Source organism: Syntrophobacterales bacterium (assembly GCA_019429105.1).
Taxonomy (GTDB): Bacteria; Desulfobacterota; Syntrophia; order Syntrophales; family UBA5619; genus DYTH01.
This window is the reverse complement of record JAHYJE010000013.1, coordinates 1-57671: the sequence shown is the minus strand read 5'-3', so window position 1 is coordinate 57671 and position 57671 is coordinate 1. Positions and strand designations below refer to the sequence as shown.

49 protein-coding genes (1 of these 49 running past the window's edge) are annotated in these 57671 nt (G+C 51.3%); 39 read left to right on the top strand and 10 right to left on the bottom strand.

Going from position 1 to position 57671, the window contains the following annotated elements; translation table 11 throughout:
- The 9 genes from nuoH to K0B01_06215 form a co-directional block, all read left to right on the top strand.
- On the top strand, positions 1 to 166 hold the 3' end of the coding sequence (nuoH, locus tag K0B01_06255; GenBank protein MBW6485737.1) for an NADH-quinone oxidoreductase subunit NuoH. 806 nt of this gene lie to the left of the window's left edge; the window shows 166 of its 972 coding nt (coding positions 807-972); its start codon lies off the left edge, out of view; its stop codon occupies positions 164 to 166.
- Positions 163 to 618 (top strand): NADH-quinone oxidoreductase subunit I, encoded by a 456-nt coding sequence (locus K0B01_06250; protein MBW6485736.1) that lies wholly within the window; start codon positions 163 to 165, stop codon positions 616 to 618. Before nuoH ends, K0B01_06250 begins: the two co-directional genes overlap by 4 nt.
- Positions 615 to 1118, top strand: a complete 504-nt coding sequence (locus tag K0B01_06245) for an NADH-quinone oxidoreductase subunit J (GenBank protein MBW6485735.1) — start codon at positions 615 to 617, stop codon at positions 1116 to 1118. The genes K0B01_06250 and K0B01_06245 overlap by 4 nt, the downstream gene beginning before the upstream one ends.
- A complete protein-coding gene (nuoK, locus tag K0B01_06240) occupies positions 1115 to 1438 on the top strand; it encodes an NADH-quinone oxidoreductase subunit NuoK (protein MBW6485734.1) in 324 nt (107 codons plus the stop codon). The genes K0B01_06245 and nuoK overlap by 4 nt, the downstream gene beginning before the upstream one ends.
- Before the next feature lie 3 nt (positions 1439 to 1441).
- Positions 1442 to 2911, top strand: coding sequence for a monovalent cation/H+ antiporter subunit D family protein (locus tag K0B01_06235; GenBank protein MBW6485733.1), 1470 nt, complete (start codon positions 1442 to 1444; stop codon positions 2909 to 2911).
- A 75-nt stretch (positions 2912 to 2986) separates the two neighbouring features.
- Positions 2987 to 3235 (top strand): hypothetical protein, encoded by a 249-nt coding sequence (locus tag K0B01_06230; GenBank protein ID MBW6485732.1) that lies wholly within the window; start codon positions 2987 to 2989, stop codon positions 3233 to 3235.
- Positions 3228 to 4985, top strand: coding sequence for a Na(+)/H(+) antiporter subunit D (locus K0B01_06225; GenBank protein ID MBW6485731.1), 1758 nt, complete (start codon positions 3228 to 3230; stop codon positions 4983 to 4985). Before K0B01_06230 ends, K0B01_06225 begins: the two co-directional genes overlap by 8 nt.
- A 53-nt stretch (positions 4986 to 5038) precedes the next feature.
- Positions 5039 to 6523, top strand: coding sequence for an NADH-quinone oxidoreductase subunit M (locus K0B01_06220; protein MBW6485730.1), 1485 nt, complete (start codon positions 5039 to 5041; stop codon positions 6521 to 6523).
- Between the two features lie 12 nt (positions 6524 to 6535).
- Positions 6536 to 7921 carry an NADH-quinone oxidoreductase subunit N gene (locus K0B01_06215; GenBank protein ID MBW6485729.1) on the top strand — a complete coding sequence of 462 codons (1386 nt, stop codon included), beginning with the start codon at positions 6536 to 6538 and terminating at the stop codon, positions 7919 to 7921.
- 15 nt (positions 7922 to 7936) lie between these two features.
- On the opposite strand, the gene K0B01_06210 is transcribed toward K0B01_06215, so the two are convergent.
- Positions 7937 to 8542, bottom strand: coding sequence for a TetR/AcrR family transcriptional regulator (locus K0B01_06210; protein MBW6485728.1), 606 nt, complete (start codon positions 8540 to 8542; stop codon positions 7937 to 7939).
- A gap of 141 nt (positions 8543 to 8683) precedes the next feature.
- Here K0B01_06210 and K0B01_06205 point away from each other — a divergent pair, with 141 nt between their 5' ends.
- The 8 genes from K0B01_06205 (at position 8684) to K0B01_06170 (ending at position 18942) form a co-directional block, all read left to right on the top strand.
- Positions 8684 to 10378 (top strand): PAS domain S-box protein, encoded by a 1695-nt coding sequence (locus K0B01_06205; GenBank protein MBW6485727.1) that lies wholly within the window; start codon positions 8684 to 8686, stop codon positions 10376 to 10378.
- A gap of 26 nt (positions 10379 to 10404) precedes the next feature.
- Positions 10405 to 11793 carry a sigma-54 dependent transcriptional regulator gene (locus K0B01_06200; GenBank protein MBW6485726.1) on the top strand — a complete coding sequence of 463 codons (1389 nt, stop codon included), beginning with the start codon at positions 10405 to 10407 and terminating at the stop codon, positions 11791 to 11793.
- A gap of 211 nt (positions 11794 to 12004) precedes the next feature.
- Positions 12005 to 13204, top strand: a complete 1200-nt coding sequence (locus K0B01_06195; protein MBW6485725.1) for an ABC transporter substrate-binding protein — start codon at positions 12005 to 12007, stop codon at positions 13202 to 13204.
- A gap of 67 nt (positions 13205 to 13271) precedes the next feature.
- Positions 13272 to 14099: an ABC transporter ATP-binding protein gene (locus K0B01_06190; GenBank protein MBW6485724.1), complete on the top strand. Its 828-nt coding sequence runs from the start codon at positions 13272 to 13274 to the stop codon at positions 14097 to 14099.
- A gap of 55 nt (positions 14100 to 14154) precedes the next feature.
- A complete protein-coding gene (locus tag K0B01_06185; GenBank protein ID MBW6485723.1) occupies positions 14155 to 16083 on the top strand; it encodes an AMP-binding protein in 1929 nt (642 codons plus the stop codon).
- A 92-nt stretch (positions 16084 to 16175) separates the two neighbouring features.
- The gene (locus K0B01_06180) at positions 16176 to 17054 is read left to right on the top strand and encodes a branched-chain amino acid ABC transporter permease (GenBank protein MBW6485722.1); all 879 of its coding nucleotides are present in this window, start codon (positions 16176 to 16178) and stop codon (positions 17052 to 17054) included.
- Between the two features lie 6 nt (positions 17055 to 17060).
- Entirely contained in the window at positions 17061 to 18131 is a 1071-nt protein-coding gene (locus K0B01_06175; protein MBW6485721.1) for a branched-chain amino acid ABC transporter permease, read from the top strand.
- A 10-nt stretch (positions 18132 to 18141) separates the two neighbouring features.
- Positions 18142 to 18942, top strand: coding sequence for an ABC transporter ATP-binding protein (locus K0B01_06170; GenBank protein ID MBW6485720.1), 801 nt, complete (start codon positions 18142 to 18144; stop codon positions 18940 to 18942).
- Here the strand turns inward: K0B01_06170 and recJ are convergent.
- From recJ to purM, 5 genes are all read right to left on the bottom strand, one after another.
- Complete coding sequence (gene recJ / locus K0B01_06165; protein MBW6485719.1) at positions 18939 to 20675, bottom strand: single-stranded-DNA-specific exonuclease RecJ; 1737 nt, start codon at positions 20673 to 20675, stop codon at positions 18939 to 18941. The two genes, K0B01_06170 and recJ, sit on opposite strands and share 4 nt — an antisense overlap.
- A gap of 109 nt (positions 20676 to 20784) precedes the next feature.
- Positions 20785 to 20982 carry a 50S ribosomal protein L28 gene (gene rpmB, locus K0B01_06160; GenBank protein ID MBW6485718.1) on the bottom strand — a complete coding sequence of 66 codons (198 nt, stop codon included), beginning with the start codon at positions 20980 to 20982 and terminating at the stop codon, positions 20785 to 20787.
- Positions 20983 to 21047: 65 nt separating this feature from the next.
- The gene (locus tag K0B01_06155) at positions 21048 to 22445 is read right to left on the bottom strand and encodes an ATP-dependent 6-phosphofructokinase (GenBank protein MBW6485717.1); all 1398 of its coding nucleotides are present in this window, start codon (positions 22443 to 22445) and stop codon (positions 21048 to 21050) included.
- A 14-nt stretch (positions 22446 to 22459) separates the two neighbouring features.
- Positions 22460 to 23170 carry a phosphoribosylglycinamide formyltransferase gene (gene purN, locus K0B01_06150; GenBank protein ID MBW6485716.1) on the bottom strand — a complete coding sequence of 237 codons (711 nt, stop codon included), beginning with the start codon at positions 23168 to 23170 and terminating at the stop codon, positions 22460 to 22462.
- Entirely contained in the window at positions 23145 to 24188 is a 1044-nt protein-coding gene (gene purM / locus K0B01_06145) for a phosphoribosylformylglycinamidine cyclo-ligase (GenBank protein MBW6485715.1), read from the bottom strand. Before purM ends, purN begins: the two co-directional genes overlap by 26 nt.
- A gap of 416 nt (positions 24189 to 24604) precedes the next feature.
- Here purM and recG point away from each other — a divergent pair, with 416 nt between their 5' ends.
- From recG to K0B01_06115, 6 genes are all read left to right on the top strand, one after another.
- Complete coding sequence (gene recG / locus K0B01_06140; protein MBW6485714.1) at positions 24605 to 27055, top strand: ATP-dependent DNA helicase RecG; 2451 nt, start codon at positions 24605 to 24607, stop codon at positions 27053 to 27055.
- Between the two features lie 113 nt (positions 27056 to 27168).
- A complete protein-coding gene (locus K0B01_06135; protein ID MBW6485713.1) occupies positions 27169 to 28485 on the top strand; it encodes a homoserine dehydrogenase in 1317 nt (438 codons plus the stop codon).
- Complete coding sequence (locus K0B01_06130; GenBank protein ID MBW6485712.1) at positions 28482 to 29699, top strand: cofactor-independent phosphoglycerate mutase; 1218 nt, start codon at positions 28482 to 28484, stop codon at positions 29697 to 29699. Before K0B01_06135 ends, K0B01_06130 begins: the two co-directional genes overlap by 4 nt.
- Positions 29692 to 30108, top strand: coding sequence for an acyl-CoA thioesterase (locus tag K0B01_06125; protein MBW6485711.1), 417 nt, complete (start codon positions 29692 to 29694; stop codon positions 30106 to 30108). Before K0B01_06130 ends, K0B01_06125 begins: the two co-directional genes overlap by 8 nt.
- 53 nt (positions 30109 to 30161) lie before the next feature.
- Positions 30162 to 30839 carry a tetratricopeptide repeat protein gene (locus K0B01_06120; protein ID MBW6485710.1) on the top strand — a complete coding sequence of 226 codons (678 nt, stop codon included), beginning with the start codon at positions 30162 to 30164 and terminating at the stop codon, positions 30837 to 30839.
- A gap of 32 nt (positions 30840 to 30871) precedes the next feature.
- Positions 30872 to 31810: a DnaJ domain-containing protein gene (locus K0B01_06115; GenBank protein ID MBW6485709.1), complete on the top strand. Its 939-nt coding sequence runs from the start codon at positions 30872 to 30874 to the stop codon at positions 31808 to 31810.
- A 44-nt stretch (positions 31811 to 31854) separates the two neighbouring features.
- On the opposite strand, the gene K0B01_06110 is transcribed toward K0B01_06115, so the two are convergent.
- The 3 genes from K0B01_06110 to dtd are packed head-to-tail and all read right to left on the bottom strand — an operon-like array spanning position 31855 to position 37260.
- Positions 31855 to 35328 carry a DNA polymerase III subunit alpha gene (locus tag K0B01_06110; protein ID MBW6485708.1) on the bottom strand — a complete coding sequence of 1158 codons (3474 nt, stop codon included), beginning with the start codon at positions 35326 to 35328 and terminating at the stop codon, positions 31855 to 31857.
- A gap of 3 nt (positions 35329 to 35331) precedes the next feature.
- Positions 35332 to 36795, bottom strand: a complete 1464-nt coding sequence (gene guaB, locus K0B01_06105; GenBank protein MBW6485707.1) for an IMP dehydrogenase — start codon at positions 36793 to 36795, stop codon at positions 35332 to 35334.
- A 15-nt stretch (positions 36796 to 36810) separates the two neighbouring features.
- Positions 36811 to 37260, bottom strand: coding sequence for a D-tyrosyl-tRNA(Tyr) deacylase (gene dtd, locus K0B01_06100; protein ID MBW6485706.1), 450 nt, complete (start codon positions 37258 to 37260; stop codon positions 36811 to 36813).
- A 194-nt stretch (positions 37261 to 37454) separates the two neighbouring features.
- Here dtd and hisS point away from each other — a divergent pair, with 194 nt between their 5' ends.
- The 9 genes from hisS to K0B01_06055 all read left to right on the top strand — a co-directional run bounded on the left by hisS (position 37455) and on the right by K0B01_06055 (position 50079).
- Entirely contained in the window at positions 37455 to 38708 is a 1254-nt protein-coding gene (hisS, locus tag K0B01_06095) for a histidine--tRNA ligase (protein ID MBW6485705.1), read from the top strand.
- A 20-nt stretch (positions 38709 to 38728) separates the two neighbouring features.
- The gene (gene aspS, locus K0B01_06090; GenBank protein MBW6485704.1) at positions 38729 to 40492 is read left to right on the top strand and encodes an aspartate--tRNA ligase; all 1764 of its coding nucleotides are present in this window, start codon (positions 38729 to 38731) and stop codon (positions 40490 to 40492) included.
- A gap of 249 nt (positions 40493 to 40741) precedes the next feature.
- Positions 40742 to 42631, top strand: a complete 1890-nt coding sequence (locus K0B01_06085; GenBank protein MBW6485703.1) for a histone-lysine N-methyltransferase — start codon at positions 40742 to 40744, stop codon at positions 42629 to 42631.
- Positions 42632 to 42726: 95 nt separating this feature from the next.
- Positions 42727 to 43623 (top strand): MurR/RpiR family transcriptional regulator, encoded by an 897-nt coding sequence (locus tag K0B01_06080; protein MBW6485702.1) that lies wholly within the window; start codon positions 42727 to 42729, stop codon positions 43621 to 43623.
- A gap of 77 nt (positions 43624 to 43700) precedes the next feature.
- Positions 43701 to 45827, top strand: coding sequence for an acetate--CoA ligase family protein (locus tag K0B01_06075; GenBank protein ID MBW6485701.1), 2127 nt, complete (start codon positions 43701 to 43703; stop codon positions 45825 to 45827).
- Between the two features lie 11 nt (positions 45828 to 45838).
- Positions 45839 to 46600 (top strand): enoyl-CoA hydratase/isomerase family protein, encoded by a 762-nt coding sequence (locus K0B01_06070; protein ID MBW6485700.1) that lies wholly within the window; start codon positions 45839 to 45841, stop codon positions 46598 to 46600.
- Positions 46601 to 46631: 31 nt separating this feature from the next.
- Positions 46632 to 47603 carry a TAXI family TRAP transporter solute-binding subunit gene (locus tag K0B01_06065; GenBank protein ID MBW6485699.1) on the top strand — a complete coding sequence of 324 codons (972 nt, stop codon included), beginning with the start codon at positions 46632 to 46634 and terminating at the stop codon, positions 47601 to 47603.
- Between the two features lie 71 nt (positions 47604 to 47674).
- The gene (locus K0B01_06060) at positions 47675 to 48118 is read left to right on the top strand and encodes a DUF1850 domain-containing protein (GenBank protein MBW6485698.1); all 444 of its coding nucleotides are present in this window, start codon (positions 47675 to 47677) and stop codon (positions 48116 to 48118) included.
- The gene (locus tag K0B01_06055; protein MBW6485697.1) at positions 48082 to 50079 is read left to right on the top strand and encodes a TRAP transporter permease; all 1998 of its coding nucleotides are present in this window, start codon (positions 48082 to 48084) and stop codon (positions 50077 to 50079) included. The genes K0B01_06060 and K0B01_06055 overlap by 37 nt, the downstream gene beginning before the upstream one ends.
- A gap of 61 nt (positions 50080 to 50140) precedes the next feature.
- Here the strand turns inward: K0B01_06055 and K0B01_06050 are convergent, their stop codons facing one another.
- Positions 50141 to 52099, bottom strand: coding sequence for an ATP-dependent helicase (locus K0B01_06050; GenBank protein ID MBW6485696.1), 1959 nt, complete (start codon positions 52097 to 52099; stop codon positions 50141 to 50143).
- Between the two features lie 217 nt (positions 52100 to 52316).
- Between K0B01_06050 and K0B01_06045 the strand changes: the two genes are divergently transcribed.
- From K0B01_06045 to K0B01_06015, 7 genes are all read left to right on the top strand, one after another.
- Entirely contained in the window at positions 52317 to 53309 is a 993-nt protein-coding gene (locus K0B01_06045) for a sigma 54-interacting transcriptional regulator (GenBank protein MBW6485695.1), read from the top strand.
- A 163-nt stretch (positions 53310 to 53472) separates the two neighbouring features.
- A complete protein-coding gene (locus K0B01_06040; GenBank protein ID MBW6485694.1) occupies positions 53473 to 53694 on the top strand; it encodes an addiction module protein in 222 nt (73 codons plus the stop codon).
- Positions 53691 to 53999: a type II toxin-antitoxin system RelE/ParE family toxin gene (locus tag K0B01_06035; protein ID MBW6485693.1), complete on the top strand. Its 309-nt coding sequence runs from the start codon at positions 53691 to 53693 to the stop codon at positions 53997 to 53999. Before K0B01_06040 ends, K0B01_06035 begins: the two co-directional genes overlap by 4 nt.
- 564 nt (positions 54000 to 54563) lie before the next feature.
- Positions 54564 to 54797 (top strand): addiction module protein, encoded by a 234-nt coding sequence (locus K0B01_06030; GenBank protein ID MBW6485692.1) that lies wholly within the window; start codon positions 54564 to 54566, stop codon positions 54795 to 54797.
- A 397-nt stretch (positions 54798 to 55194) separates the two neighbouring features.
- Positions 55195 to 55434 (top strand): hypothetical protein, encoded by a 240-nt coding sequence (locus K0B01_06025; GenBank protein MBW6485691.1) that lies wholly within the window; start codon positions 55195 to 55197, stop codon positions 55432 to 55434.
- A 65-nt stretch (positions 55435 to 55499) separates the two neighbouring features.
- Entirely contained in the window at positions 55500 to 56507 is a 1008-nt protein-coding gene (locus K0B01_06020; GenBank protein ID MBW6485690.1) for a DUF91 domain-containing protein, read from the top strand.
- Positions 56508 to 56781: 274 nt separating this feature from the next.
- On the top strand, positions 56782 to 57555 hold the full coding sequence (locus tag K0B01_06015; GenBank protein ID MBW6485689.1) for a hypothetical protein: 774 nt from the start codon (positions 56782 to 56784) through the stop codon (positions 57553 to 57555).
- Positions 57556 to 57671 lie beyond the last annotated feature (116 nt).

The following is a 57671-nucleotide window of genomic DNA, read 5'->3' as shown; positions in this document are numbered from 1 at the left end:
TGTCTGGTTTCTCTTAAAATCGTACTTCCTTGTCTTCGTCATGATGTGGTTCCGCTGGACGTTTCCCCGGGTCAGGTTTGATCAGTTGTTGAATATATCATGGAAGGCGCTCATTCCCCTGGCCTTTTTAAATCTGCTCGTAACAGGAGGGCTTTTGAAGCTATGACTGTAACGCCTGCTTCTTTTATAAAAGGTACGGTTTCGCTGGCCGCGGGAATGGGGGTAACGCTCAAATCCTTCTTTCAGCCGGTGGTGACCTCTCAATATCCGCGTGAGGTTCTTGAGATCACGCCCCGGTTTCGCGGTCATATAAAGCTCCTTGCCAGTCCTGAAAACCCGCTGGAAAATATGTGCATCGCCTGTGGGATCTGCGTCCGCAACTGTCCCTCGGGATCGATAAAAAAGGTGGATGGGGAGAAAAGGGAAGGGGAAAAACGCAAAAGAGTAACTGTGTACATGCTTGATTTTACAACCTGCAGCCAGTGCGGAATCTGTGTCGAGAGCTGCCCGTCGAAGGCCATCGGTTTTTCGGGAGATTTCAACATTGCGGGGTTAAAAAGGGAAGATTTCTATTTCGATCTGGTGAAGGAATTCGATAAAAGGAAAAAGGCATCATGAGCATCGGGGAGAGCATATTCCTTTTCGCCGTCGCGGTGACGATGGCAGGGGCCTTGACGGCCGTCTTTGCAAGTTCCATAGTCTATGCGATGCTGGGTCTGATTACCGCCATGTTCGGCGTGGCTGGGCTTTATATCTATCTAAACAGCGCCTTTCTGGCGATGATGCAGATTTTGATCTATGTCGGGGCAATCTCCATTCTTATTGCCTTTGCAATTATGCTGCTGGGTCAATATTCCAGGAAATCTCACGATTTCAAGGCTGTCGGAAAATTGCTTTCGGCGCTTGTCATCGCCTTGGTTTCGGTTGTCATGTTCATCCGGTTTGTTTTGACAAATCTGCCGGGCAAAACGGCGCCGAATTTTCTGATGACGACTAAGGATGTGGGCCGTGCGTTTACCGACACGCTGATTCTGCCGTTTGAGTTGATCTCGCTTTTGCTGGTTGTTGCCATTATCGGGGCGGTTATGCTCTCCCTTAATTCGCGGGGTGACAAATGAGCAATTTACTTTACAATAACTCCAACATCTATCTGTTTGTCGCCGTTTTTATGCTGTTTTGCGGGATTGCCGGCCTTCTTTACCGACGAACGCTGATCGGGATGCTGGTTTCGATGGAACTGATCATGAACGGCGCGGGGTTAAATATCGTTGCGATCAATCGGTTCATCGTTCCGGAAAACCCCTATGGATTGGCATTCACGCTTATTATAATGGGAATAGCCGCCGCGGAATCGGCTATTGCGCTGAGCATCATCATCATCATTGCAAAGCGCTATCAGCATATCGAGGGTGGAGATATGAAGGAGCTGAAGTACTGACCTATGGTTATCGATAGCGCATTACCGCTTTTACCGATCGGCATTGTTTTTGCGACTGCCATTCTGATCATGGTTTTCCGCAAGACCCCGAATATCAGGGAATTCTGGTCGATAGCCGGGGCCGTTCTGACCTTTGCGGCCGTTATGGGAATGGTTCCGATTGTCTGGAACGGCGGGGTGATCACCTACACCCTTTCGGCGATTGCTCCCGGTATTTCCCTGAATTTCCGGGTGGACGCCCTGTCGCTTATCTTCGGCATCATCTCCTCGTTTCTCTGGATCTTCGCATCCATCTACAACATCGGCTACATGCGAACCCTCAAGGAACATGCACAGTCCCGTTATTACACATGTTTTGCCGCGGCAATCCTGGGAGCCCAGGGGGTGTCTTATGCGGGCGGCCTGTTTACCCTCTATCTCTTTTATGAGGTTATCAGTCTCTTTACCTATCCGCTCGTGGCCCACCATCAGGACGCAGAAGGCTATGCCGGGGCGAAGAAATATCTTGTCTATCTCGTCGGGACATCGAAGGGTTTTTTGTTGCCGGCTGTCATTCTCACCTACATAATGACCGGTACGCTTGATTTTGCCGACAATATCCACACGGGGATATTTCCCGCCGGTTCAGACGGCATCTGGATTACCGTCACTTATATCCTTTTCATCGCCGGTTTTGCCAAGGCGGCGATCATGCCCCTGCACAACTGGCTCCCCTCCGCAATGGTCGCTCCGACGCCGGTCAGCGCCCTTTTGCATGCGGTGGCCGTTGTGAAGGCAGGGGTGTTCTGCATTTCCCGGGTCATGCTGTCCACGTTCGGGACGAAGATCCTCAACGATTTGGGGATCGGCATTGTCACCGCGTATGTCGTTTCCTTTACGATCCTGGCGGCCTCCATTATCGCCCTTACCAAAGACGACCTCAAGGCAAGGCTCGCCTATTCAACGGTGAGCCAGTTGTCGTACATTATCCTGGGGGTGGCGCTTCTCGACAACACCGGCGTTCTGGGCGGGGTCATCCATATTGTCAATCACGGGTTCAGCAAGATTACCCTCTTTTTCTGCGCCGGCGCGATCTTCGTTGCCCATAACAAGAGGAAGATCAGCGATATGGCGGGCATTGGCTATGCCATGCCTTTTACGATGGGTGCTTTCGCCCTTGCCTCCCTCAGCATGATCGGCGTGCCGCCTGTTTCCGGATTTGTGACGAAGTGGTATCTCTTGAACGGCGCCTTGGAGATAAGCAACATCCCCATCGTTGTCGTTTTGTTGGCGAGCAGCATTTTGAACGCCGGGTATTTTGTGCCGATTACGATCAAGGCCTTTTTCCAGGGGAAAAAGGAGAACTGGACCACCTCCGGCATCAAGGAAGCCCCGCTGACGATGGTTGTGCCGCTCGTGCTGACAGCGCTGATCTCGGTTCTGCTGGGGTTTTATCCGGATTTTTTTGTCAAGCTTATCAGTAATTTGTTTTAGCCCTGTTAAAAAGAGCCTGGTCAGCATGCAGCATTTTAAAAAGATTGTCATTCTCAAGGGTGCAAGAGGCGTTTTATGAATATACTTAAAATAATAGAGTATTTACTGGCAAGGGCCGAACTCCTGAAGAAATTGTTTTTCGGGTTCCTTGTTGTGCTGGTCATTTTCGACGTGCTGCTGCCGAGGGAACACGTCCATTTCTTCGTTGATAAAATCCCGGCCTTCTGGACCTTGTTTACAATAATCGGTGGTTATCTGCTGGTCCGCTTCAGCAAGGGACTGGCCCATACGATTCTTGGCAAAAAAGAGGATTTTTATGAATAACTGGATCCATCCGGCAATATTCTATTTTATTGGGGCCCTGTTCCTGCCGTTTCTCCGGGGCAAGCTCAAGAAGGTCTTTATTCTGTTAATCCCCACTGCGGCAATAATATCCGTTGCCCTGACCAATTACGGCAACTACGGGGCGTATAATTTTCTCGGTGTTGCCGGTCTCTTCGGCCGGGTTGACAAACTCAGCATGGTATTTGCCTGGGTGTTTGTGATCATGTCCTTTCTTGGCGCGCTTTATGCCCTGCACCGAAACGAAGATGGTCATCATATCGCCGGGTTCTATTATGTGGGCGGTTCGCTCGGGGCGGTCTTTGCCGGCGACTACCTGACCCTTTTCATCTTCTGGGAGGCGATGGCCTTTTCCTCCGTCTTTTTGATCTGGTATGGTAAACGTCCGCAATCGGATGCTGCCGGTTATCGTTATCTGCTCTTCCACGTCTTCGGGGGTTTGCTCCTTTTTGCGGGGATGATGTTCTACTACACAAAAACCGGAAGCTTTGCCTTTAACGCCATCCCCCCCGCCGGCGCCTCGTGGCCGGAGTATCTGATCCTTGCCGGTTTTGCCCTCAATGCCGCCGTGATTCCGCTGCATGCCTGGCTGCCGGACGCCTATCCGGAGGCAAGCGTTGAAGGGGCCGTGTTTCTGTGCGCATTTACTACCAAGACCGCGGTTTATGTTCTGGCCCGGGGATTTTCGGGCTTTGAGATTCTTGCCATTCTGGGAACGGCGATGACGGTCTTCGGCGTTGTTTACGCGATTATCGAAAACGACATCCGGCGCGTCCTGGCTTACCATATCATAAGCCAGGTCGGGTACATGGTGGCCGGCGTGGGCATTGGAACGATGCTGGCGGTAAACGGCGCGGCCGCTCACGCCTTTGCCCATATCCTTTACAAGGCGCTGCTCTTCATGGGCGCCGGCGCGGTGCTCTACATGACGGGAACCTCAAAAATGACCCAACTGGGCGGGATGTACAAGTACATGCCGCTTACCATGATATTTTACGTCATCGGCGCGATCTCGATTTCCGGGTTTCCCTTTTTCAGCGGCTTTGTCAGCAAATCGATGATCATCGCCGCGGCTCATCACGAGGGCAGAATCTGGCTGGTGCAGCTGCTTAATCTTGCCGGGATTGGAACATTCCTCTCGGTGGGGCTGAAGGTTACCTATTTCACCTTTTTCGGGAAGGAAGCGGGAAACCACCAGGCTGCCCACGAGCCCCCGGCCAACATGCTGTGGGCGATGGGGCTCACCTCACTTTTGTGCTTTCTTATCGGAACTTTTCCGCAGACCTTTTATCAACTGCTGCCTTTTTCCGCAGATTTCAATCCGTACAACGCCTCCCATCTTTCCGAGATGATGCAGATTCTCTCCTTTACCGGGCTTGTTTTTTATCTGCTGGTGAAGAAGCTTTCCCCTGACGCCAAGCTCAACCTCGATATTGATTATTTTTACCGCAAGGCAACGCTGCTTTTCATAAAATTCGACGAGAAGGTAATCGCTCCGATTGATTCCTTCTGGGGCGAGCTTTACCGAACGCTGGGCTTGAGGTCCCTTTTCGGCACGGCCTCCCTGTCTTACACATTTGATCAGAAGGCCATAGACGGGGTAGTTGACGGCACAGCCTACTCGGTCGTGGGGGTTGCTTCCCTGGTTAAAAAATTGCAAACCGGGAGGGTGCAGACGTACATTGGTCTTTCCCTTTTACTCTTTTTTGCGATTCTCTGGGCCGTTTTATAGAAAAATAGCCGACGTTATTTTTTAATAAGCTGTTGTTTTAAGGAAGAGAAATTATGTTGCCATACCTGACAATGAATCCGTTTGGATTTCCGGTTTTATCAACCACGATCTTCCTGCCGCTTGCAGGAGTGCTCTTCACCCTCTTTATGCGCAGCGACAGAATGATCAAGGTCGCCTCCTTCATTACGACGCTCTTGACGCTGGCGGTTTCGGTATTTCTCTTTGCCAATTTCGACATCAAGACCCCCATTTTCCAGTTTGGGGAAAATATCTCCTGGATTGCTGCCTACAAGATCAATTACACGCTGGGGGTTGACGGTATTTCGATCATGCTGGTTTTGCTTACGACAATTATCTCGCCGATTGCCGTGCTATCCTCATGGAAGGCGATTCAGACGCGGGTGAAGGAGTTCATGATTGCAATTTTGATCATGGAGACGGCCCTGATCGGGGTTTTCTGCGCCCTTGACTTCATCCTCTTTTATTTCTTCTGGGAGGCGATGCTGATCCCGATGTATCTGCTCATTGCGATCTGGGGTGGGCCGAACAAGGACTATGCGTCGCTGAAGTTTTTCATCTACACGCTCTTCGGGAGCGTTTTTCTGCTGGTGGCCATCATTGCGATTTATTTAGTAAACGGCAGCTTCAGCATCCCCGAGGCGATGTTCAGAAATTACAGCTTTCAGTTTCAGTTCTGGGTCTTTCTGGCCTTCGGCATCGCCTTCGCGATCAAGGTGCCGATGTTTCCGTTTCATACTTGGCTCCCTGCTGCGCATACCGAGGCCCCGACCGTCGGCAGCGTTTTTCTCGCCAGTATTCTCTTGAAAATGGGTACATACGGTTTTATGCGTTTCTGCCTGCCGATTGTGCCGCAGGCAAGCTTTTACTTTGCCCCGCTGATGATCGTTTTGTCGCTGATCGGCATCATCTATGGGGGCTTCGTCTGTCTGAGTCAAACTGACATGAAGAAGCTGGTCGCCTATTCCAGTGTTGCCCACATGGGTTTCGTCATCCTCGGGATCTTCACGTTTTCGATTTACGGCTTCATCGGCTCTCTCTTCCAGATGCTCAACCACGGGATCACGACCGGCGGGCTTTTCCTGCTGGTCGGCATTGTCTATGAACGCACCCACAGCCGGCAGATTTACGATAATGCCGGTCTGGGGAAGATTATGCCGATTTACATGTTCTTTTTCGGCCTCTTCGCCGTTTCCTCGTTCGCGTTTCCGGGGACGAACAGTTTTGTCGGCGAGCTGTATGTACTGATTGGAACCTTTGCCACAAACCGGATCGCCGGCTTCTTTGCCATTGTCGGGGCGGTCATTGCCGCCGCCTATATGCTGAAACTGTTGAAGCAGATAGCCTGGGGGAGGGAAGACAAACGGGATATCAGGGATATGAACTTGCGGGAAATAATCTATATGCTGCCGCTTGCCGTGTTTGTGCTTTGGGTGGGGATCTTTCCCCGTCCTTTCGTCAATGTAATGGAATACACGCTGGTAAATCTTGCCATGCAACTCGATAAAGTTTCCCATTAAGGGGTTGATCCAATGACGCTGCTGCCTGAAATTTACATACTTTCCTTTTCCGTATTGTTTCTTTTCCTGTCGCTGGGAAAGGGGAGGCGATCGCTGTTTGTGCCGGCCCGGGTGCTGGCCGTCGGGGGAGTGGCTGCTGCGCTCTTTTCCCTGAATGCAGAGGGCCTTCTTTTTGTCGGCGCCTACCGGGTAGATGGTTTTTCGCAGATTTTCAAGTTAGTTCTGACCATTGGCCTGGCTTTGGTAATCTTCATGTTCAACAAGGAAGATGAAGTGGAAAAAATGCCGGAGTTTTTCATGTTTCTGGGTCTTTCCACCCTCGGCCTCTCCATCCTCGTCAGTTCCGTTGAACTTATCTCGATTCTGATCAGTCTGGAGATATCCTCCTTCAGCCTTTATGCGATCGTGCCGCTGCGCCGCACCAAGACGACAGCTCATCTGGAAGCGGCCATCAAGTACTTGTTTTTCGGTGCTATTTCCACAGGCATCATGCTGTATGGCATGGGGTATCTCTACGGGATGGCTCATTCGACCTATCTTGCCGATATTGTCGCCCAGATGCCGTCTTTCGGCGACAGGCCGCTTGCCATCCTCGCGATTATCCTGACGATGAGTGCCTTTTTCTTCAAACTTTCGCTGTTTCCCCTCCATTTCTGGGCGCCGGACATCTATGAAGGGGCGTCCGACGCAACGACGGCGTTTATCGCCACCGTGCCGAAGGTTGCCGGCGCCGCGCTCTTGATCAGACTGACGATGCTGGCGGGCCTGCCTTTGACCCAACTGACCATGCTGCTAATGGTGCTTGCCGCCTTTTCGATGACCCTCGGCAATCTGGTGGGGCTGGTTCAGCAGGACCTCAAAAGGCTGGTTGCCTATTCCGGGATTGCCCATGCAGGCTACCTGATGCTCGGCCTTTTGTCGTTCAATAAAGCGGGAAACGCCGCAGTAGCTTATTATATAACCGTTTATCTGATCATGAATCTGGCTTTGTTCTATGTGATGATGCTGCTTTCCAGAAACGGGGAGAACCTGAAGATTGCCGATTTGGGCGGGCTGGCCCGCCGGGCGCCGCTTTTGGCGTTTACGCTGGCGGTGGCCGCTTTTTCGCTGGCGGGCATTCCGCCGACCGGCGGTTTTACCGGCAAGTTTTTTCTCTTTGTTACGGCATTCAGGGCCGGGCACCTGCCCATCGTCATTATTGCCGCAGTGAATACCGTAATTTCCGTCTTCTATTATCTGAATCTCGTTCGCATTAGCTATTCGCGGGAAATAAAAGATGAAACACCTTTGAGACTGTCCTTTTCTGAAAAAGCGCTTTGCTGGCTCTTCAGCCTTGCCATCATTCTTCTGGGCTTGCTGCCTTTGAATGTTTTAGAGATGTTCAGCCAGGTTATGTAGTTTCAGGCTCCCCGATTATTGACTGACAAATTTCACCGTAATGACTTTTGCCACCTTCTTGATGTGTTCCCGTACCGCATTTTGATCCCGTCCGGGGTAGTTGTTGAAAGTAATCAGCACCCCGTGCAGCGCGGCAAAAAAGGCGTGGGATAATATTCTTACCGGCTCCGGCATTTCCATTTTGCGAAACATGACGTCAAACTGATCGAATATCCCGCGTTCGGCTACGTTCAGCCTTTCGATCATCTCCGGCGTCAGCGACCCGTCGAGCATGAAGTGGGTCATCATGCGAAAATACTGATCGTGCGTAAGCAGGTAATCGAGATAGGTTTCGGCAACCTTGTCGATATCTCCCGTTTCGCTTCGGGAGACAATCTCCGTAAGAAACGCGATGATCTCGCCGGCGCCGCGTAGGAAGGCCTCGATGAACAGGGATTGCTGATCCGGGAAATAACGGTAAATGGCGGCATGGGAGATTCCCGCCTCCCGGGCGATGTCGCGAATGCTGACCTTATTGAAGGGCTTGATGGCAAAGGCCCGCTCGGCAGCGGTGATGATTGCTTCCTGCCGCGCCCGTTTCTCGCCGTTTTTCAAGCCCGCAAAGGAGCTGTTTTCTTTCATTCTCCCACCATTCAATTGATACGATATTTCCCCGATCGAAGATTAAGGTTCATAATTTGTAAGGTTGACTTTTCCACGAACTGAACGTATTGAAAGAGAAAAATATTTAACCTGTGAAATATCTTATCACACAACGGGGACATGGACGATAAATATTTACAAAAAGATAATATAACAAAGCGAATTCGTTTACTCATCCTCTCCCGCTTATTTATCGTCACGTTTATTCTGGGGATAGCCGCTTTCGCCAAGGTAAATGCGGGCGGTGAAATTTCCGATATCTACAGATCAGCTCTTTTCATTACGATAATATCCGTTTACATTGCTTCCATTGGATTCTTTCTCGTTTTCCACTATCTCCGGAATGTTTTAACAAATATTTACATTCAAGGCATCGCTGATGTAATTGCCATAACGGCAATGGTTTTCGCGACCGGGGGAATTAACAGTTTATATTCGGTTTTCTATCCTCTTGTTATAATTTACACTGTTACATTTCTTGGCCGGGGGGGAGGGTTGCTTATCGCCTCCGCATCTGCCATATTTTATGGTTTTCTTGCTGTTCTGGAGTATTACTCTTTGATTGTCCCGGCTGTGCTTACACCTTTTGATATTCATCAACCGAATGCCGGCTATGTTTTGGCAAGGGTTTTAACCCATATCACATCCTTCTATTTTACCGCATTCCTGTCAATATTTGTTGTCGATCAGGAGAAAAAGACAAAGGCACTGCTTGCCGAAAAACAGGATGCCTTCACCAGGCTCGACATCCTTCATAGAAGCATCATTGAGTCTATCGACGCGGGCATTATGACTGTCAATCCGGGAGGGCGGATAAAGTCTTTCAACCGCTCTGCGTCGAAGATAACCGGCTTTGATTTAAGTGAAGTGGAAAACCAAAGACTTGCCGATATATTCCCGGATTTTTTTGATTTTTTACAGAAGCAAAAGCAGGGCGCCAGCAACCCCCCTTTTTTGACCCGTTTTGAAGGGGTATTTAATACAAGCAAGGGAAAAAAGTTAAAGCTTGGCGCTTCGCTTTCACCGCTTCGCGATCCGCAAGGCCGAATTATCGGAGAGATTATCATCTTTGAGGATATTGCGGAGATTATCGATATGCGGGAATCTCTGGAAAAAAGCCGCCGTCAGGCCTTTACCGGCGAGGTTGCCGCCAATCTTGCCCATGAGATACGCAATCCCCTCGCCGCTATTGGCGGCTCGATACAGCTGCTGCTCGAGGATACCCCCTTTGACCATGTCAACCAGAAACTATTTGACATAATTATGAGGGGAAAGGAGCAATTGGAGAGTTTCCTGAAAGACTTTTTATTGCTGGCAAGACCCGCTCCGGGTATTTGCGAGGAGGTTGAGCTGCAAAAAACAATCATCGATGTTATTGATTCACTTCGTCTTGTTCCTGATTGGCGCCAAGAGTTAAGACTTGACCTCCGACTGCCGGAAGCCCCGTTATTGATCAATGTGAATAAAACAGAGATCAGACAGGTTCTCTGGAATCTGACTCTGAACGCTCTTCAGGCGATGCCTGCAGGTGGAGTTTTGACCATCGAGGTTGCGTTGTGCCGGAAGAACGACGCCGATGCCGTCCAAATAAGGATCAGCGATGACGGTTGCGGCATTGATAAAATTGACCTACGGCGGATCTTTGAACCTTTTTATACGACAAGGGAAGTGGGCACTGGTCTGGGATTGGCGGTAGTCAGTCGGATAATTGAAAACTGGCAGGGGACGATAACGGTGGAAAGTGAATCAGGAAAGGGGACAACGTTTGCAATAACGTTTCCTCCTGCGCGTTCGTGCCCGGGAACAGCGATGTGATATTGGAAGGGAACAAGCTTATGGCAATGGAAAAAATACTCGTCGTTGATGATGAGCAAGGCATGCGGGAACTTCTCGAGATCATGCTTGTCCGGGAGGGATACAGGGTTGCAACGGCGGCAGACGCAACCAAAGCTCTGCAGCGCTGCCGCAAGGAGGTCTTTGATCTGATTATCACGGACCTCAAAATGCCCAAGGTTGACGGATTAACCTTTCTGCGGGAGGCAAAGAAAATTTGTCCCGGCGTCATGGTGATCCTGATCACTGCGTACGCCTCGGCGGAAACGGCGCTCGCGGCGATGAAGGAAGGCGTTTACGACTACCTCGAAAAGGATTTTGCGATCGATGATTTGAAAAGAATCATCCGCAATGCTCTGAATAACAAAGGAGAAAAACAGAAGGATCTCCTTTTCCTGAAGGAAGTCGGCCAGCAGGTGCGCTTTGGAGAAATGATCGGGAAAAGCAGCGAGATGCTCAAAATATACGCAACCATCAGAAAGATTGCGCAAACCCTCACAAATATTCTGATTCTCGGAGAAAGCGGCACAGGCAAGGAGCTTGTGGCAAGGGCAATCCATGACAACAGTCCCCGCAACGGAATGCCTTTTGTAGTGATCAATTGCGGAGGGATACCGGAAAATCTTCTGGAGAGCGAACTATTCGGTTATTGCAAAGGCGCTTTCACCGGAGCTTTCACAGATAAGCAGGGGCTTTTTGAGTTTGCCAGGGGGGGAACAATTTTTCTCGACGAGGTAGCGGAACTCTCCACGTTTCTCCAGGTTAAACTCCTCAGGGTTGTTCAGGAAAAAACCTTTCGCCGGATTGGCGGTTCTGAAGACATTAGCGTAGATGTGCGCATTATTTCCGCCACCAACAAAAATCTTGCTGAAATGGTCAAAGCCGAGAAATTCCGGGAGGATTTGTACTACAGGCTAAATGTGATCCCGCTTTTTTTGCCTCCTCTCCGGGAGAGGAAGGAAGACATCCCCGTTCTCAGCAATTACTTTATCGAAAAATATTCAAAAGAGTTGGGAAAAGACGTAAAAACTATCTCAACCTATGCAATGGAACTGCTGCTTGGGTATCAATTCCCCGGCAATATACGCGAGTTGAAGAATATCATAGAACGCAGCGTGGCTCTGGAGACATCCAACATCATATTGCCGGATAATTTGATTCTTTCCGATGGTATAGGGGGGATAAACAGCGTAACGTCCTCGCTCGGCGTTGCCGATGGCGCGGTGAATCTCAATGAGGAACTGGCGAGATGTGAAAAAAATCTGATCGAAAAGGCTCTCAAACAAGCGAATGGGGCAAAGAGCAAGGCCGCGGATTTATTAGGAATAACCTATGATTCCCTTCATTATCGCTGTGAAAAACTGGGGATATCGCCATCAATGATAAAATTTGCTTGACATCCCGTAGTTCATGCTTTATAAAGTCCGCACACAGACACGAGAAAAACACTCCAAAGAAATTTAGCTTCAAACAAAAACGGTATATTGTTTTTTAGTTAGGCAGAGCCATGGGCAAGGGTCGTTGGCTTCCCACGGACAATTGGTTGTCCACTAAGGCAACGGTTTGTCGGGGGGAAATTTTTTTTGTGATTAAAAGGAGGGCTTGAACATGAATTTATTTAAAAGAGGGTTTCTGGTTGGCATCCTTGCCATTTCTTTTTTGTGGCCGGGGATGGCGTTTTCGGAGTCTATCAAGGTAGGCGCCGCTATCAATTTGACTGGTCCGGCATCGAGCTGGGGAAAATTTCACGCTAAAGGACAGCAGGATTATTTTCGTTATGTAAATGAAGTAAAAGGCGGCGTTAACGGCAAAAAGATTGAAATGATCCTTGTGGATACAGCTTATAAGGTTCCCGAGGCGGTGGCCGCGGTTAGAAAGTTTGCCGTTCAGGACAAGGTTGACATGATCGCCACCTGGGGGACAGGGGAAGGGCTCGCCGCCAAACCGGTCATTCAGAATTACAAGATACCTACCATTAATTATTCAACCGGGTGGGAGATACTGGAAGCGCCGATAGAATATATGTACCTGCCTTTTGGCAGTTACCGCCTGGATTCCGAGGCCGTTCTTGATTACATCATGGCTGTCCACAAAGGTAAGGAACCGCCGAAGGTCGGGCTTCTCACCTACAACAATGCCTACGGACGCTCCATTCATAAGCCCACCAAGGAATATGCCGCCAAAAAGAAGATAAATATTGTCGCAATCGAGGAATTCCCGGCGAAAACTGTTGATCTTTCAACGGAACTGCTGCGGCTCCAGAAAGCCGGCGCTGAATACATCTTTATCCAGATGCTGCCGGCGGCAATAATAACCGCCCTGCGCAGCGCAGACAGAATAAACTACAATCCGCCATTTATCGGTACATGGACCTCAACCGATCCCGATTTCTTCAAAATGGGGCAGGGACTGATCAGAGACCGCCTGAAAATGCAGTTCCCCGGCTGCCTGCCTGGCGATAACAATAAGGGAATAGCGCTTATGCAGGATTTGATCAAACGATACAAGACAGTCGATAAATTTGATAACGCCTACTGGGAAGGGGTTGTCATCGGCAGCATCATGGAGCGGGCGATGGTCCGGGCGGACGAAAAATTCAAGGCCGTCAACAGCAAAACCATCAACAGTGCGATGGAATCCTTTAAAAATGAGGATTTTGGCGGATTGATTCCTGCTGTCACGTACTCACCTTCCAATCACGAGGCCTCGTTCAGCGGTCGTATGGTTTCGATTAATGAAGATGGTTCGTACACCCCTTTGACGAACTTCTACGTTCCGGGGAAGGAGAACGTAAAGCTCCTTAAGTAGTACAAGGTAGGCGTCGCTTCCACACAGCGGTTATTTGAATGCAGGTGAAACGGGGGAAAACAGGCAGATGAAGGCGTTCAGGGGACAGCCGTCCATTTACGAAAACACAAAAAACGCCAGACGACCGGCGGAAGTTGAAATTAGGGGGCTGTCCCTTTCCTTTGGAGGCGTCAGGGCCTTGACAAATGTTGATTTGACGGTGAAGAGCGGTGAGCTCTTCGCCGTCATCGGCCCTAATGGCGCAGGAAAAACCAGCCTGATGAACTGCATTACCGGCTTCTATCATCCGGAAGCAGGCAAGATCATTTACAATGGAAAACAAATTGAAAATTTACATCCCCATCAGTTGGTAAAAATCGGCATTGGCAGAACCTTTCAGAATATTGAATTGTTTCCCGGAATGACCGTCATTTCCAATCTTTTTCTTGCCCGGCACATTCACTACCATTATGGTTTTTTACCGGCCTGCTTTTTTTTGAAATCGGTACGTCAAGAGGAGATTGCCCATCGGCGCATTCTAGAGGAGATCATTGATTTTCTGGAAATCCAGTCCGTTCGCAACAAACCGGTTGGTTCGCTGCCGTACGGAATGATGAAGCGCATCGAGCTGGGAAGGGCGCTTGCCCTCCAGCCTGATCTGCTGGTGCTTGACGAACCTTTTGCGGGAATGAATCTTGAGGAAAAAGAGGATATGGTGCGTTTTCTGCTTGAGCTTAACCGGGCTTGGGGGCAAACCATGATTCTCGTTGAGCACGATATGGCAATTGTCATGAGCATTGCCAAAAGGATTGCCGTGCTCAATTTTGGAGAAAAGCTGGCAGAGGGAACTCCCGGTGAAATTGTCAAACACCCGGAGGTGATCAAGGCATACCTCGGTGATGATAAAATTCTCTAAAATCGAAGATTAATGTTCATAAATCGCAGATTAATGTTCATAAAGGGGAAAATTTTTGAGCTTCGACAGCAACGAGCAAAATGAAGATTTTCGGGGAACTATCCCGCAGCTCCTGGCTTCACAGGCTGAAAGTATTATTGGAGACCAGGCCGCCATCAGGGAAAAAGCTTACGGCATTTGGGATGTTTACAGTTGGAAAGCTTACCTCGGCTACGTAAAGAAAATTGGGCTTGGCCTGATCGCGATCGGATTTAAACGGGGCGATGTGGTGGGGCTCATCACGGACAATCATTCGGAATGGCTGTTTGCCGAAGCGGGGACACAGGCGGTGGGCGGCATCAGCCTGAATTTATTCACCTCGGCTGTCTCGGCGGAACTTGCTATTGCTTTGAACCGGGTCAGCGCCGCTTTTGTCTTTGCCGAAAATCAGGAACAGGTTGACAAGCTCTTGGAGAGCCGCGATAAACTGAGCCATGTCAAAAATGTCATCTACATTGATCCTACGGGAATGCGCTCCTACGATGACAATCCTTGGATCATTTCCTACCGTGAGCTGCTTGCGCAAGGCGAAAAACTCGATTACGAGCGCACGGAGCTTTTCCATGAAGAGCTGAAAAAGGGCAGGGGCGATGAAACAGCCCTGATGATTCAGACGTCAGGGACAACAGGGGTTCCCAAGATGGCGATGCTGTCGCATCAGAATATCATCACGATCGGCAAAATGTGGACCACGGCGATAGATATAAAACCAGGCGAAAACTGGCTTTCAATGTCGCCGCCGGCATGGATTGTCGATCAAATGTGGGCCTTTGGCGTAGCGCTTTACTCGGGAATGACTATGAATTTCCCGGAAATGCCGGAGACGGTGGTGGATGATTTCCGGGAGATCGGGCCATCCCGCATAATCACGGCATCGCGTTTCTGGGAGGACATGGCGTCGAAGATTCGCGTCAAGATGGGGGATGCAGGGTTCATCAAGCGCCATTTCTTCAACCAGGCAGAACGAGTGGGACGTTTGATGGAAAGCGCCCGCATGCAGAAAAAAAACCCCTCATTTTTTTTGAGTTTCCTGCACAAACTATCCTCGATAATTATTTATCGTCGTCTTCTCGACCGCGTGGGGTGTGCGAACTTTCTTGGCGCCTATACCGGCGGTCATCCTATCAGCCCGGATGTTATAATTTTTTTTCGTTCCTTCGGTCTTAATTTGAAGCAGTGCTATGGTTTGACCGAGTCCGGAGGAATCTTTCAGATTCAGCCGGATGACGAAGTGAAACCGGAAACGGTCGGCAAGCCGCTACCCGGCGTCGAAATAAAAATTGATGAAAATCAGGAAGTGCTGATTCGCAGCGGTTCCACCTTTCAGGGATATTATCAGAATGAGCAGGCGACCGCGGCTGCCTTCCTGGATGGCTGGTTGCGGACCGGCGACGCCGGTTATCTCGATCAGGATGGTCATCTGTTGATCATCGGTCGTAAGGAAGAGGTTATCCGCAACAAGAGCGGCGAAGCCTTTTCCCCTGATTTCATTGAAACAAGGCTGAAATTCAGCCCCTTTATCAAAGAGGCCGTTATCTTCGGCGAGGGGCGACCGTTTTTGACGGCGTTGATCAACATCGATCTCGGCAACACCGGGAGCTGGGCGGAAAAAAGAATGATCCCCTACACAACTTATATCGATCTTTCTCAGCAGCCGCCCGTGGAAGAGTTGATCCTCTCCGAAGTCCGCACCGTCAATCAGCAATTGCCGGATGTTATGAAAATCAACAAATTCATTCTACTTTATAAGCTGCTGGATGCCGATGATGAGGAATTGACCAGAACCGGCAAGGTGCGCCGCCACTTTGTTAGTGAATCGTATAACACCTTGATAGAGGGCATGTACTCAGACAAAAGCGAGATTCCGATCAAGGGAAAAATACGCTATCGCGATGGGCAGGTAGGCGAGATAGATACAATCGTGCGGGTTATGACTGCATTATAAGAAACCAGCCGTCCGTTTATAAACTCAAATCTACGATTTGATAGTTTCCAAAAAACGATTTTCAAGACACTGCAGGGTTAGGGAGGGTTAAAGTGGATTTCTTTTTGCAGTTGCTCATCGGAGGTCTTTCCGTCGGTTTCGTCTATGGACTTTCCGCGATGGGGTTTGTAATGATCTTCAAATCGTCAAGCGTTTTGAACTTTGCGCATGGCGAATTGCTCGCACTGGGCGGTTATTTCTTTCTGATCTTCATCACGGTTGTCAAGCTGCCGGTTATTCTCGCTTTTATCTTTACGCTTGTTGCCTGCTTTATTACCGGAATCCTGATTGAAAGGGTTTTTCTCCGGCCCTTGATTGGCGAGAAACTGATCTTTGTCATTATGCTGACGGTTGGTCTGGCGGCAATGTTCAAAGGGATAATTCTGCTTATCTGGGGAGGGAATCTTTACACATACCCCAATTTTCTTCCGGAGGCGATGGGCTTTAGGTTAGGGGTGGTCAGCATCCCGCCTGTTTATGTGGCGACTTTTGGGATAGGCATCTTCTTTTTGATAATCTTCGGTCTTTTCTTTAAATTTTCCTCACAGGGAATTTACATGCGCTCTGTTGCCGACAACCAGCGGGCTGCCCTTTCTCTCGGCGTCAATGTAAGACGCGTTTTTGCCCTTTCCTGGGCGATAGCCGCCCTTGTAGCCGGGATGAGCGGCATAGTGCTGGGAATCATCAACGGCGTCAATGTTCACGATCTGTCTGCCTTGGGTTTAAAGGTGTTTCCGGTAATCATTCTGGGAGGGCTTGACAGCATCGGCGGCGCGATTGTCGGCGGCCTGATAATTGGTCTTTTGGAGACGTTTACCGGGGGATATATCTCCCCCTCGTTGCGCGATGTTGTGCCTTATATCATCCTGGTGCTTATTCTGCTGATCAAGCCATACGGTTTGTTCGGGTTAAAAGAAATCGAACGGGTCTAAAAAAAGATGAAAAAAATCCAGTTACATCCCTGCGGCAACTTCAACGAGTCTTATGACCGGGAGCTTACAATCTTTTCTACCGACTTCGGCAGGATTTGGGCCATAGTCGGGATTATCTTGCTTTTATCCGTGCCGCTGATGCCGCTCAGCCCTTATCTTATTTATGTGATGAATATCACCGGAATAGCGGCAATTTCAGTAATCGGCTTGAATCTGCTGACCGGTTTTACCGGACAGATATCGCTCGGCCACGGGGCGTTCTTCGGTGTCGGCGCTTATGCCGGGGCGATTCTGGCGACCAGGCTTAATCTGCCGATATTTATCACTATCCCTGCCGCCGGATTGATAACCGCCGGGGTGGGCATGATTTTCGGCGTGCCCTCCGGACGTCTCAAGGGACTGTATTTGACTATTGCCACCTTGGCCGGTCAGTTTATAATCGAGTATGTACTGGTGCATTGGGAATATATGACAAAGGGAACGATGGGAATCACGATGCCAATGCCCGTGTTCTTCGGATTCACCATCCAGGGGGATATTCCCTTTTATTATATAATTTTCCCGCTGCTCGCCTTGATGCTGTGGATCGCCGTCAATCTGATCCGCACGCGTTTTGGGAGAGCGTGGATTGCGATCAGGGATAACGACCGGGCGGCGGAAGGAATGGGAATTCCCATTTTCCCTTACAAGGTCTTTGCGTTTGCCGTCAGCTCTTTTTATGCCGGTTTTGCCGGCGCCCTTTGGGCGTATTATATGGGCAGCATCACGACTGAACCGTTCAATCTCTCACTTTCCGTGGAGTATCTGGCGATGGTGATTATCGGCGGCTTGGGAAGCATTTCCGGTTCCATTTTTGGCGCCGTGTTCATTACAGTGCTAAACGAGCTACTGCGGTTTATGACCGATTCCCTGATGAACAGCGCAATCGTCACGCAACTGGGTCTGAGCCTGGCGCCTCTGCGGGAATTTTTTTACGGGGTTGCCATCGTTCTCTTTATTCTGTTTGAACCGCGCGGATTAGCGGAGGTGTGGCGAATCGTTCGCTCCAACTTCCGCCTCTGGCCTTTCCCTTACTGAAGGTTTTTAAATGGCACAAAAATTATTGCAGCTCAACAACATTTCAGTTGTTTACTCGGACGTAATCCAGGTTCTCAAGGGTGTCTCGCTGTCGGTTGAGCAGGGTCAGATTGTCTCCCTACTGGGAAGCAACGGGGCAGGCAAGACGACAACCCTGAAGGCAATATCGGGACTTCTGAAGCCGGAAAACGGAATGGTAACGGAGGGGGCGATTCTTTATAAGGAGCGTCCGATGCATAACAAATCTCCGGAAGAAATCACCCGAAACGGCATTATCCAGGTATTAGAAGGGAGACAACCGTTCAAGTATTTAACAATAGAAGAAAATCTCCGCGTGGGAACGGCGACAAGATCAGGGAAGCCATACCAGGAAGACCTCGACAAGGTTTATAATTATTTCCCCGCCTTAAGTACGATGCGCAAAAGACTCGCCGGTTACTGCAGCGGCGGAGAATTGCAGATGCTCGTTATTGGACGGGGGCTCATGGCACATCCGGAATTGCTGCTTCTGGACGAACCCTCCCTTGGTTTGGCGCCGATCCTTGTACGGGAAATCTTCGGCATCATAAAAAGGATAAACGAAGAAGAGGGAACCACTATCATCCTTGTTGAACAAAACGCCCAGATGGCCCTCCAGATTGCCCATTACGGCTACGTAATGGAAAATGGCAAGATTGTTATGGAGGGCTCCGCGGAGGCCGTCCGTGAAAACCCGGATATCAAGGAATTCTATCTGGGAATGTCGGTAACAGGGGATGCCAAATCTTATGACGAGGTAAAATCCTACCGGCGTAGAAAAAGATGGCTTTAGTTTTTTTTGACTTGCGCGTCTTTCATTATCAATTGGATGTTTTCCCCTCCGTTCCAGTCATTGATTTTTGGGGTAAAGACAATATCGAGCATAGCTTGGCTGATTATGGGGAGGTACTGGCCCTTGTTGAACCAGATAGAGTCCCGGGAGATGCCGTTATTGCTCACGCGCATTTTTAAATGGTTGTTTCCGACAATTGCCAAAGAAGAAACGCTGACATTTCTGGCCAAGAGGATCGGTTCCTGATTGCCGCTGCCAAAAGGGGCCAGCATCTGAATTTGTTCAAGCAGTTCATGGTTTACGTCGGTAAGCAGGCACTGGGCGTCAATTGCGGTGCCGGAGGCGAATTCCTGTTCCGGACAGCTGTCGTTGATAATTTCACCCAACTGCTTTGTGAACGGGGCTATATTTTCTTCCTCGATCAGGATGCCTGCCGCATAGCGATGGCCTCCGTAGGCCAGTAGATGCGATTCACAACGCTTGATTCCCTCGAAGAGATTAAAATCTGCGGCGCTGCGTCCCGAGCCCTTGCCCAATCCATCTTTGATGCTGATAAGTATCGCCGGTCGGCCAAAACGATCCGCCAGTTTTGAGGCGACAATCCCGATCACGCCTGGATGCCAGTCCGGAGAGGAGAAAACCATTGGTTCATTATCCCCGGAAGTTGCGGCTTTTGAAACGGTTTCCAGCAGTTGAGCGAAAATCGCCCTTTCCAGCAACTGTCTTTTTTTGTTAAAATTTTCGAGTTTTTGCGCGAGAATGAAAGCCTCTCCCGAGTTTTCGGAAAGGAGCAGTTCAACGGCATTTGCCGCCGACGAAACCCTGCCCGCCGCATTAATCCGGGGGATGAGGGTATAGGATGCCCTGCTTGCCTCTATCGGCTTTCCCTCCAGTCCGCATACCATTTTCAGCGCGCGTATCCCAATTCTTGATCCCTGCGATATCAGTTCCATGCCTATTTTAGCGAATATCCTGTTTTCATCGACCAGCGGAACAACATCGCCAATGGTGCCCAACGCAACGAGATCAAGATAGCCCCGCAGATTAGGGCATTTGCCGTTGCTCCAGAACCCCTCGCTGCGCAAGGCGCCGCGCAGGGCGATCAGGAAATTAAAAACAATGCCGACGGCAGCCAGTTGTTTGAAAGGAAAGTTGCAATCGGCGCGCTTCGGATTGACGATTGCGTCAGCCGGCGGCAGGGATTCCGAGGGTTCATGGTGATCGAGGACAATAACGTCGATGCCCAGCTCTTTGGCGAGCGCTATTTCCTCATGATTTGCCATGCCGCAATCAACGGTAACAATAAGCCCCACCCCTTCGGAGTGGAATCGTTTAACGGAGGCCATGTTAAGACCATATCCCTCCGCCACCCTGTCCGGTATGTAGAAACTTGCATTGCCATGTATTTCGCTAATAAAACGCAAAAGCACAGCGACCGAGGTTATTCCGTCTGCGTCGTAATCGCCAAAAACGACGATTTTTTTCTTTTGCTGGAAAGCGGTGATAAAACACTCAACGGCCTTTTTCATGTCCCGCATTAAAAAAGGATTATGAAGGTCGTGAAGGGAAGGGGACAGGTAACGTCTGATTTCATCAGGGGTGCCGATGTCGCGATTGATAATGATCCCGGAAACGATAGGGCTTATTCCCAGAGCCCGAACGAGCAGATACTGAGCTTCTCTGTTTTCTTCCCGCAATTGCCAGCGGGTTATCGGGAGATCATGAACGGACATTTTACTCCGTTTGAAAAAGCATGATAAACATATCGGTAAAATAACCGAGAAAGGCCGGGGCAACTATAATAAAGTCCCCCCGGCCTTTTGTGGTTCTTGAATGATATTCTTAAACAATTTTTTTGACAAAACCGGACCGGATGCAGCGGGTACAAACCTTAACCTGCTTGACCCCTCCCGATTTATCGTCAACGCAACGGATTTTCTGGAGGTTTGGTTGCCAGACCTTGGAATGCTTGTTATTGGCATGGCTTACCTTATTGCCCTTCAACGACTTCTTCCCACATATTTCACAAACTCTTGACATAGCCGAACTCCTTATTGAAATGTTGAGTGCACTTAAATCATATTGGTCAGGAATGCAAGCATTTTTTAATCATTAGTAAGGGAAGGGGGCTGGCCGGTAGCTTCCAGAACCCTCATCCAGATATTTCCCAGGGGATCGAGCTGCGTGCCGGAACCAATCATCTTGAGGGGAATATGGACGTATTCATCCTTCACCATGCCGACAATTATCCCTGTTTTCCCTGCCATTCCCGCATGAACGGCGTATTGTCCGAGGGCGCCGCAGTAGCGGCTGTCACTGGCGTTTGCCGGAACGCTGCGGATCATGTAGCTGGGGTCGATATACTTGATGTTAACTTCAATGCCCGTTTTTTCAAAGTGATCAGCAATCTCTTTTTTCAGGAAGGCGCCGATGTCGTGCAGCCGGGGGTTGCCCGAGGCGTCTGTCTCAACAGTCAACTGTCGCCGGTTGGCCGGATATGGACAAGTTGCCCCTTGCAAAGGGCTGCAGGCGGCAGGCTCCCCCTTTTTCCAGTCCTGAGACATGATGTCCTGGCCCGCGCCTTCGGCGACAAGAAGAACGCAATGGGCGCTTTCTTTCAGCCTTTTTTCGATTTGCCTGAGCAGCCCCTTTTCACCATCCAAATCAAAGGGAACCTCCGGGATGAGAACAAAATTTACATCATTTTGTGCCAAAGCGGCGCTTGCCGCAATATGGCCGGCTTCCCGTCCCATGATCTTGACAAGGCCAATGCCATTGGGCGCTCCCTTGGCCTCTACATGGGCGCACTGGATTGCCTTGACCGATTCGGAAACGGCTGTATCGAAGCCGAAGGACTGCTGTATCAGGTTCAGGTCGTTGTCGATAGTCTTGGGTATCCCGACAACCCCAATATTCAGACCGCGGCGCGCAATCTCTTCGCAGATGCCCTCCGTTCCCCTTATGGTGCCGTCTCCGCCTACTGTGAAAAGCAGGTCAATGTTCATTCTTTTCAGGGCGTCCACCATCTCGTCTATATCCTGACGTCCCCGGGAGGAGGAGAGAATTGATCCCCCCAGGTTATTGATGTCTTTTACGACATCGGGTGTGAGCTGAATTACCGGATGGCCGTATTTATGAATAAATCCCTGAAATCCAAACTTGATGCCAATAACATTTTCAACGCCGTAGCGATAATAAAGTTCCATAACCAGCGAGCGGATAACATCGTTTATGCCGGGGCAAAGCCCGCCGCAAGTAACAATGGCGGCTTTTGTTTTGGAGGGATCGAAGAATATTTTCTCACGCGGTCCGGCCATCTCAAAGGAAAGCGGCAAGCCCTCCGGCGATTTCAGCAAATCGAACTCGTTCAGATAGGTATTGAAAAGCAATCTCCTTTCTTCGGGAACAAAATAGCTGACGGTTACTGGAGACGGGATGGTGCATTCGCCGAGAGCATGGATCGTAAAATCATAAACGATGTCTGTTTCATGAAGATTTTTCATGCCATGAGCCTCCGTTAAGCTATTGTCAAAGGCGGGTTGATAAGGGCTGCATACTCCCGCCGGCTGGAGTCAAGAATGCGCACCTTGCGGCCATTTATCTCTATTCTGCCTTCAGCGTAGTACTGGATGGCCTGGGGATAGATCCGATGCTCCTCTGCCAAAATGCGTTTTGAGAGGCTGCTTGCGTTATCATCATCATAAACCGGAACTACAGCCTGGATAATTACGGGACCGGAATCTACTCCTTCATCGGCAAAATGAACGGTGCATCCGGAAAATTTCACCCCATAATCGATTGCCTTCTGCTGGACATGGATTCCTGAAAAAGCGGGAAGGAGAGCCGGGTGGATATTCATTATTTTCATCGGGAAGGCGCGAAAAAAGAGGGGAGTCAGTATTCGCATGAACCCTGCCATCACAACAAGTTCGACTCCCGATGCTTTGAGGATTTCAATCACGCGTCTGTCAAAATCCTCTCTCGCCGCAAAGCGACGGTGATCGACTACCGCCGTGGGAATATTATGTTTTCGACACCTCTCCAACGCGTAGGCGGATTGATTGTTGCTGATCATTACGCTAATCTGACCGTCGAGTTTTTTGTTTTCTATGTTTTCTATGAGGGACTGGAGGTTTGAACCGTTTCCTGAAACAAGCACGCCCAGGACAGTCTTGCGCCGTGTCTCTCTTAACCCTTGATTTTCAGATGAAGTAAACTGATCGGTCATCTTTTCCTCGCATTTCAATTTCTCCCAAGGCATAGCCGTGCTCACCCATTTTATCCAGCCGGTCGATAATCTCTGCCTCATCATTTTTTGCGACAATCAAGACCATTCCGATCCCCATGTTGAACACCCGAAACATCTCTTCAGCATCAATCTTGCCGATGTCGCGGAGTAAATCAAAAATCGGCAGAATGGGCCAGCTTCCTCTGCGAATTACGCTGCAGCACTGAGCAGGGATAATGCGGGGGATATTTTCGGTAAAGCCCCCACCGGTAATATGCACAATTCCGTGGATTTGAAAATTTTTGATCAGATTGAGGATGGGTTTTACGTAAATTTTAGTTGGGGTGAGGAGCTCGAGCCCCAAGGACTGGTCGAAACCGGCTATTTTAGCGGATGGTTTCAGTTTTCCTTCGTCAAAGAGGGTGCGCCGCACCAGTGAAAAGCCATTGCTGTGCAATCCGGAGGATGCTATCCCGATAATCCGGTCGCCGACGCGGACTTCGGATCCGTCGATCAGCTTATCAGCTTCGACAACGCCGACGCAAAAACCGGCAAGATCATACTCGCCGTTGGGATAGAACCCCGGCATCTCCGCCGTTTCCCCGCCGAGCAGCGAGCAGCCGGCATCCTGACATCCCGCGACGATTCCTTCAACAATTTGAACGCTTTTATCTACATCCAGCTTGCCGCATGCTATGTAGTCGAGAAAAAAGAGCGGCTCCGCTCCCTGAACAATGATGTCGTTTACCGACATCGCCACCAGGTCGATTCCGACCGTATCATGCTTGTCCATCAATTGCGCGATTTTGAGTTTGGTGCCTACGCCGTCTGTGGAAGAGACAAGCAGAGGGTCTTTTATTTTCCCCGTGTCGAGGTGAAAAAGGCCGCCGAACCCGCCAATCCCACTCATCATTTCCCTGCGGGCGGTGTTTTTTATCAGAGGTTTTATTCTCTCAACAAAGGAATTGCCCGCATCTATGTCAACTCCGGATTTTCTGTAAGTAAGTTTGTCTGTCATTCAGTTTCTCTCCCCAAACGATAATTTAAAAATCCTCAAATCGCAGATTAATGTTCACAAATCGCAGATTAATGTTCATAAATCGAAGATTAATGTTCATAAATCGCCGGCCGTTTATTATCTTAGCTTTATGATAAAGTCAATTATTTACTTGTCTCTAAATGTATAATATGCTAAAAAGACTAATGTTTGAGCCAATTGCAAAACTATTTGTCATTCCCGAAAGCGGAGCTTAATGTACACAATGCTTCTATCGGGAATACGGTTTTTCAAGCAGTTAGAACCAGATTATGAACATTAAACTTCGTTTTCCCGCTTAAAATCATTGCGGGAATGACAGAATGTGAGAGTTTTGCAATTGCCTCGTTTGTTAAGTTATTTCTATAAATTACCTCAAGTCCACGGCCAGGGTAAAGATGGAGCCATTATTAAAAATCATCGAAAAAATGGAGGCGCCGCTTTCTTTTGCAGCATGGAACTCTTACAGCCGTCTGTCGCTTGTCGAAAATCTCGGCGAGGCGATGACGTCTTTTCTGAATCAGCTCCGAGGAGCGGTCAATCCCAAGGGCAATAAACTTACCCGAATTGAGGAGGCAGATGCCATCATAAACGAACTTTCAAGGCTGTTTCTGGATTATGATGTATCAGGCGCCGAAGACAAGAAAGTACGGATCGATAATGCAGTCAAAGCGCTTGCCGATTTGAAAGGCATTCTGCAAAGAGATTCCGTTAATGAAAAAGAAAAAGGCGGGGAGGGGTCGTTACGTTCGCAAACCGCCCTTTTTCTCCCCATTACTTCCATCTCCGGGGTGGGAACGAGGATAGCCGCTCTTTTCACCCGTAAAGATATAAAAACAATAGAGGAGCTTCTCTACTTTCTCCCCCGTCGCTACGAAGACCGCCGACATATTTCCCTGATCGCGGAAACTGTTCCTGGAGTAAAGCAGATTGTCGTAGGCAGAGTCGTGCATGCCGAGCTGCGTTTCTATGGCAGGAAAAAGGTGTTCGAAGCACTAATCGAGGACTTTTCCGGGGTTATCAAGGCCAAATGGTTTAAAGGACAGGAACTGTTTTTGCGCAATTCCTTTAAGCCAAACACCCGCGTCATCCTTGCCGGCGCGATTGTCGGGTTTCCTTTTGACCGGGAAATAATCCATCCGGATTTCGAGATTCTCAGCGAAGGCGACGACCAGCTCCTTCACTTCAAGCGGATTGTGCCGATCTATTCCGAAACAGCCGGGCTTCCCCAAAAAACTATTCGGCGGATAACATGGCGGGCTGTGCGTAACTTTGCGCCCCTCATGATGAGCCCGATCCCTGAAAACATAATCAAAAGCCGCTCCCTGATGAATTTTCGCGATGCTTTTCGTATGGTCCATTTTCCCGATAACGACCACAATATCGATGACTATCAACAAATGCATTCGGCGGCCCATCGGCGGCTCATCTATGATGAGTTTTTCTTTTTTCAACTGGGAATGGCCCTGAGAAAAAAGGGACAGCTTCTTGAAAAGGGCATTTCTTTCAACGTCAATCCGGAGATGCTGCGCACTCTCTACAATATCCTCCCTTTTTCTCTAACCGACGCCCAAAGTCGCACTATTGCGGAAATCGGGAAAGACATGGCCTCTTTGTTGCCGATGAACAGGCTTTTGCAGGGGGATGTGGGTTCCGGAAAGACAATTGTTGCGACCATCGCTGCCGTGGTTGCCTGTGCGAATGGATATCAGACGGCAATTATGGCCCCGACCGAAATCCTTGCCGAACAGCACTACCGCAATATATCTGCATTGTTGGATAAGCTGGGAATCCAATGCGAGCTGCTGACCGGCAACCTGTCGGCGCCCCAAAAGGCGGAGGTTCTGGAAAAAATAAAAAACGGACGTAGTGGGTTTGTCGTGGGCACACATGCCCTGATTCAGGGCAAGGTTGTTTTTAAAAATTTGGGCCTCGTTGTGATCGATGAACAGCACCGCTTCGGCGTCGTTCAGCGGGCAGCCCTCCGCAAAAAAGGGCAAATTCCCGATGTCCTGGTCATGACCGCAACCCCCATCCCCCGCACCCTGGCAATGACGGTTTATGGCGATCTGGACGTCTCGGTTATCGATGAAATGCCCCCCGGAAAACAGCCAACGCGGACGAAGGTTTTTTCGGAAGCCCAAAGGTCGAGCGTTTATGAAATTATCCGCCGCGAGGTTAAAAAAGGCAGACAGGCGTTCATTGTCTATCCCCTGGTAGAAGCTTCGGAAAATCTTGACCTTAAGGATGCCGTTCGTATGGCGGAACACCTCCAAAAGGATGTTTTTCCGGAGCTGAACGTAGGCCTTGTCCATGGTCGGATGAAAGGTAAGGAAAAAGAGCAGGTTATGGGTGATTTTGTCGGGATGAAAATCAACATTCTCGTCGCGACGACGGTCATTGAAGTGGGGATTGACATTCCCGCCGCGTCGCTGATGGTAATCGAGCACGCGGAGCGGTTCGGGCTCTCCCAGCTTCACCAACTTAGGGGGCGTGTGGGCCGGGGCGGTGCTCCGTCTTACTGCATTTTGCTTGCTCAGAAGCCTGCCTCTGAAGACGCCCGCAAAAGATTGCGCATTATGGAGGAGACTAACGACGGCTTCCGCATTGCCGAAGAGGATCTGGCTATACGGGGGCCGGGTGAATTCATGGGAACCAGACAATCCGGCCTTCCCGATTTCAGAATAGCCAATATCGCACGGGATGGAAGGATTCTCTCGGAGGCGAAGGAGGATGCCTTTTCGGTTGTGGATGATGACCCGTATCTGACAGACCCGAATCACTCTGAACTCCGGGATGTTCTCCTGCGCAGATGGGAAGGGAGACTGTCCCTGGCGAAGACGGGATAAATATTCATTCTAAATTACCTGCGGAGCTTGTCTTTTTTTGCTTTAATTGTTTTTTGTGATCTGATATAAAGCACGGACTTTTATGTGAAAGAAACCTTGGTAACGTGATAAACATGAAGAAAATAATAAATTTAGGGCTTATAGGCTTTGGTACAATAGGCACAGGCGTAATCAGGCTGCTCCAGAAAAACGGTGAATTAATTTCAGGACGTCTGGGCGCCGAGCTTCGCTTGAAGAGAATAGCGGATCTCGATATCACCACCCCTCGGGGCGTAGATCTCCCGGAAGGCACTCTGACAACAAAAGCTGACGACATCCTCACCGACCCGGAAATAGACATTGTCATCGAACTGATGGGGGGATATGAGCCGGCCCGCACCTTTATCCTGAAGGCGATGGACAACAAAAAACACGTTTGCACGGCAAATAAGGCGCTTTTGGCGACTTATGGGGATGAAATATTCCGAAGCGCGCAAAGAAACGGGGTCAATATCGGCTTTGAACCCAGCGTCGGCGGAACAATCCCCGTTATCAAAACGATCAAGGAGAGTCTGATCGGCAACCGGATTGAATCAATCATGGCGATTGTCAACGGAACCTCAAATTTCATCCTGAGCAAAATGACCGATGAGGGCGGTTCCTTTGAGTCTGTTCTGAAAGAGGCGCAGACGCTTGGCTTTGCTGAAGCCAATCCGACATTTGACATCGAAGGGGTGGATGCCGCGCACAAGCTCGCCATACTCCTTTCCCTCTCCTACGGGAAGAGGGTCCGTCTTGAAGATCTGCACCGGGAAGGGATAGCAAATATCGGCGAGCAGGATATAGCTTTTGCCCGGGAACTCGGTTATCGGATAAAATTGTTGGCTATTGCCATTCGACGTGGTGAATTCATCGAAGCACGGCTGCACCCGACCATGGTTCCTTTTTCCCACCTGCTTGCCAACGTGAACAGCAATTTCAATGCCTTTCATATCATAGGCGACGCGGCTGATTCGGTATTTCTCTACGGACAGGGGGCGGGCATGCTGCCGACGGCAAGCGCCGTTATCAGCGACGTGGTCGATATCGCCCGGGATATCATCAAAAGGAGCGCGGGACGGGTTCCGCCCCGGGTCTTTGACGAAGAAAAAATAAGCGATATCAATCTTTTGCCCTTTGAAGAGATTCTCACCAATTATTATTTTCGTTTTTCAGTTGCCGACCGATCGGGCGTCCTTTCCCGCATCTCCGGCATCCTCGGACAGAACAACATCAGCATTGCAGTAGTGATCCAAAAGGGACGAAGGCAGGATGGCGCCGTTCCAATTGTAATGACTACCTACAAAGCCAAGGAGCGTCATGTCCAAAAGGCGCTTGCGGAGATTGACACGCTTGATGTCGTGATGGGAAAAACCATGCTGATTAGAATTGAGGACGATAACCTTACATGAAATACATAGTGTTACTGGGAGACGGGATGGCAGATTACCCCATTGACTCCCTGCAAGGGAAAACCCCGCTCGAATACGCCTACACCCCCAATATGGACAGGATCGCAGCGGAGGGAACGTTGAGTCTGATCGACACGATTCCCCCGGGGCTTGCCCCGGGAAGCGATGTGGCGAATCTTGCCGTCCTCGGTTATGATTCCCGTGTCTTTTATTCGGGCAGGGCGCCGCTCGAGGCGGCCAATATGGGGGTCCAGCTTGCCCCGGAGGATGTCGCCTTTCGTTGCAATCTCGTGACGTTAAGCGACTCGGTGGAGCCGGTTATGGAGGATTTTACGGCCGGTCATATCTCCTCTGCGGAGGCAGCTCCCCTGATCAATGATTTGAACGCTGCGCTGGGCTCGGAGGAGTTCCAATTTCATCCCGGCGTCGGGTATCGGCACCTGCTGGTGTGGCACGGGGGAGAGCCTGGAATGAAGGCGACTCCGCCCCACGACATCACCGGCCAAAGGGTTGCGCCGTATCTGCCCAGTGGGGAGGGCGCTCTGGAGATAGCCCGTCTGATGAAGCTGTCCCAGGATTTTCTTGCCGATTACCCGCTTAACCGGGAACGACGAGCGAAGGGGTTGAAGCCCGTAACGTCTATCTGGCTTTGGGGGCAGGGGAGGGCGCCACGGATTCAAAAAATGACGGAGAGATTTCGAATTACAGGCGGGATGATCTCTGCCGTTGATCTGCTGAACGGAATCGGGATTTATGCCGGGCTCGAGGTCCTCAAAGTCACGGGGGCAACCGGCTACACCGATACCAATTATGTCGGCAAGGCAGAAAAGGCATTGTCTGCACTCCAGAATCTCGATTTTGTCTTTCTCCACGTCGAGTCCCCTGACGAGATGGGGCACGAAGGCAATGTCGGTGGGAAGATAAAGGCGATTGAGGATTTCGATAAGAAGGTTGTTGGTGCAATCCTTGACGGTATTTCCCTGTTTGGTGAATACCGGGTTGCCGTTTTAAGCGATCATCGGACTCCGATTGCGCTAAAAACCCATATTGTCGATCCTAGCCCACTGGCGTTTCTCTCTTCCCGACCAGGTGAAAATCAGGGCCGGGGGGGTTCTTTTGGGGAAACCAGTGCTCATAATTCCGGCAACATGGTATCGCCCGGGTATAGATTCATGGAACATTTCATCGGCGGTTTGGAGAGGCTCTTTGAATAGAAGCCCGCTGAAAATTAGAGTTATTTACGCGGACACCGATGCGATGGGTATTGTCTATCACACCAATTACATCCGCTGGTTTGAAATAGGGAGAACCGAGCTTTTTCGCGAACTGGGGATTGTTTATAAGGACCTTGAAGCATCAGGATGCAATCTGCCAGTAACCCAGGCCTACTGTCATTACCACCTGCCTGCCCGCTATGATGATCTGGTTCTTTTGCAAACCGGGATAGACTTTATCAAGCGGGCCAGTATTAAATTTACCCACAAGATATGGGACGAAGCGCAGATCAATTTGCTGACCGAGGGCTATACTGTGCATGCCTGCACCGACCGCACCGGAAAAATTATCCGCATCCCGGCCATAATAACCGACAAACTCAGAACATTTGTTAATAATCCGCATTGATACGGATATCTTTTAAACAATTAATCACGCCATAAAGGAGAGAATTGAAAATAATGTCAAATAAGTTAGAAAAAAAAGAACTCGAAGAACCGGACAAGCTAACAATTTTATTCATTAAAATACGATCCTTTGTCGAAACCCACCGGAGTAAAATATATCTGGGAGCAGGGATAGCGGTCGTCATCTTTCTCATTGCCGCCGGCGTTTATCTCTATCAGGCGAATTACGAAAACAAAGCAGCCGGATTTTACAATGGGATATTGACGGCCCAGATGAAAGCGGGTTCCCCCGCCGGCGACGAAGCATTGACGAAAGGATTGAAGGAACTGCTCTCCAAATATCCGCGGAGCAATGCCGCTTCTCTCGGTCACTATCGCCTGGGAAATTTATATTACAATCGTCGCGCTTATGATGAGGCGGAGGCCTCCTATCATGCGTTTATCAAAAGTGCTTCTTCCGATAACGATTTAGTTGCCCTTGCCTATAATGGGTTGGGCGCATGCGCAGAACAAAAAAAAGACCTTAAAAAGGCCCTGGAATTTTATGATCTGGCGATGAAAACGAAGGGCGGTTCATCATTTGAAAGTATAAATTACACAAATATTGCGAGAATTTACGAGCAATTGAAGGATAACAAGAAGGCGGTTGAATTCTATCAGAAGGCGCTTTTGAAAACAACTGATCCGGCGATGAGCATATTAATAAAAAGAAAGCTGTCGCTATTGAGTTGATTTTGACGTCTTCTTTTTAAAGGGTGAAATTTATGACGCAGGATTACTATAAGACACTGGGTATAGAAAAAGGGGTTGATCAGGAAGAGGTAAAGAAGGCCTACCGGAAACTGGCGATGAAGTATCATCCCGACAAAAATCCCAATAACCGCGAGGCGGAAGAAAAATTCAAGAAAATCAGCGAGGCGTACGCCGTTTTAAGCGACGCTGAAAAGCGCAAGCAGTACGATACCTATGGTTCTGATCAGTTCAGTCAGCGCTACAGTCAGGAAGACATCTTCCGCAATGTGGATCTCAATGAAATATTGAGGGGTTTTGGATTTGGCGGTATGGGCGGCGGGTTTCGCAGTACCGGCAGGCGGGGCGGCTTCAGTTTTCAAACGGGCGGCGGAGGATACGATGATCTCTTCGGAGGGGGACGATCCGCTTACTCTGTGCCGCAAAAAGGGGAGGACTTGCATTACAATCTTTCCATTACGCTTGAAGAGGCTGTTGCAGGCGCGGAAAAACAGATTTCCCTCCGCAGTGAAACCGGGATCAATGAAATAACGGTAAAAATTCCCGCCGGTATCAATACCGGCAAGAAGCTGCGGCTCTCCGGAAAAGGCTATCCGGGGAAAAACAACGGTGCCAACGGCGATTTATACCTGAACATTAATGTACTTCCTCATCCGCTGTTCGCCCGGGATGGAAATGACATATACATTGAAAAAACGATCTCCTTCACCCAGGCGGCTTTGGGAGGCAGCATCGAAGTCCCGACGATCGATGGTTCCGTTAAAAGGCTTAAAGTTCCCTCAGGGACGCAGTGCGGCGCCAAGATCCGTCTTAAGGGTTTGGGAATCCCACCCCTCAAGGGGTCTGGCACGGCGCATGGAGACCAGTTTGTAAAGATTAACATTGAGGTTCCTCGAAAGCTTTCCGCAAGCCAGACGAGTTTGATCAAAAAACTGGCTGAGGAAGGTATTTGATCAATTGCCTATAAGATATGTTATGTAAACTTAAAGCTGGTACATTATACAAACTGGAGTGAACCGGCGCCCAGGATCCGCTCCGCTTCCGCTCTCAGCGGTGCGGAAAGATCGAGTTTCATATCCTCGCCCAAGTATATCAAGGTTTCGCACCTTGGCTCAACCAGTTTGATATATCCCTCCAGTTTTCCCGAGTAGCGTTGAAGGCAGCGAAAAAGGGTTTCGATATCATCGGGAACGGTCTGTTTCATGTCAACCGTGAAATAGGCCGCGCTGTAGGATTTTTCCGCGGCTTCAGTCAGCAGTGTCACCTCGGAGGAAATCACCTTCACATTCTCTTCCCCGGCGTCAATGATTCCCTTGAGCAGCAGCGGCGCGTCGCCGTGGAGAAGTTGATAGCTGTTTTTATATGTTTCCGGGAAAACGATGATGTCAACCGAACCCTTCAAATCCTCCAAGAGGATGTAAGCCATCGTCTCTTTGCGCTTTGTCTGAACGTCGCGGATGCTGCTGACGATTCCGGCTATCGTCACTACCTCGCGATCCGTCTTGGATCTCAGATTCGCTGAATCGGCCGTTACGATCATCCCGAGCCGTTCCTTGTAAGGTGAAAGAGGGTGGCCGCTGATATAGAAACCGATCGTTTCCTTTTCATAGGCGAGCAAATCCTTATGTTCCCATTCTGCCATTTCAGGAAGCGAGTCTTCATTCTTTGAATTTACATTACGAGTAGTTGACGAACTTTCTTCAAGTTGATCAAGAAGGTTTGTCTGATTGCTGTTTTTCTCCTTATGGCGCTTCTGCGCCTTTTCCATAATCTCTTCATAGAAGGTCATTAACTGGTTCCGGTTATTTCCGGTTGAATCAAACGCCCCGCACTTGATCAGGCTTTCGATGACCCTTTTATTGATCTTGCGGGGATCGATGCGATCGCAAAAATCAAAAAACGACGTAAACGGGCCGCCCTCATCTCTTGACTCGATTATCGAATCGACAGCGCCGGCCCCAACATTCTTCACCGCCGCAAGGCCAAACCGCACGTGGTCGCCGGCGACGCTGAAGTCTCTCATTGATTCATTTATGTCCGGCGGGAGGACATTGATCCCCATCTCCCGGCAACTGCTGATATGACTTATGATCTTGTCGCGGTTATCCTTTTCGCTGGTTAAAAGCGCAGCGACGAATTCCGCCGGATAATGGGCCTTGACGTAGGCGGTTTGATAGGTGACTATCGCGTACGCTGTGCTGTGAGACTTATTGAATCCATATTTCCCGAAGGTCTTCATCTGCTCCCATATTTTGAGGGCCTTTGCTTCGGGAATATTTTTACTCTTTGCTCCCGCGATGAACTTCGGCTTTTCCCGGCTTTCCATCTCCTCGGTCTTCTTTTTGCTCATGACCTTGCGCAGCGTGTCAGCCTCGGAGAGTTTGTAGTTGCCGATGGCTACGGCGATCTGCATCACCTGTTCCTGATAGACGATAATGCCGTAAGTTTCTTTGAGAATTGCCTCCAGTTCGGGGGTTTCGTAAATGATCCTGGTCCGGCCCTGCTTCCTGGCGATAAACTCCGGAATATTTTCCATCGGGCCGGGACGATAAAGGGCGATCAACGCGATTACGTCTTCAATGCAGTCCGGCTTCATCCGGATCAGCATATCCTTCATGCCGGAGCTTTCCAACTGAAAAACGCCATCGGTGTCCCCGCGCATCAGCAGCTCATACGTCGGGCGGTCGTCAAGCGGGAGGTTGTCGATATCGATCGTCACTCCCCTTCCCTCTTTCGCGAAACGAACGGCGTCGCTGATCACGGTCAGTGTTTTCAGGCCCAGAAAATCGAATTTCGTAAGCCCCACATCGGCCACTTCATTCATCGCAAACTGGGTAAAAACAATATCTTCTTTCAGGCTCTTGGCAAGCGGGATTCTTTCTACAAGGGGGATGTCGGAGACTACCACCCCTGCCGCATGGATCGAGGCATGGCGGTTGAGTCCCTCTAAAGTTTTTGAAAAATCCAGTAGCTTTTTAACCTGCGGATTGTTTTTCTCTTCATCCTGAAGGCGTTTTTCGGATTTTATTGCGTCCGCAAGTTTGATATTGAGAACGTTGGGGATTAATTTGGCAATCTTGTCAACCTCGCCATAAGGCATGCCCATCGCCCTGCCAACATCCCGGATAACGGCTCTGGCCTGCATTTTCCCAAAGGTAATGATTTTGGAAACCTTGTCCGCACCGTATTTATCCGTCACATAATTGAATATCTGTTCCCTGCCTTCCGGGGCGAAATCGGTGTCGATATCGGGCATGGTTACCCTGTCGGGGTTGAGAAACCTCTCGAAAAAAAGGTTGTAACGGATTGGATCGACCTTAGTAATTCCGGTAGCTAAGGCAACCAGGCTGCCGGCGGCGGAGCCTCTTCCCGGTCCCACCGGAATGTTTTTTTCTCGCGCCTTTTCGATAAAATCGGCAACGATCAGAAAGTATCCCGGGAAACCCATTGTCCGGATCATCTCCAGCTCCTGTTCGAGCCTTTTTTCGTATGTTTCCCGGAGATTTTCCCTGCCGTCGCGCAGCAGATTCGGGAGAAGAGCCGCGAGTCCTGCACGCGCCTTTTGCTCCAGCCGGCCGTCTAACGTTTCGTCTGTGCCCACCTCCAGCGTCGGGAGATAAAACTTCCCGAATTCGAAGGAGATGTTGCATCTATCTGCTATTTTTGTTGTATTTTCAATGGCATCCGGGCAATAATTAAAGAGCCGCTTCATCTCTTCCGGGGAGCGGAAGTAGAACTGATCAGTGGAAAAACGCATCCGCTCAACATCCCGCAGTGTTTTGCCTGTTTGTATGCACAGGAGCACTTCTTGCGCCTCGGCGTCCTCCCGGTTGAGGTAATGACAGTCGCAGGTGGCGACAAGCGGGATGGAATGCTTGCGGCTCAGCTCAAGCAGACCCTCGTTTGCCTGCTTCTGTTCGGGAATGCCGTTTTCCATGATTTCGAGAAAGAAATTCCCTTCGCCGAAAATGTCACGGTACTCCAGAGCCTGCCGGCCTGCCTCGTCCATATTTCCGTTCAGGATGGCGGAAGCGATTTCCCCATGCAGACAGGCGCTCATGCCGATAAGCCCTTCGTGATGCTCGCGGAGAATCTCCTTATCAATCCGTGGCTTGTAGTAAAAACCCTCAAGAAACGCCAAGGTAGATAATTTCATCAGGTTCTTATAGCCCTGCAGATTGGAGGCAAGCACGATCAGATGATAGGCGTTTTCCCCCGGTCCGGAGCCGGCCCGATCGGTGCGTTTGTGCGGCGCCACGTACAGTTCGCAGCCGATGATTGGCTTTACCCCATGTTTAATGGCCTGTTTATAGAAATCGATCGTACCGTAGATATTGCCGTGATCGGTCATTGCCACAGCCGGCATTCCGTATTCTTTTGCCTTCAGGAAAAGGTCGTCGAGACGGATCATCCCATCAAGCAGGCTGTAATGAGTGTGGACGTGCAGATGCACAAAATCGGAGAATCCCATTGCTCAATCCAGCCAGTAGTTGGGCGCTTCTTTGGTTATGATGACGTCATGCACATGACTTTCCCGAAGTCCCGCCGTGGTAATTTTCACAAATCTGGCCTTCTGGTGCAATTCGCCTATCGTGCGACAGCCGACATAGCCCATGCCCGCCTTTATCCCTCCGAGCAACTGGTGGATGCCGGCCGAGATTGAACCGCGATAGGGAACCCGTCCTTCGATTCCCTCCGGGACAAGCTTCGCGTTGCTCTCCAGATCATCCTGATAGTAGCGGTCCTTGCTTCCCATCTTCATGGCCTCCAGGGAGCCCATCCCGCGATAGACCTTGTAACTGCGCCCTTGAAAAAGCACAGTTTCGCCGGGACTTTCCTCGGTTCCCGCAAAAAAACTTCCAATCATTACCGTTTGTGCGCCTGCCGCAAGCGCCTTGACGATATCGCCGGAATACTTGATCCCCCCATCGGCAATAATCGGAATATTGTACTCATTGCCAATCTTGTAGGCGTCGCGAATCGCGCTCATCTGGGGAACACCCACCCCGGCTATTATTCTTGTGGTGCAGATGGACCCGGGGCCGACCCCGACCTTGACGGCGTCAACCCCTGCTTTTATCAGAGCCAGGGCGCCCTCGGAGGTGGCGATGTTTCCGGCAATAAGTTCGCATTGAGGGAAATTTCTCTTCGTGTCCCGAACGGCATCCAGAACACCGGAAGAGTGGCCATGCGAGGTATCTATTACAATTACGTCTGCCCCGGCTGCCAAGAGAGCGGTAATCCGCTCTTCGCGATCGACGATGCCGACTGCCGCCCCGACCCGCAGTCTTCCCAGCGGATCCTTGCAGGCAAGGGGATATTTCTTTATCTTTTCGATATCCTTGATCGTAATCAGACCTTTGAGATTGTAGTTTTCATCAACGACCAGGAGTTTTTCAATGCGGTGTTTATGGAGGAGTTTTTTCGAATCCTCCAGGGAAATATTGGTGTAGGGAACCGTTACCAGATTATCCTTTGTCATGACATCGGCAACGGATTGATCAAGATCGGTTTCAAAACGTAAATCGCGGTTCGTCAATATGCCGACCAGCACCTTGTTTTTAACAACCGGAACGCCGGATATCCGGTATTGATTCATCAGCGCCAGGGCATCCCTGACCTTGCGCCCCGGTTCAATGGTGATCGGATCGACAATCATTCCGCTTTCCGACTTTTTGACCTTGTCAACCTCGACAACCTGCCTTTCAATGCTCATGTTTCTGTGGATGATTCCGATTCCCCCCTCCTGGGCCAGACTGATCGCCGTTCTGGATTCGGTCACGGTATCCATCGCCGCGCTGATTATCGGGATATTAAGCCTGATATTATTTGTTAAAAAAGTTGCGCCATCAATATCACGCGGCAGAACGCTCGATTCCGCCGGTACCAGCAACAGATCATCGAACGTATATGCGTCAACTACGGTATCATCTAACATAAGACCTCCAGTTTATTAAAAAAATCGTTTACTGTCCAAAAGCATTGTGACCGGTCCGTCATTGGCTATTACGACCGTCATCATGGCCTGAAATTCTCCCGCGGCGACAAAACGCACTTGTTTTTTTGCCTGAGACACCAGGTGGTCATACAGGGGGCGCGCCTGTTCCGGTCGCGCGGCATTTGTGAAGGAGGGTCTTCTGCCCTTCCGGCAATCGCCAAGCAGCGTAAACTGGGAAACAACGAGCAGCTCGGCATCCATGTCGAGCAGGGAAAGGTTCATTTTCCCCGTTTCGTCCTCAAAGATGCGGAGGTTAATGATTTTTTCCAGAAGATAATCCGCGTCAGCTTCACTGTCGCCCAGCTCAATGCCGAGAAATACTAATATTCCCTTTCCTATTTTCGATATTAATCGATTACTTACAGTTACACTTGCCGATTCAACCCTTTGCAATACCGCCCGCATGGCATCCACCTTTTCACCATGTTGATGCTATCAATAATAGGTTCACTCTTCAAGCTATTTTTCTGAATTTTGCAGGGAGACTTGATTGCCTTGATGATATGGCAAGCAAAACGGTTTCATTTTTGTTGCGTTAAACGGATGTTTATGCTATCAGCTCCGGTCTTAAATTAATAAATGCTGGTGGGTTTTGCTTTATGGAGAAGATAAATTCCGTAAGAGGGTTCAGAGACATACTTCCTCCGGAAACGGATAAATGGCGAAGGGTTGAAGAAACGGCGCACGAGGTTTTCCGTACCTTCGGCTTCAGGGAGATTCGGGTTCCGCTGCTCGAAAAAACGGAATTATTCCGCCGCGGCATCGGTGAGTCAACCGATATCGTGGAAAAAGAGATGTACACCTTTATCGACCGCGGCGAGGAATCCCTCACGCTGCGTCCGGAGGCGACCGCCTCCGTCATTCGCGCCTATCTCGAGCACTCCCTCCATGCCGCGGAAAGCGTGACAAAGCTCTACACGATCGGCCCCATGTTCCGGCGGGAGAGACCGCAAAAGGGGCGTTACCGCCAGTTTCATCAGATCGATACGGAGATTCTTGGCCCGGACGACCCGCGCACCGATGCGGAACTCATTTTGATGCTTACGCATTTTCTTGACAAACTGGGTCTTCAGAATATTTCTCTGGAGATCAATTCCCTCGGATGCCCCAATTGCCGCCCGGCTTTTCAGCAGGCGATCGTCTCTTTTCTTCAGGGGCGGGAAAAGGAACTCTGCCCCGACTGCCAGCGCCGCCTGGCCACCAATCCGCTCAGGGTCTTTGACTGCAAGGTGGAAAGCTGCGCCAAAATCATCGCCGAAGCCCCGATGCTGCCCGATTTTCTCTGCGCCGATTGCCTGAATCATTTTTCAACGCTTCAGGAAGCGCTCATTCTTTTCGCACTGCCGTTCAAGCTGAATCCGAAGATGGTGCGGGGCCTCGATTATTACACCAGGACAACGTTTGAAATCACTACGGAATTTCTTGGGGCACAGAACGCCGTTGTCGGCGGTGGCCGCTATGACCACCTTGTCCGGGATCTCGGCGGGCCCGATATCCCCGGGATCGGTTTCGCGATCGGCTTTGAGCGGCTGGTCGCGATGATTCCGGAAAAAGAAGAGGCAAATGCGCCCCTCCTTTTTATAGCGGCTGTCGGCGAAGAGGCATTAAAAAAGGCCTTTTTCATCTGCAATCGTCTCCGGATGGGGGGACTGCAGATCGAAATGGACTATTCAGGCCGCAGTCTGAAGAGCCAGATGAAGAAGGCTGACAAGCTCAAATGCCGCTACGCGCTGATTCTTGGCGAACGGGAAATCGCCGAGAAGAAGGCCTCTGTGCGCAATATGCAAACGGGCGTGCAACAGGAAGCCAGCCTGGATATTTTGGAAGAAACAATCATTAAATTAGCGAGGTAGATAATTTGTCAGATTTCATGATGCGATATAAAAGGACGCATTACTGCGGAGATTTGAACGAGAAACAGGCCGGCGAGGAAGTTGTCCTGATGGGATGGGCCCACCGGCGGCGCGATCACGGCGGCGTCATCTTTATTGACCTGCGGGACCGGGAAGGGTTAACCCAAATTGTCTTCAACCCGGAAACCAGCGAGACCTGCCACCAGGAGGCGGGACGAATCCGCAGTGAATTTGTCCTGGCAATCCATGGCCGTGTTCGCAACCGCCCTGAAGGAATGGAGAATCCCGAGCTGAAAACAGGAAAGATTGAGGTGATTGCCGACGAGCTCGAAATCCTCAACGAATCAAAAACACCCCCCTTCGTCCTTGATCAGACGTCGGAGATCTCGGAGAATGTTCGCCTCAAGTACCGCTATCTCGATCTCCGCCGTCCGGAGATGCAAAAAAACCTTATCCTGCGCAGTCGCGTCGCGATGGCAACGCGCGAATATTTCAATCGCAATGGATTTACCGAGATCGAAACCCCGTTTCTGACCAAGAGCACGCCAGAGGGGGCGCGGGACTACCTTGTTCCCAGCCGGGTCAATCAGGGGATGTTTTACGCCCTGCCCCAGTCGCCCCAACTCTTCAAGCAGTTGTTGATGGTTTCTGGATTTGACAAGTATTTCCAGATCGTTAAGTGCTTCCGAGATGAGGATCTCCGGGCTGATCGTCAGCCGGAATTCACCCAGATCGACGTGGAGATGTCCTTCATTACGGAGGAACAAATCATCAGTTTGATCGAGGGGTTGATTGTTCACCTCTTCAGCTCCTGCCTGGGACGAACTCTCGTTCTCCCCTTCCCCCGCATTTCCTATCAGGACGCGATGAGCCGCTTCGGCAAGGATAATCCCGATCTGCGCTTCGGCATGGAGATGAGGGACTTGACCGATATCCTCAGGAATTCGGGGCTGAAGCTCTTTTCCGAGATAGCCGCCGCAGGCGGTGTAATCAAGGCGATCATGGTTGACGACGGCAAGGGCCTCTCCCGCAAGGATCTCGATGAATTGAAGGAATTTGTAGGCAGATATGGAGCGGGAGGACTGGCCTGGGCGCGGGTGACTGCGGAGGGCTGGACATCGCCGATCTTCAAATTCCTGACAGCCCAGGAGGTAGCGTCCATAAACACGAAAATGGAAGCCGCAGAGGGCGCCGTCATCCTCTTTGTCGCCGACTCGCCGGGCGTTGTCCGCGACTCGCTCGGCAACCTGCGCGTCCATTTGGCGAAGAAGCTCGGCCTGATCGCTCCCGATGCCCTCGCCTTTACCTGGGTTACCGACTTTCCCCTTTTTGAATACAGCGACACCGAAAAAAGATTCATGGCCACGCACCATCCCTTTACCGCTCCGGTTGCCGAGGACATGCAGTACATCGAGACGGAACCGGGAAAGGTTCGCGCCCGCGCCTATGATCTGGTGCTGAACGGCTCCGAGATCGGCGGGGGAAGCATCCGGATTCACCAGAAGGATGTCCAATCCGTGATCTTCAAGGCGCTGGGACTGAGCGAGGAAAACGCCCGTTCCAAATTCGGCTTTCTCCTCGACGCGCTCGAATTTGGCGCCCCTCCCCACGGCGGGATCGCCTTCGGGCTTGACCGTCTGGTGATGCTGATGACCGGCGCGGAATCCATCCGGGATGTCATCGCCTTTCCCAAGACGCAAAAGGCAACCTGTCTCTTGACAGAAGCCCCGTCTCATGTCAGTATAGAGCAACTTATGGAACTCTCCTTAAAGATTGTTTTGTAGTCTTCATTTAACGGTTCTTCGGCACTGCGGGTTTTTTATGAATTGCAAATATTTTTTTATTGCAGTGAACACTGACGGAAAACAGCGTCTTGGACAAAACGTTGCCGACAGGATGATGCCGGCGCTCTTTTTTCCCGCCTCCAGTTAACGACCAAGGAGAAGGGAAACAGAGGGCGCCTTCGGAAAGGGCGCCTTTTTTGTTTGGCGCTGTGGTGCTGGATCAACATTACAGAGAAAAAGGGGTGGGAAATGGCTAAATGGAATAAAGACAGAAGGGTTTTGGAGCACGAGCATACCAATTTCTGGAAATTCGACCTGAAGGATGTTGCAGAGCCGAACCTGCAGAAGGATGTTTTTCCCTACAGCGAGGTATGCCGGATAGACTTTGACCACAAGATTTTGCCGATCAATCCCGCAGAGGATATCTTCATAACCGACACCACGTTTCGCGACGGCCAGCAGGCGCGCCCCCCATATACGGTAAAGCAGATCGTCGATCTCTATTCGTTGATGGGCAAACTGGGGGGGCCAAACGGGGTTATCCGCCAGTCCGAGTTTTTCCTCTACAGCGCGAAGGACCGCGAGGCTGTAGATAAATGCCGCGCTCTCGGTTTGCAATTTCCGGAAATTACCGGCTGGATTCGGGCCGCCGCGGATGACGTTCAACTGGTCAAGGAGATGGGGTTGAAGGAAACCGGCATCCTGGCCTCGGTTTCCGACTATCACATCTTTCTCAAGCTGAACAAAAACAGACGGCAGGCTTTGGACGACTATCTGGCCGTAGTCCGGTCCATTCTCGATGCGGGAATAATCCCGCGCTGCCATTTCGAGGACATAACCCGTGCCGACATCTATGGTTTCGCAATCCCTTTTGCCATAGAACTAATGAAACTCCGTGAGGAAAGCGGCATAGACATCAAGGTGCGGCTCTGCGACACGATGGGATACGGCGTTTCCTATCCGGGCGCCTCATTGCCCCGCAGCGTTGACAAGCTCGTTCGCGCCTTTATCGAAGATGCCGGCGTTCCCGGACATCTGCTGGAATGGCACGGCCACAACGATTTTCACAAGGGGCTGATCAACGCCTCCCATGCCTGGCTATACGGCTGCAGCGGCGCGAACGGTGCGCTTTTGGGGATGGGTGAACGCACCGGCAACTCTCCCGTGGAGGGGTTGATCATCGAATACATCTCCTTGAAAGGAGAGGCGAACGACATAGATACTACCGCAATAACCGATATCGCCAACTATTTTGAAAAGGAGATAGGCGTTAGAATCCCTTCGAACTACCCGTTTGTAGGTTCCGATTTCAATGTGACAAGGGCCGGAGTCCATATTGACGGCTTGATTAAAAACGAAGAGATTTACAATATCTTCGATACCGCAGCCCTGCTGAAACGGCCAATTATGCCGATGGTTACGGACAAGTCCGGCAAGGCAGGGATTGCTTTCTGGATCAACTCCCATATCGGATTGAAGGGAGAAAGTGCCGTGGATAAACGCCACCCCGGCGTTTCCCGCATCCATAAATGGGTGACCGATGAATACGAATCGGGCCGGGTGACCAGTATCTCCAATGAAGAACTGGCAAGGCGCGTGCAGAAATACATTCCGGAACTCTTCATGTCCGAACTGGAAAAGATCAAACATATTGCCTCGCAAACGGCGGTTGCTGTTGTCAATCAGGTCATTGAGCATCCCGACATGAAAACCATGAAACCGGAGCTTCAGGAACCGGCGATGCAGCAGTTTATCGAGGAAAATCCTTCGATTCAGTTTGCCTACGTCGTCGATATGAACGGTCGCAAGACGACCAGGAACATTACCAATATCGCCGATCGCGCCAAATACGAAAATTACGGCGTCGGGACCGACCAGTCCGATCGCGAATGGTTCATCAAACCCCTGCAGACGGGGAAAATCCATGTCACCAATTTCTATATCTCGAAGATGACGGGGGCATTGTGCATCACGGTTTCCTCCCCGATTGTCGATGAGAATGACGAGATGGTGGGAATCTTCGGCGTTGATATCAAATTTGAGGATTGGGTAAAAAGGGTGGAAGATATCGCCGAGGCTACCCAGATTGCCTTGCGAGAGGAATACGAGGCAAAATCAAAATCGGATCGTTGGGTTTAGTTTCATGTTTTGAGTTATTTGAATTATTTCTTGACACCCGGTTTCGATTATGAAATAATTTCTTCACAGCTACCATTTAGTGAAGGAGTTATTTCATGCCACTCAACTCCATTCTTGCAGACAACCGGATTCAACTGACCGAGGCCCAGAAACACGCGGCTCAGTACATCATGGACCATTACGAGGAGTCGATCTTTCTGACTGCCTCGAAACTGGCCCAAAAGGCGGCTGTCAGCGAAGCAACCATCGTACGGCTGGCAAAGGTACTGGGATTCGGCGGTTATCCAAAATTACAGCAAATGCTCCGCACCAAACTCCAGGACCGTCTGACCACAGTCACTCGACTCGAAAAAACCGTTAAAAACATCCAGATGAACGGCGACATCCTCACGAAGATCATGAAGGAGGACATCCAGAACCTTTCCGAGACCCTCCGGGATATCTCCCTGGAAACGTTCCACCAGGCCGTCACCGATATGAAGAACGCCCGACGCATATATGTCGTGGGGTTCCGCGGAGCCCACGCCCCGGCTCTTGTCCTGGCCCTTTATCTTCGTTTCCTGGGAAAACAGGCAACGCCTGTGATCCCAGGCTACGGGGATATCTGGAATACCCTCCACGGCTTGGACGCCGAGGATCTCAGCATCGGAATCAGTTTTCCGAGATATACGAAGCTGACAATCGATGTTCTGAAATACGCCAAGGAAAACGGCGCCCGGGTCGGCGCCATCACCGACTCCCTCGTCTCACCCCTCGCCCGCAATGCGGACTGGGTCCTGCCGGTCCACTCCCGACTTGATTCCTTCATCGAATCCTTTACCGCAGCCATGAGCCTAGTGAACGCCCTGCTGACGGAACTCAGCGTCCAGAATCCGGAGGAGACCATGAAGGCCTTGAAGGACAGGGAACTCCTCTGGCAACAGAAGGAAATATACGTTCTCCCTTACGCCGATTACAAGAACGAGCGTAAGAAAAACACCTCCCCCCGATAACGCAGATTGTTTCGGGGGTTGGACAAGCCCGTCCCTTCATGTATATCCATGGGAAAATTCGTTATAAGGAGGGTATCATGCAATCGTTAAATCGTCTTTTTAACCCCGCCTCCATCGCGATCATAGGGGCCTCCGAAGTCCCCGGCAAGGCAGCCGAGCGGCGCACCAGGAGTTTGATCCAGGGGGGTTACCCCGGAAAAATCTTCCTCATCAACCCCAAGCGGGATACCCTGTTCGGGAAAAAAGCCTATACCTCAATCCTCGACATCGGAGAGGCGGTGGATCTTGTCATGGTTGTCGTCGCCCCGAAGTTTATTCCCCAGGCCGTGGCCGACAGCGTCAAGATGCACGCCAAGGGGATCGTGATCATCACTGCCGGCCTCGGAGAAACGGGTGAAGAGGGCAAGCGGATCGAAGCGGAAATACTGCGGATCGCCACCGAGGGAAACGCCAAGATCATCGGCCCTAACTGCTCGGGGCTCTTCTCTGCCTCCGGCGGGATGAACCTTCTCGGGGTTCCGCCGATCAAAAAAGGGCCTCTCGCCGTCATCGCCCAGAGCGGGAACATCATCGACTCGATCACCCACTACGCCGAAATGCGCGGAGTCGGACTTAGCCACATCATCTCCGCCGGAAACGCCATTGGCGTAAAGTTCCACGAGTACATCGAATACCTGGGACAGGACGAGGGAACCAAAGCGATCCTGATGTACATGGAGGGAATCAAGGAGGGCGGACAGATCGTCCGGGCAGCACGCGAGGTCTCGAAGCTGAAACCGGTCGTTGTTCTCAAGGTGGGGCGGAGCAAGGCCGGCGCCAGAGCCGCCGCCTCCCACACCGGCTCAATCGCTGGCGACGACGCCGTCGTGGAAGCGGCCTTCCGCCAGGCGGGGATTGTCCGGGTCACCAACGTGGACGAGATGTTCGATGTCGCCATGTCCTTTGCCAACATGCCCCTGCCGAAGGGAAACCGGGTCGCCATCGTCTCCGAGGGGGGAGGAGACAATTCGGTAGCCGCGGACAATTCCGAACATTTCGGTTTGGAGGTCCCTGTCCTTCCCCAGGCAACCCAGGAGCGGATCCGCCCGTTCCTGCTCGCCGGGATGCCGGCCTCAAACCCGATTGATTACGGCGGGACGGCCGAGGAGAACCCCGACATGATCAGCAAGGTCGTCGAGGCCCTCATGGAGGAGCAGGGGATCGATTCCATCTATCTCACAGGATTTTTCGGCGGGTTCAAGGAAATCATCGCCCCGCACGTCGGCGAACTGGAAGAGAAGACCTCGCGGGAACTGGTCCGTCTGATGCGGCAGTACGGCAAGCCGATCGCCGTTCACACCTCCTTTGCCCAATCCCCCTTCCGCTCAATGCAAATACTAAGTGAAAACGGCGTATTGCTGACCCCCTCCTCGGAGCGGGCCGCACAGTGCCTGGCATATATGGCAAAATTCGCTGCCCGACGGAAAATCCTGAATCTCGCGAGTCCTCTGCCGGCCATTCCGACAGATGTTGACAAGGCCAGGACCCTGATCGAGGCTGTGAAGCAGGCGGGCAGAAAAAATCTCCTGGAGACGGAGGCCCGGGAACTCCTTACGTACTACGGTGTCTCCCTTCCTCCAGCAACACTGGCGAAAACAGCGAATGACGCAGTCGCGGCCGCAGCGGCTCTCGGCTTTCCCGTCGCCCTGAAGATTGTCTCCCCCGAAATCATCCACAAGTCCGACGCGGGCGGAATCCTCCTGAACCTGAGTGACGAGGCTGCTGTCCGCGAGGGCTTCGCGGAGGTCGTAGCCAACGCTTCTCGTCGCAGCAGCCCGGAAAAGGTTTTGGGCGTCCTCGTCGCCCCGATGGCGCCACCTGGGCAGGAGTGCATTGTCGGGATGATCCGGAATCCCCAGTTTGGCACGGTTCTCATGTTCGGCCTTGGCGGAATCTTCGTGGAGGTGTTGAAGGACGTCTCCTTCCGGGTCGCCCCCCTGACCGATCTCGACATGGAGGAGATGATCCATGAAATCAAGGGATATCCCCTCCTCAGCGGCGTCCGTGGGCAGAAACCGAAGGATACCGGAATCCTTAAGGATCTCCTCCGGGTGATCGCCCAGTTGGCGGCCGATCATCCGGAAATTCAGGAAGTGGATATCAATCCCATTATCGTGCATGAACAGGGGGCGTCCATCGTCGACGCCCGGATCATCATCGCCTAAGGAGGATTATCATGACCTTTGAATGCATCATTTACGAGAAAAAAGAGGGGGTTGCCGTCATCACCCTGAACCGACCCGAAGTACTCAACGCCATGAACAAACAGCTCTGGCTCGACATCGAGCAGGCCCTCGCTGACGCCCGCGAGGACGACAGCGTCCGGGTACTCATATTCACCGGGACGGGACGCGCCTTTTCAACCGGCGCGGACCTCAAGGACTCCAAAGGGCGATCGCTCAAAGCCTACCGGGACTATCTGGTTCACCTCCAGGATATCTCCCGCCAGATCATCCGCTATCCGAAGCCGACCATCGCCGCCGTAAATGGATTCGCCTTGGGAAGCGGCTACGAGTTGGCCCTGGCCTGCGACATCCGGATCGCCGCGGAAGGGGCGAAGTTCGGTTCCCCCGAGGCGCGGGTCTCCTCCTCGGTCACCGGCGGCGCGATGCGCCTCGTGCAGGATCTGGTCGGCTCCGGCAAGGCCCGGGAGCTCCTGTTTACCTGCGACTATATCGACGGGAAGGAAGCGGAACGGATCGGCCTGGTCAATAAGGCTGTTCCCGCCGAACAATTGATGGAAGAGACCTTTGCCATGGCGAAGAAGATTGCCGCCAATTCGCTTTTTTCCATCAACCTGATCAAGAAGGGACTCAACATGGCCTCGGAGGTCAGCCTGGAGGCGCTGATGGACTATGAGGTCGAGGCATGCCTGGCAACCGTTTCGGCGCCGGAACGGCTGGATAAGTTGGAGGAGTTCGCTGAGCGGAAAAAATAACCAACCATTAATAACGAAGGAGGGTATGAAAATGAAACGTTCAATGATCATGATATTTGCGGTACTGGTGGCAGCGTCCCTGGGGTTTGCGCCCCAGACGTTCGCTGCGGAAAAGAAGGTCTTTCTGACGCTCGCCTCGGGAAGCCCCGGCGGGGCCTATTATCCGCTCGGGGGCGGAATGTCAGTCATCGTCCAGAAAACAGTGGAAGGCTTCCGCTGCGCCGCCGAATCCACAGGAGCCTCGGTGGAGAACAGCCGTCTCGTCGGCAACGGCGATTCGGACATGGGAATGGTGATGGGGAGCGTCGGCTACAACGCCTCCCAGGGAAAGGCGCCTTTTGAAAAGAAATACGACATCGTCTCCCTGTTCCAGATGTACCCGGCGCCCCAGCACCTCGTGACGACGGTTCAGTCCGGAATCAAGAGCATCGCCGATCTGAAGGGCAAGAAGGTTTCGATCGACGTCCCCGGCAGCGGCTGCTCGACGATGGCCAAGATCATTCTCGAAGAGGCCGGATTCAATCTGGAGAAAGACCTCACCATCGCCAACCTCTCGCAGACGGAATCGGTCCAGGCCCTCAAGGACGGGGTCGTGGACGCGGTCTTCTTCAACTTCGCCTATCCGGGCTCGGCGGTGATGGACCTGGCGGCAACCCGCGACATCGTCCTGGTTCCGGTCGAACAGAAACTGGCGGACAAAATCATCAAGAAGTACCCCTATTACGTAAAGATCACCATCCCGGGGAAGACCTACTCCAAGGTGGATGACGATGTCCTCGCGCTGGGCGATTCCAACGTGATGATCGCCAACAAGAAGATGAAGAACGACGTGGCTTACAAGATTGTGAAGGCGATCTACAGCAACGTCAAGGAGGGGAAGTACGCCCTGATCAACGTCCATCCGGTAGCGGCCCAGTTGACGCCGCAGAATGCCGTGAACAGCCCGCTTCCGCTTCACCCCGGCGCGGCGAAATATTTCAGGGAAGTCGGGGCGCTGAAGTAGGAGGAAGGGAAAAACGCATCAAAGGGTCGCCTGTGTACAAAGCTCTCTGTCTGGCACTCATGTTCTTACCGATGGCGGAGCCGGCATTTGCCGGCGCCGCCGCGGAGCGGGAGTGGACCCTTCAGATCGTCCGTAAGGCCGGAGAGGAGGCGCTCTGGGAATCTCCCGTGAAGCGGGGGGATTTTTTCACCATTGAATACCGCCACTCCTCCGACCACACACCGGTGCGGGATCTGTTCACGATCGACGATGACGGGGAGATCATTCTTATCGAGGAAAGCTACCTCTGGTATGGGGCGGGTCTGGAATCCCACCCCGATATCGGGATAACCGACTTCTCCGGGGAATGGACCCGGGTGCGTCTGCACCGACCTTTCCCACGGTTTCTGCTCCGGGTTGGAGAAGTCGCCAACCACGTCCTGATCCTTCACGGTCGGGAAATACCGCTGTTGTCCATTGCAAAGAAAAGGGAGTCTGTATGGATTCGCACAATGAAGAGCGGCAGCAAACGATAAAAAAGGAACAGGAGACGGAAGAGGCCCTGGCGGCGCAACGCGCCAAAGAGGTGCTCGACGAATTCGAACGGAAACGCCAATACAAGAACCTTCCCGCCCTGTTCATTAAGATCGTGGCAGTGATGACATCCAGCTATCACCTGCTGTACGCCTATTTTCACCCCTTCTTCGCACTGGACCACCGGGCGATCCACTGGCTGTTCATGTCCTTGCTGCTGTTTGCCCTTTACCCTTTTTCCAAGAAGCGGTCGCCGCTCAAGCGTATGTCCCTCCCGGACGTGGTGCTGCTGATCATTTCAGTGGCCATCTGCCTGTGGATTTTTATCAATTCCACTGCCATTCTCAACCGTGCGGGAAGCTTCCGAACGATGGATGTCGTCACGAGCACCATCCTCGTACTGATTATCCTGGAGGCGGCCCGGCGCGCCGCGGGCATGGCCGTTCCTCTGATCGCCGTCGTCTTCATCGGCTACGCCCTCTTCGGGCCTTATCTCCCGGATGCCCTGGCCCACAAGGGGTACAGCATCCAGCGGCTCTCCACCTACCTTTCTCTTTCCACAGACGGGATATTCGGCATCCCCCTCGGTGTGTCGGCCAACTTCATCCTCCTGTTCATTCTCTACGGCGCCCTGCTCCGGAAGACCGGCGCCGGAGAGTTTTTTACGGACGTGGCCTTCGCCCTGACCGGCTGGACGAGAGGGGGACCTGCGAAGGCAGCCGTCGTCTCCAGCACCTTCTTCGGGATGATCTCGGGGAGTTCGGTTGCCAACACGGTCACGACGGGAACCTTCACCATCCCCCTGATGAAAAGGACCGGCTATCCCGCCCATTTCGCGGGCGGCGTCGAAGCGGCATCCTCCACTATGGGGCAGATCATGCCGCCCATCATGGGGGCCGCCGCCTTCATCATGGCGGAGTTTCTCTCCGTCCCCTACTACAAGGTCTGCATCGCCGCCGCCATCCCGGCGACACTCGCCTTCTTCTCGACGTTCATGCAGGTCCACTTCCGGGCCGTTTCCCTGGGTCTCGTCGGTCTTCCCCGGAACGAACTGCCGAAGATCGGTGCCGCCTTTGCCGCGGGTTGGCACCACCTCTTCTCCATCTTCCTGCTGATCGCTTTTTTGATGCAGGACTTTTCTCCGGAACGGGCCGTTTTCTGGGCGATCCTCGCCACAGTCGCCACCTCCTTCCTCATGAGCATTATCCGGAAGGAATCGCTGAAGACCTTCGGGAAGCTGATCCTGGAGGGTCTCGAGGAGGGCGCAGTCGGCGCAGTCGAGGTGGCAGCCGCCTGTGCCGCGGCGGGCATTATCATTGGATCCATCACGATGACCGGTCTGGGGATCAAATTTTCTTCAATGATCGTCGATGCCTCCATGGGACAGCTCTACCTGGCTCTGCCGTTCACCATGATCGCCTGCCTGTTCCTGGGAATGGGGGTGCCGACGACGGCCCAGTATGTCATCATCTCGGCGCTGGTGGCGCCTGCTCTCGTCCAGATGGGGGTCCTGCCGATGGCCGCCCACCTGTTCATTCTCTATTTCGGAACGCGCGCCGACATCACCCCCCCCGTGGCTCTGGCCGCCTATGCCGGGGCGGGGATCGCCCGCTCAGACCCCTGGAAGACGGGACTGGCAGCCTTCCAGCTCGGGATCGCCGGCTTCATCATCCCCTTCATGTTTGTCTATGCCCCCGAACTGCTCTTCGTCGGCAGCCTCTGGAAGATACTTCTGGCGTTGCTTACGGCCACATTCGGAGTGATCTGTCTGGCTGCTGCCGTCCAGCGCTGCATGCTGGTCAGGACCACCTGGTACGAGGTATTGCTGCTGCTGGTCACCTCTTTTTTGCTGATCAAACCGGGCCTCCAGACCGACCTGATCGGCGTCGCTCTGTTCCTTGTTGTTTTTCTGTTCCAGTGGTTCCGCAGAAAACGCGAAGGGCAAGCGGAATCTGCGGCATGACGAACGGCCACGTAGGCCAGTTTCTGGAAGGGGGCAGACAGGTGTTGATGGTCGCGCTGTCCTAAAAGTCTTCGACCTGCCATCTTTCATAGGGAAGATCCTTGGCGTTTCGCGAATAGGGGGAAAGTTCCATGATGAAACGGGAGGGACTGACCGGCATATTTCCCATCCCCCGCGAATAGTCGGTAAGGGGATAGCTGAGGTATAACTGGTCCTTGGCGCGGGTCGCCGCAACGTAAAAAAGCCGCCTTTCCTCTTCTTCCCCGCCCTCATCCTTCAACGCCCGGGCCAGCGGCATCATCCCCTCGCTGCACCAGATCATCAGCACTGCCTGCCATTCCAGCCCTTTCGCCTGATGGATGGACGACAGGACAACGCGCTCCTGCAGCATCGTTTCGTTATCGGCGTCGTCACCGTTGACGCTGGTCAACAGGGCAAGTTCACTCAAGAAATCCTCCGGTGAGGAAAAGCGCGAGGAAAAATTCATGAACTGCAACAGGTCTTCCTCACGGGAGGCAGCATCGCTGCGGTTCTCCCGGAGAAGATCGATGTATCCGTTTTTAATGATTGCTTCGATAAGCAAAGGCGGAGCGCTTCCCCTTGCGGCATTGACGGCCCGAAAGGTCTCGAGAAAGCGTCCGAGCCCGGGGGCTGCCGAACGGGGCGCCGCCTTCTTGAAATCGTCGGTTAGAACCGCCGCCAAGGTATCCGCCTGCCCGTTAATATACCGCCAGAGCTTGTCCGCCGTCGCGGGGCCGATTTTATCGTAAAGGCCAAGCGCCCTTTTCCAAGCCATTTCATCCTTCGGATTGACGATTATCCGGAGATAGGCCGTAACATCCTTGATATGGGCCTGCTCAAAAAAACGTATCCCCGACCGGATCTCGAACGGAATTCCCCGGCGTGTCAGCTCCATCTGCACCTCCATCGAATGGAAATGCGCCCGATACAACACCGCTATCTCACTCAGGGGAACGCCGCTGCGGTTTAGCTCCAGTATCCGCTGGGCGACGAAATCGGCCTGCTGCAGGACATTCCGGGTGGGAACGAGAACGGGGCGCACACCTTTTCCCCGCACCGCCCGCAGGGTTTTCTGAAACTGGTTTTCATTGTTGTTGATGCTCAGGTTCGCCAGATTAAGGATCTCCGGGGTGCTGCGATAGTTCGTCTCCAGCTTGAACATCCGGCAATCGGGATACAAGTCGGGAAAATTCATGATATTTTCATAATTGGCGCCCCGGAAGGAGTAGATGCTCTGGGAATCGTCGCCGACAACCATCAAGTTGCGGTGGCGGGCGGCAAGGAGGTTCATGATTTCCGCCTGAAGACGGTTGGTGTCCTGATATTCATCGACAAGGATATGGAGGAATCGCTCCGCATAGTAGTCCCTTGCTTCCGGAAAATTCAGGAGCAGCTCCCGCCAGAAAAAGAGCAGATCGTCAAAATCCATGACATTCAACGCCTGTTTCCTCGTTCTGTACCGGGAGGCGACGGCAAGGATATCCTCCGTGCGATTCTCAAAATACGGGTAGCGATTCGCGATTATGTCCGGAATGGCAATTTCCGTATTAATTCCGAGGCTGATGATCCCGCCGACAACGTCCCCTTTAGGAAATTTGCCGGCCTTGTCGTCAATCCCCAGCTCCTTGATGCAGGTATTGAGCAATTGGCGGGAATCCTCGCTGTCGAGGATGGAAAAGTTGGCGGCAAATCCCAGGCGGCTCGCGTGCACGCGCAGGGTGCGGTGGGCCAGGTGATGAAATGTTCCCCCCCATAAACCGTTTATATCACGGCCGATCAGCTTTTCAACCTGCGAAAGCATTGAGCGGGCGGCCTTGTTGGTGAAGGTTGCCAACATTATTCGCTCCGGGGGAATCCCCTCTTCCACAAGATGGGCAACACGGCAGGTAAGCGTCCGGGTCTTACCGCTCCCCGCCCCGGCAATAACCAGTATCGGCCCGCCCGCTTCAACAACGACCTGAAGCTGCTCGGCGTTAAGTTCACTTTTATAGTCAATCATTGTTAATCTTCCCTTGCCCGCCCTGCTTCCGGACAGCCACTAAGGTCGCCCCTGCAATCAAGCTGATCCGCCAGCCCCGATTCGCCACGGGGTTATAGGTTAAAAGGCAATGTCGGTCAATATTTAATATTCCCTTTTCCTGGCTTTCTTCCTTGACAGGTTGTTGATCTGATTATAATGTCACGGCGTATTATTAAAAAATATTCGAGAGATGGCTATGGATATTCTGCTCACCTTTGCCGGAAACCGGGATCCGTTCAATGCCGAAATCGTCAAGGGGGTATTCACCGACGGACCGGTACTTACGCTGCTTGCGGAGCGATCCTTTGCTGCCGTCCACATCTTCACCACGCCGAACACCCTTCTCAACGCCCAGCAGCTCCAGCAGGAGATCGTTACACGGGTAGAGAAATGCCGTACCCATATCCACAACCTCGACATCCCCGATCCCACCGATTACGAGGCCCTCTTTCTGCACATGAGTGGGCTTTGCCGTAAAATTCTGGACGAATATCGGGATCAAAAGCCGGTATGCTCCGTCGCCACGGCCTCCGGAACGCCGCAGATGCAGACCGTCTGGTTTCTACTCGCCCAGTCGGGACTGGTACCCGCCACACTCCTCAAGATTACGCCGCCGCGCTTCCTGAGACCAGCTCAAAAGGCCGTTACCGAGATTCGCCTTTCGCTGGGATCCTTTCCCCGGATCACACTGCCTTCGCCGGAAACGCTGGAGATAGCCGCAACCTACCTTCGCAAGGAAAAACTGGAAGCCGAGCGGGAGGAACTGGTTCGGGAATTCTCGGGTCAAAATATGATCGGCCGGAGTCCGGCCATAACGAAGGTCATGGAGACCGTCCGGGCTGCTGCCCTGTACGATTCTGCCATTCTGATCCAGGGTGAAACGGGAACGGGCAAGGAACTTGTCGCCCGGGCGATCCATTTCAACAGCACCCGCAAGAATGAACCCATAATCACCGTCAACTGTGCCGCTATCCCCGAAACCCTCGTGGAGAGCGAACTGTTCGGTCACGAGAGGGGCGCCTTCACCGGGGCCGATCGGCAGAAGAAGGGAAAATTCGAACTCGCCGATCGGGGCACGATCTTCTTGGACGAGATCGGGGACATGCCCCTGCCCGCCTCCTCGGCGTCAAACCCCACACCTTACGAAAACGGGCCAAAGAAAGGTTCGGGCTTTAGGATTGGAAGATAGCTGTTGATATTTCATAAGCTTAAGTTTATCGTTTTCCACACGTGGTCGATGATCAATGCCGATCCGCAAATAGCAGCGAATAGCGATGTAGTATCTTATACTATCGCCGGAACTCGGAATTCATACCAATAGCTGATCATGGAAAAGTAAGGAGGTAAAAAGAATGGCTTCAGAGACAGATGAAATTTCCAGGAAGATTGATGAGTTGCCAGATACGGATAAAGCCATGCTCGTTGATATGATTCTGGCAAAACTTGATCGGCCCGATCCTGAGTTGGATAAGATATGGGCGGAGGAAGCGACAAAACGGTGGGCTGCTTATAAAGAAGGTCGGCTCAAGGCGATTCCCTATGACGAGGTGATGGCGAGGTATCGCGATCGATGAGGGTTCGCTTTCTTGAACTGGCTCAATACGAATTGGACGATGCCTTTTTATGGTATGAAAAGCAAATGCCGGGTCTTGGCCGGGAATTGTTGGACGAGGTGGACAGATCTATACGGCGCATCGCCCAATGGCCTTTCGCGGGGATAGAACTGAGCGCTGGTCTGCGTCGTTGCCTGGTAAAGCGGTTCCCTTATGGGATTATTTATGGAGTTGAAGAGGACACGATGGTGGTTGTGTCTGTCGCTCATCTACATCGAAAACCTTTTTATTGGATAGACCGCTGGGGGAAGACAAAAGAGGTATGAAATAGTAACTAATATTACCTAATTAGTGATATAATTTACTAAAGTATTTTCGTCGGCGTGAGCATTATTCAAGCATAATCAAGTATTTTCAATGTATTAAAGACTGGCACCTTTCTTTGGCATGGTTGCTGCTTTATTCATCCTTCAAAATCAACGCATCAAGGAGGCAGCACATAACCAAGATCATCTTTACGGGAATCACGTTTTTTTGTATGTTCTTTCTAACCGGTTGTGCCACGATCATGTCCCACGGGCCGCAAACCATTCCCAATCTGACGCAGCCGGACGGCGCGGAATGTGAGATAATCGACGTCGCCGCCGGAAAAAGCATCGTCAAGGCCAAGACCCCGCACACGGCCACCCTGGAGAGAGGCGACGGATATTTTCAGAAAAAGTTCTACAATATCACACTGTCGAAAGAGGGCTATGTAACCGAGAAGGTCTCCATCGCGCCGGAGCTGAACCCCTGGTACATCGGCAACCTGCTTTTCGGGGGAATCATCGGAATGTTGATCGTCGATCCGCTAACCGGCAGCATGTGGCGCTTCGAAGAAAAGGAGGCTGATGATGAATGTCGATTTAAAGTGGATAGAAAAGGAAGTTTTTTCCCTCTCTTCCCAGGAGCGCGCCCGGCTTGCGATGAATCTGATCAAGAGTCTCGATACTCACGACGATGCCGATGTAGAAGAGCTCTGGCTGCAGGAAGCCGAACGGCGTTATCGTGAATACCGGGTGGGGAAACTCCAAACGAAGTCAGCCGACGATGTTTTTCGGGATGCGTTCTCGAAGGTGCGATGAAGAAAGTCATTTTTCTCCCTTTGGCAGAACAGGAAATGAACGAAGCCGCGATCTTCTATGAAACCCACAGCCGAGGACAGGGACAAGCGTTCTTATCCGCGATTAAATCTGGGAAACGTCTCTTCTTTCCTCTTCACAAATAAGCATATCGGTGATAGTAAAAGGGAACCTGAAGCAACGGAGGGCTCTACCATGGTTGGGTTTGATCGGATTCCCAGATAATGGGAGAGCGCGCCTGCGTACGGGGCATGCATGTAACCGTGCCGTTGATCGTGAACCTGGCAGCCAATGGCATAGTACAGAAGAAATCTTCGATTTTGTCCGTCAAAAAGGCGCCTTTGCCTGATGAGGGCTCGATATGTTAGATCACGATGAAGTCAGTATGGGAGGTTAATCTATGAGAGCGTATAAAACACATCTGACTGTAAAGGACCCCAAACGAGTTGTGTTGACAGATCTACCCTTCAGAGCAGGACAACGTATCGAGGTGCTTATCTTGTGGGAGGATTCACCTGACAATGCCGCCCGGGATTTTGAGCTGCTATTGAAAGAAACGCAGTCATTGCCGCAAGCCCAGGCAATCAGCGAGGCGGATATAGCCGCTGAAATAGCGGCATACCGAAGCGTTCATCTTTGAAGGGCATGTAAGTAAATGATATGAGAGTCTTCGGCATACAATCGGACGGCCAGTTCCATGAGTATATGAGAACGCCATTTCAGGTCGATCATGAAGAGGCCGTTCTCGAAGGCTGGCTGGAATCGAATCCGGACGGCATCTTAGAGGATGGAAACATCTTGATCATCGGTCGGCAGATCGCAACCGATTTGGGAGGATTCATCGACCTCCTCGGTGTGGACCGAAAAGGGGATATGGTCGTTATCGAACTCAAGAGAGATCGGACACCACGCGACACGCTCGCCCAAGCACTCGAGTATGCATCGTTTGCCGAACGTCTGGACACGGAACAACTGGAGGCGATTCTGCGATCATATCTGAACGACGAGTCTCTGAATCTTGCGGAATACCATCGAGAATACTTTAAGCTTGGTTCAGATGAAGCGGTGGCCTTCAACAAGGACCAGCGTGTTGTTATCGTCGGGCAGCGGGTCACTCCGGAAATTCGACAGACGGCCTCATTCCTTCGGTCCAAAGGATTCAGGGTGACCTGCGTTGAATTCACATTCTTTCAGGCCAATGGCGGAACCCGCCTCCTGTCCCAAGAGATCGTGGTTGGTAAGGAATCTGTGAAACCGGGCCATGTGGCCTCAGGCTCCCTGCCCATCGTGACCGTGAACGAGTTTTTGAATTCGCTCGACGATAACGGCAAAGCCGTTTTCTCTCGAATTCTTCAATTCGCCAAAGAGATGTCATTGCCAATTCACTGGGGAACCAAGGGCTTCTCGCTGAATGTTGATCTCAAAGGAAGCCATGTCGCCGTTTGTTATGGATACCCCACCGGGTCCGTTTACAAACAGGTCCTTTACACCGCTTTTCGAGGGCCTGGCAGTATGGCGCGCAAGACCTCCGTTCCAGAGGATGTCCGCTCAACCCTTTGGGACAAGGCAAAATCAACGGGTCTTTTCATTCCGGCAGGCCGGGAATTGAAGTGCATGATCAATACAAAGTTTTCAGACGAAGAGATATCTTCTCTTTGGGGCTGGTGTAAGGCTGTTACGGAGGCCATCAGAAAATACGGTCTCAAGGAATAAAACTGCTGAACCATTTCGTTCAGCGATTCGGAAGGCTGGGCAGTTTCACTCTGTGTTTTCTCATGTGGCTGATGAAAATGTTAGGCGGGGGAGCGTAGATCAATAATCCAAGTTGTGGACCAAGACTCTCCAAATTACAACCGCTGTAAAATTCGGGAAACTGATTGAAATACCTGCGGACTCCATGTAGAAAATTAATCGTCCCCGGGTGTGCGTTCCCTTCAAATAATCGTGCTTTCTCATAATAATTTTCATGGAGTACGCACAGATTAATATGGAAATCTCTGAATACATCCTTAATGGCAACATCTATGGAATTTGGTTAGTATGCCTCTTTTGGGTTGGGTATCTTTTAATCATAAAAATCGATTTGAAGCATCCCCGGGTTTTACCGAAATTAATAATCGCGGTAATTTTATTCGGTATCCCTACGCTTTTTTCTTACTTGCATTACCCATGGCAAATGATTCTCATCTCCAGTTTCACAGTTTTCCCAATTGTGATTTTGTTATTCACATCAATTTTCTGGCCTTTACCGCACGAATTAATATTCCTGTTTTGGCTTAAAAAGAAAAAGCTTAACAAGCACTTAATGGTTAGTAATGATCTGGAAAATAGATTTTCCTGGATTTTGTTAACAACTCCTGGGAAAATTCAGTTCTTAACAAACCTGATAAGTTATTACAGCAGGACTAACCTTTCAAAATATATCCATCAGTGTATCCTAAACTATGCACGACTCCCTCTTTTTAAAGCTGAAAAAACTGCATTTGAGCTTGATCGAGGCGTATCCTACATTCAAATGGGGGCTACAAGCAAAGTCGAACAGATATTGGAAGAAGCTTCTGCTTCTTTTAAGCGCACGTCAAAGTACTTTTTCCTCTTGGCTTGCGTTGGGCGGTGCAAAGGTCTATTTGATAAGGAAAGAGTCCACTTTGAAAAAGCCTTACACCTTCAAGGCGAGGATGATTCTTTAAAATGCCAAATATACAATAATATTGCGGTCTGTTGGCGGCGGCGTGAAAATGTCCTAAATTTGGCGGTTTGAAAATGTACGGTCTAAAGCGCTATTTGAAGAGGCGCTGGGACCATTTTTCAGGTTCCAGCGCCTACTTGACACCAAGGATTTATGTCTCGATTATATCTTTCATTCGATAGCTGTCG

What these genes read in the sequence shown, in the direction of transcription:
- K0B01_06250 (MBW6485736.1), top strand. Translation starts at nt 163, where the DNA reads ATGACTGTAACGCCTGCTTCTTTTATAAAAGGTACGGTTTCGCTGGCC.
- K0B01_06245 (MBW6485735.1), top strand. Translation starts at nt 615, where the DNA reads ATGAGCATCGGGGAGAGCATATTCCTTTTCGCCGTCGCGGTGACGATG.
- nuoK (MBW6485734.1), top strand. Translation starts at nt 1,115, where the DNA reads ATGAGCAATTTACTTTACAATAACTCCAACATCTATCTGTTTGTCGCC.
- K0B01_06235 (MBW6485733.1), top strand. Translation starts at nt 1,442, where the DNA reads ATGGTTATCGATAGCGCATTACCGCTTTTACCGATCGGCATTGTTTTT.
- K0B01_06230 (MBW6485732.1), top strand. Translation starts at nt 2,987, where the DNA reads ATGAATATACTTAAAATAATAGAGTATTTACTGGCAAGGGCCGAACTC.
- K0B01_06225 (MBW6485731.1), top strand. Translation starts at nt 3,228, where the DNA reads ATGAATAACTGGATCCATCCGGCAATATTCTATTTTATTGGGGCCCTG.
- K0B01_06220 (MBW6485730.1), top strand. Translation starts at nt 5,039, where the DNA reads ATGTTGCCATACCTGACAATGAATCCGTTTGGATTTCCGGTTTTATCA.
- K0B01_06215 (MBW6485729.1), top strand. Translation starts at nt 6,536, where the DNA reads ATGACGCTGCTGCCTGAAATTTACATACTTTCCTTTTCCGTATTGTTT.
- K0B01_06210 (MBW6485728.1), bottom strand. Translation starts at nt 8,542, where the DNA reads ATGAAAGAAAACAGCTCCTTTGCGGGCTTGAAAAACGGCGAGAAACGG.
- K0B01_06205 (MBW6485727.1), top strand. Translation starts at nt 8,684, where the DNA reads ATGGACGATAAATATTTACAAAAAGATAATATAACAAAGCGAATTCGT.
- K0B01_06200 (MBW6485726.1), top strand. Translation starts at nt 10,405, where the DNA reads ATGGAAAAAATACTCGTCGTTGATGATGAGCAAGGCATGCGGGAACTT.
- K0B01_06195 (MBW6485725.1), top strand. Translation starts at nt 12,005, where the DNA reads ATGAATTTATTTAAAAGAGGGTTTCTGGTTGGCATCCTTGCCATTTCT.
- K0B01_06190 (MBW6485724.1), top strand. Translation starts at nt 13,272, where the DNA reads ATGAAGGCGTTCAGGGGACAGCCGTCCATTTACGAAAACACAAAAAAC.
- K0B01_06175 (MBW6485721.1), top strand. Translation starts at nt 17,061, where the DNA reads ATGAAAAAAATCCAGTTACATCCCTGCGGCAACTTCAACGAGTCTTAT.
- K0B01_06170 (MBW6485720.1), top strand. Translation starts at nt 18,142, where the DNA reads ATGGCACAAAAATTATTGCAGCTCAACAACATTTCAGTTGTTTACTCG.
- recJ (MBW6485719.1), bottom strand. Translation starts at nt 20,675, where the DNA reads ATGTCCGTTCATGATCTCCCGATAACCCGCTGGCAATTGCGGGAAGAA.
- rpmB (MBW6485718.1), bottom strand. Translation starts at nt 20,982, where the DNA reads ATGTCAAGAGTTTGTGAAATATGTGGGAAGAAGTCGTTGAAGGGCAAT.
- K0B01_06155 (MBW6485717.1), bottom strand. Translation starts at nt 22,445, where the DNA reads ATGAAAAATCTTCATGAAACAGACATCGTTTATGATTTTACGATCCAT.
- purN (MBW6485716.1), bottom strand. Translation starts at nt 23,170, where the DNA reads ATGACCGATCAGTTTACTTCATCTGAAAATCAAGGGTTAAGAGAGACA.
- purM (MBW6485715.1), bottom strand. Translation starts at nt 24,188, where the DNA reads ATGACAGACAAACTTACTTACAGAAAATCCGGAGTTGACATAGATGCG.
- recG (MBW6485714.1), top strand. Translation starts at nt 24,605, where the DNA reads ATGGAGCCATTATTAAAAATCATCGAAAAAATGGAGGCGCCGCTTTCT.
- K0B01_06135 (MBW6485713.1), top strand. Translation starts at nt 27,169, where the DNA reads ATGAAGAAAATAATAAATTTAGGGCTTATAGGCTTTGGTACAATAGGC.
- K0B01_06130 (MBW6485712.1), top strand. Translation starts at nt 28,482, where the DNA reads ATGAAATACATAGTGTTACTGGGAGACGGGATGGCAGATTACCCCATT.
- K0B01_06120 (MBW6485710.1), top strand. Translation starts at nt 30,162, where the DNA reads ATGTCAAATAAGTTAGAAAAAAAAGAACTCGAAGAACCGGACAAGCTA.
- K0B01_06115 (MBW6485709.1), top strand. Translation starts at nt 30,872, where the DNA reads ATGACGCAGGATTACTATAAGACACTGGGTATAGAAAAAGGGGTTGAT.
- K0B01_06110 (MBW6485708.1), bottom strand. Translation starts at nt 35,328, where the DNA reads ATGGGATTCTCCGATTTTGTGCATCTGCACGTCCACACTCATTACAGC.
- guaB (MBW6485707.1), bottom strand. Translation starts at nt 36,795, where the DNA reads ATGTTAGATGATACCGTAGTTGACGCATATACGTTCGATGATCTGTTG.
- dtd (MBW6485706.1), bottom strand. Translation starts at nt 37,260, where the DNA reads ATGCGGGCGGTATTGCAAAGGGTTGAATCGGCAAGTGTAACTGTAAGT.
- hisS (MBW6485705.1), top strand. Translation starts at nt 37,455, where the DNA reads ATGGAGAAGATAAATTCCGTAAGAGGGTTCAGAGACATACTTCCTCCG.
- aspS (MBW6485704.1), top strand. Translation starts at nt 38,729, where the DNA reads ATGCGATATAAAAGGACGCATTACTGCGGAGATTTGAACGAGAAACAG.
- K0B01_06085 (MBW6485703.1), top strand. Translation starts at nt 40,742, where the DNA reads ATGGCTAAATGGAATAAAGACAGAAGGGTTTTGGAGCACGAGCATACC.
- K0B01_06080 (MBW6485702.1), top strand. Translation starts at nt 42,727, where the DNA reads ATGCCACTCAACTCCATTCTTGCAGACAACCGGATTCAACTGACCGAG.
- K0B01_06075 (MBW6485701.1), top strand. Translation starts at nt 43,701, where the DNA reads ATGCAATCGTTAAATCGTCTTTTTAACCCCGCCTCCATCGCGATCATA.
- K0B01_06070 (MBW6485700.1), top strand. Translation starts at nt 45,839, where the DNA reads ATGACCTTTGAATGCATCATTTACGAGAAAAAAGAGGGGGTTGCCGTC.
- K0B01_06065 (MBW6485699.1), top strand. Translation starts at nt 46,632, where the DNA reads ATGAAACGTTCAATGATCATGATATTTGCGGTACTGGTGGCAGCGTCC.
- K0B01_06060 (MBW6485698.1), top strand. Translation starts at nt 47,675, where the DNA reads ATGGCGGAGCCGGCATTTGCCGGCGCCGCCGCGGAGCGGGAGTGGACC.
- K0B01_06055 (MBW6485697.1), top strand. Translation starts at nt 48,082, where the DNA reads ATGGATTCGCACAATGAAGAGCGGCAGCAAACGATAAAAAAGGAACAG.
- K0B01_06050 (MBW6485696.1), bottom strand. Translation starts at nt 52,099, where the DNA reads ATGATTGACTATAAAAGTGAACTTAACGCCGAGCAGCTTCAGGTCGTT.
- K0B01_06045 (MBW6485695.1), top strand. Translation starts at nt 52,317, where the DNA reads ATGGATATTCTGCTCACCTTTGCCGGAAACCGGGATCCGTTCAATGCC.
- K0B01_06040 (MBW6485694.1), top strand. Translation starts at nt 53,473, where the DNA reads ATGGCTTCAGAGACAGATGAAATTTCCAGGAAGATTGATGAGTTGCCA.
- K0B01_06035 (MBW6485693.1), top strand. Translation starts at nt 53,691, where the DNA reads ATGAGGGTTCGCTTTCTTGAACTGGCTCAATACGAATTGGACGATGCC.
- K0B01_06030 (MBW6485692.1), top strand. Translation starts at nt 54,564, where the DNA reads ATGATGAATGTCGATTTAAAGTGGATAGAAAAGGAAGTTTTTTCCCTC.
- K0B01_06025 (MBW6485691.1), top strand. Translation starts at nt 55,195, where the DNA reads ATGAGAGCGTATAAAACACATCTGACTGTAAAGGACCCCAAACGAGTT.
- K0B01_06020 (MBW6485690.1), top strand. Translation starts at nt 55,500, where the DNA reads ATGAGAACGCCATTTCAGGTCGATCATGAAGAGGCCGTTCTCGAAGGC.
- K0B01_06015 (MBW6485689.1), top strand. Translation starts at nt 56,782, where the DNA reads ATGGAAATCTCTGAATACATCCTTAATGGCAACATCTATGGAATTTGG.